Annotated in this window: 54 protein-coding genes and 3 pseudogenes; 46 read left to right on the forward strand and 11 right to left on the reverse strand. The window is 33.8% G+C overall.

Features of this window, described 5'->3' with window-relative positions; translation table 11 throughout:
- Window positions 1–451 (reverse strand): TetR/AcrR family transcriptional regulator (locus ACFWDE_RS16685; protein WP_377893405.1); only part of this gene is annotated, 451 nt, incomplete at its 3' end.
- A gap of 146 nt (window positions 452–597) precedes the next feature.
- Here ACFWDE_RS16685 and ACFWDE_RS16690 point away from each other — a divergent pair.
- From ACFWDE_RS16690 to ACFWDE_RS16720, 7 genes are all read left to right on the forward strand, one after another.
- Window positions 598–1,356, forward strand: coding sequence for an SDR family oxidoreductase (locus tag ACFWDE_RS16690; RefSeq protein WP_377893407.1), 759 nt, complete (start codon window positions 598–600; stop codon window positions 1,354–1,356).
- A gap of 432 nt (window positions 1,357–1,788) precedes the next feature.
- On the forward strand, window positions 1,789–2,874 hold the full coding sequence (locus tag ACFWDE_RS16695) for an ABC transporter permease (protein WP_377893409.1): 1,086 nt from the start codon (window positions 1,789–1,791) through the stop codon (window positions 2,872–2,874).
- 8 nt (window positions 2,875–2,882) lie between these two features.
- A complete protein-coding gene (locus tag ACFWDE_RS16700) occupies window positions 2,883–4,145 on the forward strand; it encodes an ABC transporter permease (protein ID WP_377893479.1) in 1,263 nt (420 codons plus the stop codon).
- Window positions 4,145–4,816, forward strand: a complete 672-nt coding sequence (locus ACFWDE_RS16705) for an ABC transporter ATP-binding protein (protein ID WP_377893411.1) — start codon at window positions 4,145–4,147, stop codon at window positions 4,814–4,816. The genes ACFWDE_RS16700 and ACFWDE_RS16705 overlap by 1 nt, the downstream gene beginning before the upstream one ends.
- Before the next feature lie 223 nt (window positions 4,817–5,039).
- Entirely contained in the window at window positions 5,040–6,065 is a 1,026-nt protein-coding gene (locus ACFWDE_RS16710; RefSeq protein WP_377893412.1) for an SDR family oxidoreductase, read from the forward strand.
- A 30-nt stretch (window positions 6,066–6,095) separates the two neighbouring features.
- Window positions 6,096–6,632, forward strand: a complete 537-nt coding sequence (locus ACFWDE_RS16715) for a hypothetical protein (protein ID WP_377893413.1) — start codon at window positions 6,096–6,098, stop codon at window positions 6,630–6,632.
- A 31-nt stretch (window positions 6,633–6,663) separates the two neighbouring features.
- Window positions 6,664–7,095, forward strand: a complete 432-nt coding sequence (locus tag ACFWDE_RS16720; RefSeq protein WP_377893415.1) for an SMI1/KNR4 family protein — start codon at window positions 6,664–6,666, stop codon at window positions 7,093–7,095.
- A gap of 61 nt (window positions 7,096–7,156) precedes the next feature.
- On the opposite strand, the gene ACFWDE_RS16725 is transcribed toward ACFWDE_RS16720, so the two are convergent.
- Window positions 7,157–7,948, reverse strand: coding sequence for a DUF4240 domain-containing protein (locus ACFWDE_RS16725; RefSeq protein ID WP_377893416.1), 792 nt, complete (start codon window positions 7,946–7,948; stop codon window positions 7,157–7,159).
- 199 nt (window positions 7,949–8,147) lie between these two features.
- Between ACFWDE_RS16725 and ACFWDE_RS16730 the strand changes: the two genes are divergently transcribed.
- Complete coding sequence (locus ACFWDE_RS16730) at window positions 8,148–8,615, forward strand: NUDIX hydrolase (protein WP_377893417.1); 468 nt, start codon at window positions 8,148–8,150, stop codon at window positions 8,613–8,615.
- A gap of 21 nt (window positions 8,616–8,636) precedes the next feature.
- Window positions 8,637–9,281 carry an alpha/beta hydrolase gene (locus tag ACFWDE_RS16735; protein WP_377893419.1) on the forward strand — a complete coding sequence of 215 codons (645 nt, stop codon included), beginning with the start codon at window positions 8,637–8,639 and terminating at the stop codon, window positions 9,279–9,281.
- Window positions 9,282–9,332: 51 nt separating this feature from the next.
- On the opposite strand, the gene ACFWDE_RS16740 is transcribed toward ACFWDE_RS16735, so the two are convergent.
- Window positions 9,333–11,276: a GTP-binding protein gene (locus ACFWDE_RS16740; RefSeq protein WP_377893420.1), complete on the reverse strand. Its 1,944-nt coding sequence runs from the start codon at window positions 11,274–11,276 to the stop codon at window positions 9,333–9,335.
- Window positions 11,277–11,540: 264 nt separating this feature from the next.
- Here ACFWDE_RS16740 and ACFWDE_RS16745 point away from each other — a divergent pair, with 264 nt between their 5' ends.
- The 8 genes and pseudogenes from ACFWDE_RS16745 to ACFWDE_RS16780 all read left to right on the forward strand — a co-directional run.
- Window positions 11,541–11,969 (forward strand): MarR family winged helix-turn-helix transcriptional regulator, encoded by a 429-nt coding sequence (locus ACFWDE_RS16745; RefSeq protein ID WP_377893422.1) that lies wholly within the window; start codon window positions 11,541–11,543, stop codon window positions 11,967–11,969.
- A gap of 18 nt (window positions 11,970–11,987) precedes the next feature.
- On the forward strand, window positions 11,988–12,626 hold the full coding sequence (locus ACFWDE_RS16750) for a nitroreductase family protein (RefSeq protein WP_377893423.1): 639 nt from the start codon (window positions 11,988–11,990) through the stop codon (window positions 12,624–12,626).
- A 44-nt stretch (window positions 12,627–12,670) separates the two neighbouring features.
- A complete protein-coding gene (locus tag ACFWDE_RS16755; RefSeq protein WP_377893424.1) occupies window positions 12,671–12,964 on the forward strand; it encodes a putative quinol monooxygenase in 294 nt (97 codons plus the stop codon).
- A gap of 146 nt (window positions 12,965–13,110) precedes the next feature.
- Complete coding sequence (locus ACFWDE_RS16760) at window positions 13,111–14,043, forward strand: AAA family ATPase (protein ID WP_377893426.1); 933 nt, start codon at window positions 13,111–13,113, stop codon at window positions 14,041–14,043.
- Window positions 14,040–15,149, forward strand: a pseudogene (locus ACFWDE_RS16765) (DUF58 domain-containing protein). The gene ACFWDE_RS16760 and the pseudogene ACFWDE_RS16765 overlap by 4 nt, the downstream one beginning before the upstream one ends.
- Before the next feature lie 15 nt (window positions 15,150–15,164).
- Window positions 15,165–15,899 carry a signal peptidase II gene (locus ACFWDE_RS16770; RefSeq protein WP_377893428.1) on the forward strand — a complete coding sequence of 245 codons (735 nt, stop codon included), beginning with the start codon at window positions 15,165–15,167 and terminating at the stop codon, window positions 15,897–15,899.
- Between the two features lie 349 nt (window positions 15,900–16,248).
- Complete coding sequence (locus ACFWDE_RS16775) at window positions 16,249–16,755, forward strand: DUF3902 family protein (protein WP_264538614.1); 507 nt, start codon at window positions 16,249–16,251, stop codon at window positions 16,753–16,755.
- Between the two features lie 40 nt (window positions 16,756–16,795).
- Window positions 16,796–17,002 (forward strand): annotated as a pseudogene (locus ACFWDE_RS16780) (hypothetical protein); the annotation flags it as partial.
- 68 nt (window positions 17,003–17,070) lie between these two features.
- On the opposite strand, the gene ACFWDE_RS16785 reads toward ACFWDE_RS16780, so the two are convergent.
- Window positions 17,071–18,489, reverse strand: a complete 1,419-nt coding sequence (locus ACFWDE_RS16785) for a sigma-54 interaction domain-containing protein (RefSeq protein ID WP_377893430.1) — start codon at window positions 18,487–18,489, stop codon at window positions 17,071–17,073.
- A 564-nt stretch (window positions 18,490–19,053) separates the two neighbouring features.
- On the opposite strand from ACFWDE_RS16785, the gene ACFWDE_RS16790 reads away from it, so the two are divergent.
- From ACFWDE_RS16790 to colA, 8 genes and pseudogenes are all read left to right on the forward strand, one after another.
- Window positions 19,054–20,679: an amidohydrolase gene (locus ACFWDE_RS16790; protein WP_377893432.1), complete on the forward strand. Its 1,626-nt coding sequence runs from the start codon at window positions 19,054–19,056 to the stop codon at window positions 20,677–20,679.
- 238 nt (window positions 20,680–20,917) lie between these two features.
- Window positions 20,918–21,118, forward strand: coding sequence for a DUF3311 domain-containing protein (locus ACFWDE_RS16795; protein ID WP_016105227.1), 201 nt, complete (start codon window positions 20,918–20,920; stop codon window positions 21,116–21,118).
- On the forward strand, window positions 21,115–22,593 hold the full coding sequence (locus tag ACFWDE_RS16800; RefSeq protein ID WP_377893433.1) for a sodium:solute symporter family protein: 1,479 nt from the start codon (window positions 21,115–21,117) through the stop codon (window positions 22,591–22,593). The genes ACFWDE_RS16795 and ACFWDE_RS16800 overlap by 4 nt, the downstream gene beginning before the upstream one ends.
- A gap of 241 nt (window positions 22,594–22,834) precedes the next feature.
- Window positions 22,835–23,185, forward strand: a pseudogene (locus tag ACFWDE_RS16805) (ABC transporter permease); the annotation flags it as partial.
- A gap of 377 nt (window positions 23,186–23,562) precedes the next feature.
- Window positions 23,563–24,729 carry a serine hydrolase domain-containing protein gene (locus ACFWDE_RS16810; protein WP_377893434.1) on the forward strand — a complete coding sequence of 389 codons (1,167 nt, stop codon included), beginning with the start codon at window positions 23,563–23,565 and terminating at the stop codon, window positions 24,727–24,729.
- Between the two features lie 355 nt (window positions 24,730–25,084).
- On the forward strand, window positions 25,085–26,839 hold the full coding sequence (locus ACFWDE_RS16815) for an adenine deaminase C-terminal domain-containing protein (protein ID WP_377893436.1): 1,755 nt from the start codon (window positions 25,085–25,087) through the stop codon (window positions 26,837–26,839).
- 113 nt (window positions 26,840–26,952) lie between these two features.
- The gene (locus ACFWDE_RS16820) at window positions 26,953–27,459 is read left to right on the forward strand and encodes a hypothetical protein (protein WP_377893438.1); all 507 of its coding nucleotides are present in this window, start codon (window positions 26,953–26,955) and stop codon (window positions 27,457–27,459) included.
- 511 nt (window positions 27,460–27,970) lie between these two features.
- Window positions 27,971–30,607: a collagenase ColA gene (colA, locus tag ACFWDE_RS16825; RefSeq protein WP_377893439.1), complete on the forward strand. Its 2,637-nt coding sequence runs from the start codon at window positions 27,971–27,973 to the stop codon at window positions 30,605–30,607.
- Window positions 30,608–30,824: 217 nt separating this feature from the next.
- Here colA and ACFWDE_RS16830 read toward each other — a convergent pair whose 3' ends face one another.
- Window positions 30,825–32,204, reverse strand: coding sequence for a catalase (locus ACFWDE_RS16830; protein ID WP_377893441.1), 1,380 nt, complete (start codon window positions 32,202–32,204; stop codon window positions 30,825–30,827).
- 303 nt (window positions 32,205–32,507) lie between these two features.
- Here ACFWDE_RS16830 and ACFWDE_RS16835 point away from each other — a divergent pair, with 303 nt between their 5' ends.
- Together ACFWDE_RS16835 and ACFWDE_RS16840 are read left to right on the forward strand one after the other, a co-directional pair.
- Window positions 32,508–33,725, forward strand: a complete 1,218-nt coding sequence (locus ACFWDE_RS16835) for an aspartate aminotransferase family protein (protein ID WP_377893443.1) — start codon at window positions 32,508–32,510, stop codon at window positions 33,723–33,725.
- Window positions 33,726–34,080: 355 nt separating this feature from the next.
- On the forward strand, window positions 34,081–35,532 hold the full coding sequence (locus tag ACFWDE_RS16840) for an MFS transporter (RefSeq protein WP_377893445.1): 1,452 nt from the start codon (window positions 34,081–34,083) through the stop codon (window positions 35,530–35,532).
- A 68-nt stretch (window positions 35,533–35,600) separates the two neighbouring features.
- On the opposite strand, the gene ACFWDE_RS16845 is transcribed toward ACFWDE_RS16840, so the two are convergent.
- Genes ACFWDE_RS16845 through ACFWDE_RS16855 form a run of 3 tightly spaced genes read right to left on the reverse strand, consistent with a single transcriptional unit; the run spans window position 35,601 to window position 38,774 of the window.
- Window positions 35,601–36,710, reverse strand: coding sequence for a DUF4018 domain-containing protein (locus ACFWDE_RS16845; RefSeq protein WP_377893446.1), 1,110 nt, complete (start codon window positions 36,708–36,710; stop codon window positions 35,601–35,603).
- Window positions 36,685–37,848 (reverse strand): DUF58 domain-containing protein, encoded by a 1,164-nt coding sequence (locus ACFWDE_RS16850; protein WP_377893448.1) that lies wholly within the window; start codon window positions 37,846–37,848, stop codon window positions 36,685–36,687. The genes ACFWDE_RS16845 and ACFWDE_RS16850 overlap by 26 nt, the downstream gene beginning before the upstream one ends.
- Window positions 37,845–38,774, reverse strand: a complete 930-nt coding sequence (locus tag ACFWDE_RS16855; protein WP_377893450.1) for an AAA family ATPase — start codon at window positions 38,772–38,774, stop codon at window positions 37,845–37,847. Before ACFWDE_RS16855 ends, ACFWDE_RS16850 begins: the two co-directional genes overlap by 4 nt.
- 206 nt (window positions 38,775–38,980) lie before the next feature.
- Here ACFWDE_RS16855 and ACFWDE_RS16860 point away from each other — a divergent pair, with 206 nt between their 5' ends.
- Genes ACFWDE_RS16860 through ACFWDE_RS16870 form a run of 3 tightly spaced genes read left to right on the forward strand, consistent with a single transcriptional unit; the run spans window position 38,981 to window position 40,594 of the window.
- On the forward strand, window positions 38,981–39,298 hold the full coding sequence (locus tag ACFWDE_RS16860; RefSeq protein ID WP_029442661.1) for a PadR family transcriptional regulator: 318 nt from the start codon (window positions 38,981–38,983) through the stop codon (window positions 39,296–39,298).
- 7 nt (window positions 39,299–39,305) lie between these two features.
- On the forward strand, window positions 39,306–39,842 hold the full coding sequence (locus ACFWDE_RS16865; protein WP_377893452.1) for a DUF2812 domain-containing protein: 537 nt from the start codon (window positions 39,306–39,308) through the stop codon (window positions 39,840–39,842).
- A gap of 23 nt (window positions 39,843–39,865) precedes the next feature.
- Window positions 39,866–40,594: a CPBP family intramembrane glutamic endopeptidase gene (locus ACFWDE_RS16870; RefSeq protein ID WP_377893455.1), complete on the forward strand. Its 729-nt coding sequence runs from the start codon at window positions 39,866–39,868 to the stop codon at window positions 40,592–40,594.
- A 54-nt stretch (window positions 40,595–40,648) separates the two neighbouring features.
- On the opposite strand, the gene ACFWDE_RS16875 is transcribed toward ACFWDE_RS16870, so the two are convergent.
- A complete protein-coding gene (locus ACFWDE_RS16875) occupies window positions 40,649–40,894 on the reverse strand; it encodes a hypothetical protein (protein ID WP_000433609.1) in 246 nt (81 codons plus the stop codon).
- Between the two features lie 281 nt (window positions 40,895–41,175).
- Between ACFWDE_RS16875 and ACFWDE_RS16880 the strand changes: the two genes are divergently transcribed.
- The 9 genes from ACFWDE_RS16880 (at window position 41,176) to ACFWDE_RS16920 (ending at window position 47,159) form a co-directional block, all read left to right on the forward strand.
- Window positions 41,176–41,559: a VOC family protein gene (locus ACFWDE_RS16880; protein ID WP_219921050.1), complete on the forward strand. Its 384-nt coding sequence runs from the start codon at window positions 41,176–41,178 to the stop codon at window positions 41,557–41,559.
- 15 nt (window positions 41,560–41,574) lie between these two features.
- Window positions 41,575–42,117: a GNAT family N-acetyltransferase gene (locus ACFWDE_RS16885; protein ID WP_377893457.1), complete on the forward strand. Its 543-nt coding sequence runs from the start codon at window positions 41,575–41,577 to the stop codon at window positions 42,115–42,117.
- The gene (locus ACFWDE_RS16890) at window positions 42,117–42,704 is read left to right on the forward strand and encodes a kinase (protein ID WP_377893458.1); all 588 of its coding nucleotides are present in this window, start codon (window positions 42,117–42,119) and stop codon (window positions 42,702–42,704) included. The genes ACFWDE_RS16885 and ACFWDE_RS16890 overlap by 1 nt, the downstream gene beginning before the upstream one ends.
- A gap of 35 nt (window positions 42,705–42,739) precedes the next feature.
- Window positions 42,740–43,324, forward strand: coding sequence for an HAD-IA family hydrolase (locus tag ACFWDE_RS16895; RefSeq protein ID WP_377893459.1), 585 nt, complete (start codon window positions 42,740–42,742; stop codon window positions 43,322–43,324).
- 211 nt (window positions 43,325–43,535) lie between these two features.
- Window positions 43,536–44,270, forward strand: a complete 735-nt coding sequence (locus tag ACFWDE_RS16900) for a LytR/AlgR family response regulator transcription factor (protein ID WP_377893460.1) — start codon at window positions 43,536–43,538, stop codon at window positions 44,268–44,270.
- Window positions 44,270–45,592 (forward strand): GHKL domain-containing protein, encoded by a 1,323-nt coding sequence (locus tag ACFWDE_RS16905; RefSeq protein WP_377893462.1) that lies wholly within the window; start codon window positions 44,270–44,272, stop codon window positions 45,590–45,592. Before ACFWDE_RS16900 ends, ACFWDE_RS16905 begins: the two co-directional genes overlap by 1 nt.
- 79 nt (window positions 45,593–45,671) lie before the next feature.
- Entirely contained in the window at window positions 45,672–46,355 is a 684-nt protein-coding gene (locus ACFWDE_RS16910) for a YhfC family glutamic-type intramembrane protease (protein ID WP_377893463.1), read from the forward strand.
- The gene (locus ACFWDE_RS16915; RefSeq protein WP_377893465.1) at window positions 46,352–46,738 is read left to right on the forward strand and encodes a DUF3887 domain-containing protein; all 387 of its coding nucleotides are present in this window, start codon (window positions 46,352–46,354) and stop codon (window positions 46,736–46,738) included. The genes ACFWDE_RS16910 and ACFWDE_RS16915 overlap by 4 nt, the downstream gene beginning before the upstream one ends.
- A gap of 109 nt (window positions 46,739–46,847) precedes the next feature.
- Window positions 46,848–47,159 carry a hypothetical protein gene (locus ACFWDE_RS16920; protein WP_377893466.1) on the forward strand — a complete coding sequence of 104 codons (312 nt, stop codon included), beginning with the start codon at window positions 46,848–46,850 and terminating at the stop codon, window positions 47,157–47,159.
- 40 nt (window positions 47,160–47,199) lie between these two features.
- Here the strand turns inward: ACFWDE_RS16920 and ACFWDE_RS16925 are convergent, their stop codons facing one another.
- Together ACFWDE_RS16925 and ACFWDE_RS16930 are read right to left on the reverse strand one after the other, a co-directional pair.
- Complete coding sequence (locus ACFWDE_RS16925) at window positions 47,200–47,415, reverse strand: helix-turn-helix domain-containing protein (protein ID WP_000974613.1); 216 nt, start codon at window positions 47,413–47,415, stop codon at window positions 47,200–47,202.
- A gap of 10 nt (window positions 47,416–47,425) precedes the next feature.
- Entirely contained in the window at window positions 47,426–47,908 is a 483-nt protein-coding gene (locus ACFWDE_RS16930; RefSeq protein ID WP_377893467.1) for a DUF2975 domain-containing protein, read from the reverse strand.
- A 341-nt stretch (window positions 47,909–48,249) separates the two neighbouring features.
- Here ACFWDE_RS16930 and ACFWDE_RS16935 point away from each other — a divergent pair, with 341 nt between their 5' ends.
- From ACFWDE_RS16935 to ACFWDE_RS16965, 7 genes are all read left to right on the forward strand, one after another.
- Window positions 48,250–49,038: a DeoR/GlpR family DNA-binding transcription regulator gene (locus ACFWDE_RS16935; protein WP_377893468.1), complete on the forward strand. Its 789-nt coding sequence runs from the start codon at window positions 48,250–48,252 to the stop codon at window positions 49,036–49,038.
- A 164-nt stretch (window positions 49,039–49,202) separates the two neighbouring features.
- Window positions 49,203–50,069 (forward strand): carbohydrate ABC transporter permease, encoded by an 867-nt coding sequence (locus ACFWDE_RS16940; RefSeq protein ID WP_377893470.1) that lies wholly within the window; start codon window positions 49,203–49,205, stop codon window positions 50,067–50,069.
- 10 nt (window positions 50,070–50,079) lie between these two features.
- Window positions 50,080–50,898: a carbohydrate ABC transporter permease gene (locus ACFWDE_RS16945; RefSeq protein ID WP_377893472.1), complete on the forward strand. Its 819-nt coding sequence runs from the start codon at window positions 50,080–50,082 to the stop codon at window positions 50,896–50,898.
- A 25-nt stretch (window positions 50,899–50,923) separates the two neighbouring features.
- Window positions 50,924–52,285 (forward strand): extracellular solute-binding protein, encoded by a 1,362-nt coding sequence (locus tag ACFWDE_RS16950; RefSeq protein WP_377893474.1) that lies wholly within the window; start codon window positions 50,924–50,926, stop codon window positions 52,283–52,285.
- A gap of 79 nt (window positions 52,286–52,364) precedes the next feature.
- The gene (locus tag ACFWDE_RS16955) at window positions 52,365–53,792 is read left to right on the forward strand and encodes a CehA/McbA family metallohydrolase (protein ID WP_377893476.1); all 1,428 of its coding nucleotides are present in this window, start codon (window positions 52,365–52,367) and stop codon (window positions 53,790–53,792) included.
- Complete coding sequence (locus ACFWDE_RS16960; RefSeq protein ID WP_377893477.1) at window positions 53,785–54,492, forward strand: HAD family hydrolase; 708 nt, start codon at window positions 53,785–53,787, stop codon at window positions 54,490–54,492. Before ACFWDE_RS16955 ends, ACFWDE_RS16960 begins: the two co-directional genes overlap by 8 nt.
- 61 nt (window positions 54,493–54,553) lie before the next feature.
- The gene (locus tag ACFWDE_RS16965) at window positions 54,554–55,654 is read left to right on the forward strand and encodes an ABC transporter ATP-binding protein (RefSeq protein WP_377893478.1); all 1,101 of its coding nucleotides are present in this window, start codon (window positions 54,554–54,556) and stop codon (window positions 55,652–55,654) included.
- Window positions 55,655–55,814 lie beyond the last annotated feature (160 nt).

Below are 55,814 nucleotides of genomic sequence, written 5' to 3' on the forward strand. Positions count from 1 at the left end.
GGTAGGAACAATAAAGTGAATGGTTCACTCCTTCTTTAAGCAAAGCCACATTATCTTGAAGTAACAAATGCTTTATTTCCTCAAAAAATAAATAATAGTACATTAAAGGAACCTTTTTGGAAAAAACAATTCTATAGAATGATTTATATTTTTCGATATGATGAAAAATTCGAATTGTAGAAGGATCTAATTTACTAGTTTTCAATACTGATACGTAGCGATAAGGTTCTTGATAAGAACGTGTCAAATCTGCTGTAATTTCTTTAAAATACTCCTCAAATAAATCTTCTACTTGTTTATAATGCAAGTAAAATGTACCACGATTTATTTTTGCCTTTCTGCAAATTTCCGAGATGGAGATGACTTCTAAAGTTTTTTCATTTAATAATTCTAACAATGCGTTATGTAACGCCTCTTTTGTTTTCACAATACGCATATCTGTACGCATCATTTTTTTCACCTCTTATTGAACACATTTCATACGATTTGTTAATTATTGAACATTTATCGTTTTTTTGCTCATTGTAAGCGTTCTTTTATATTATTATAATTTTTATTGAACAACTGTGCAATAAAAGACAAAGGGGGCCGTTTCAGATGAGATTAAAAGGTAAAGTAGCAATTGTCACTGGTGCTGCGTCAGGCATGGGGAAAGCAATTGCAGAAGGTTATGCAAAAGAAGGAGCAAAAGTCGTTGTATCAGACTTAAACTTAGAAGGGGCTCAACATGTAGTACAAGGAATTAAAGCTACAGGTGCAGAGGCCATTGCTGTTCAAACAAACGTTACCTCCGATGAAGATGTCCAACGTCTTTTCGATGAAACAAAACAAGCTTATGGGAAATTAGATATTCTTGTTAATAATGCAGGTATCATGGATGGAATGGAGCCTGTTGGTGAAGTTTCAGACGAACGCTGGGAGAAGGTTTTCTCTGTGAATACAGTATCTGTAATGAAAACAATGCGTATTGCAGTGAATCTATTCTTGGAACAAGGACACGGTACGATCGTCAATAATATTTCTGCAGGTGGATTATATGGTGCACGTGCTGGTTCCGCTTACACAGCATCTAAACATGCGGTCGTTGGCCTAACAAAAAACACTGCCTTTATGTATGCGAACAACAACATCCGTTGTAACGGTATCGCTCCTGGAGCAGTCATAACAAACATTGCTTCTACAATGACAAATGTGAGCGAATTTGGTGCGAGCCGCCAAGCATTAGGTATGGCAATTAATCCACGTGCTGGACAACCAGAAGAAGTTGCACAACTGGCTATCTTCTTAGGTTCAGACGAAGCTAGTTTCGTAAACGGACAAGTGATTTCTGTAGACGGCGGCTGGACTTCATATTAATTTTAATTCAAGTATATAAAAGTAAATAAATTTTGAAAAAGCAATGCTCCTGTCAACTTGGCAGGAGCATTTTCCGTATAAATAAGCATTTTCATAGATTGGATGACTTTACGCTATAGAGTAATGAATAGACATAAGGAATAGAGGTTTGTTATTAATTGAATGTAAATTATGTTTTGGGAATGTAAAATTTTCCATACCTAATTTTATGGCGTGTTTTTCTAAGTATAATGAAAATACTAAATGTTTCCGTACATATGTAAACTCTAATTCAAACATCATTAGTTAATTTCCTTAATGTATCTCGATGAATTAGGTTCACTCAGTAATTGCATAGTAAAAAGAAAAGTCCATTCATGTCTAATAAAAACCATTAAAACGGTGGCAAATGGAGAAATATCTAATTCACTATTTTTTAAATGCGGAGGGAATATGAAGCTACTTTTAAAAGAAATAGCAGTGAACAGAAAAATATTCATTATGTTATTTATTGGATTTGTTTTAACAATTCTGCCCATGCTTATAGCGATGTCGATCCGAGATTATTACGATGAAAAATTTTATGAGTACAAAAATGGTTACTTTCATTATTACTATTCCATTCAGCTTACTAGTTTTGGGGAATTGGATTTCAAAGAAATTCAGGAGTTAACAGAAACTAGTTTTAAGAACGCAAGTGTTATTACAAATAATATGAATATCAGACTCCCAGACATAGGTCAAGTAACGGTGATTGGTCTTATAAATAAGAATTGGTCTCCTCCTTTAATAAAAGGTTCTCGTATGAAAGAGGGGGAAGAAAATAGTGTAATTGTGGGAAAGAGCATTTATAAAGAATCTGAAACAATAAAACTGTTTAGTAGAGAATATAGAGTTAAAGGCGTGAGCGGAGCGAATACTGGATATGCATATAATTACAATGTTTACGTCGGCTTAAATGACATGCCCGATGAGGTTAAACGGCGTATACAAAACGAAAACATATTTCAAATGATAGTCAGGTCTAACGAAGACCCTGAAAAAGAGATAGGTACATTCATTCAGTATGTTAAGCAAAATAACAAAAATTTAAATATTAAAGTTGTAAATGAAAAAAAGAATTATGAGAAAGAAAAAAACTCGAGTCAAGCCCTGACAGAGCAACTTGCTCTTCCGTATAGACTAATTTTTATAGCTTTAATTAACTGCATAATTGTGAGTTATTTTTGGATTTATACGAAGAAAAAGAGTATCTCTTTAAGGAAAGCTTTGGGAGCAAGCAATTTGAATCTTTTTGTATTGATATTTAGCCAATTATTCATATGTGCAATCTCTGCAGCGATCTGCGCGATATGTATTCAATGGATGTTAAGTACGCTGAGTAAAAGTATTATACATTCTATAGGTTTTCACATTAGTATAGACTTCTTTCATGTTGTGATGAGTGTATGTATTTCTCTTCTTATTTCTTTCATCACCTCGGTCATACCATTCATTCAAATTATTAACATTGAACCTGCTAAAGCCTTAAAGGAGTGAATCGTATGATGAGAATAAAAAGTACTCTTATGGCCCTAAAGAATAGGTTACTTATTTCTATACTTCTCTTAATACAATTTACGTTTGGATTAACAACAATAACTCTTTCTGTTAATTCTTTTTATAATTTTTATTATCTTGGAAGCAGTTACAATTCGATGCTAGATTTAGAGAGTACATACTTAATTACTTTTCATATGACTACTGATAGGTTGAAAGAAGATCGATTTAATAAACAACAAATTGAAGAGGTATATGATAAGATTCAACAAAATAAAGATGTAATTTCGTATGGTACATATGAGGAGAGGGTAATTGAATTAACTTCAAGCAATAAAGAACTCCAAAATAATATGGTTGATGATTTGACAAATAAAACATTTCACGATCAAAGCCCCACTATTCATTCAATCACAGTAGATGAGAATTACTATAAATTATTGAATTTACCTGTAAAGACTGGACAGGGGTTCTCTCATCCAGATTTTCAACAAAAAAGTGAAGGGAAGACTAACGTTCTGGTTGGTTCTTACTTTAAGAAATATTTTCAAATAGGGGATACAATCAATGATCAATATACGATTATAGGTTTTTTGCCAGAAAATAAATTCATTGTAAATAATAACGGGTCGAATGTTTACCGGAAGTTAGAAAAAGCGATGTTACTACCCATGCCGATTGATAGATATGAAAATTATGAATCAATGTTTTTAAGATTACATCAAAGTACGATTCTAACTTTACGAAAAGATGCAGATATAAAAAAACTACAAGAAACGATTCAACTTAAAGGAAACGACGTTACGTTATACGTAAAAAATTTAGGTGAAGAAATAAATGAAGATGTTACTAGTAGTAGACATTCTAAAATTATTGGATTTATAGTAGGAAGTCTAATTATTTTATTTATAATAGCGGGAATTGTGGTAACAACAATCGTGTCCATAATCATGAGGAAGCGGGAATTTGGTATTAAGATGGTCCTTGGAGAGAGTAAGTATGGGATGTTATTTCAAATTGTTTTAGAAAACATATGTATTGCGATAGCTGGCATGGTTATGTCCATAGTGTATTTTCTCTGGAGATATGAGGCTCATCTACAATTTTCAAAGGACTTAAATGCGGCATCTGTACTAGACTTAAATTTAAACCTACCTATATTATTTTTAGTATTCCTATTCTTACTTCTTATCATCATTGTTTCAAATTTCATTGTCTTCTTGTTTATTAGGAAGCTTGAACCTAAAACATTAATAGGAGGGATGGAATAATGAGTTTAATTGAGCTAAAAGATATTAAAAAGGTGTATAGCAACAAGAATCACAAAACGTTCGCGTTAAACGGTATAAACTTAACGATAAACAAGGGCGAAATTATAGCGGTTATGGGTCGATCCGGTTCAGGAAAAAGTACACTATTAAATGTTATAGGGTTAATTGATATGCCAAATGAGGGGGAATACTCCTTAAATGGTAAAACATTAAGTGAAATAAGAATGAATAAAGTTCATAAAACAAGAAATGAAATAATTGGGTTTATTTTTCAATACTTTGCGTTGTTAAAAGAACATACTGTACTTGATAATGTAGCACTACCGCTAACATATAGAAAGTTAAAGCAACGTGAAAGAGAAAATAAGGCGAAGTTCTATTTGGAAAAAGTAGGTTTAAAAGAACAAATGCATAAAACACCCGATGAACTATCAGGTGGTCAGCAACAGCGGGTAGCTATCGCAAGAGCGTTAGTAGGCGAACCAGAATTAATTTTGGCTGATGAACCGACTGGAAATTTAGATAGGAAAACGGGAGAAGAAATTATGAATCTTCTATTACAACTGAATGAAGAAGGTAGAACGATCATCATTGTAACGCATGATATTGAAGTAGCGAATAAGTGTAATAGAATTATTGAGTTAGTTGATGGACAGATTGTGCGGAGTTAAAAAATTAATGCAAAGTATGAGAGTTAACAATTCAGCTAAGATTCATATAAAAAACAATTACTTTTTATTTAAGAAACCATGACGATTAACTTTTTAAAATGGTTTCTTTTTAGTATATGGATTTGAAAGTGTAGTGGGAAAATAAATCATTCACCCGTAACTTTTCACAATAAAAAATCGTTAAACTAAAGAAAAGATTTTTAATGATGAATGGAGGAAAAACATGAAGATTCTAATACTAGGTGGTACACGATTTTTAGGAAGAGCTTTCGTAGAAGAGGCTTTAAAGAGAGGACATGAAGTTACATTATTCAATCGCGGAACTAATAAAGAAATTTTTCCTGAAGTAGAGCAGTTAGTTGGAGATAGAAATGGCGATGTATCAAGTTTAGAAAATCGAAAATGGGATGTTGTAGTGGATACGTGTGGATTTTCTCCGCATCACATTAAGAAAATAGGGGAAGCGATAAAAGATAATATTGAACACTATACATTTATCTCAAGCATTTCCGTATATAAAGATTGGATTCCGCATCACATAAAAGAAGACTATATATTACAACCCGAACCGACGAGTGATCAGATAGAGGCTGTAGAGAATGGTGAAATATCTCCTTATGAGCATTATGGTGCGCTTAAAGTGCTATGTGAAAAAGAAGCAGAGAAGTATTGGCCAGGGCGTGTTTTACATGTAAGAGCAGGGCTTCTTTCGGGAGTGTTTGATTATACAGATCGGCTTCCATACTGGATTCAGCGCGTAGCAAAGGGCGGAAAAGTGTTAGTGCCAGGAAGGAAAGACCGCCCAGTACAGTTCGTTGATATAATAGATGTGGCAAGCTTTGGACTAAAAATGGCAGAAAATAATAAAGTAGGTACATTTAATGTAACGGGTCCGAAAGATGAATTGACGATGGAAGAGTTATTAAATACGTGTAAAGAAGTTACGAATAGCGATGCTGAATTCATTTGGGTAGATGAATCATTTATGAAGGAACATAAAGTGCAGCCTTGGACAGAGATGCCTTTATGGCTTCCCGAAACTTTTGCATTAGAAGGTGAAACAGATCCGTGGAAAGGTGGATTCTCTATTAATATAGAGAGCGCAGTTAAAGAGGGTCTTATTTTTAGAAGATTAGAAGATACTGTTACAGACGTGCATGACTGGATGAAGAGTATGGACGAATGGGAATTAAAAGCAGGTATTTCAGTTGAAAGGGAGAAAGAATTGTTAGAAAAGTGGAATGGATAGTTTTTATAGATAATAGGGATGGAGAGAAATATGATAGATCAATTAAAAAAGGTTAGAAAAAGGACGATAATTTTAACGGTTATAATCCTCTTGCTAACAGTCATTCTCGTAAGAAATAGTACGTGGTATATCTCTCGTTCCTTTTCTTCTGAATTTTTCCGATTGCCGATGCCTTTGGATAGTAAGGCAATTAAAGATTATGAAGGGGATGAGAAAAATTGGATTGAAATAGGGAATGGTGGATATTGGGAAGTGGTAGCGAATCGAATTATAGAAACGAAGCAATCGAAGGCAGAAGTAATCTCATTTTATCAAAAAATAGGGAAGTTTAAGTATCCCAATTCTAACGTGACCGGTGTAGAAATTCAGCTCTATTTTAAAGATGATAGTAAGGTAGTAGAAAACGAAAAGGGGAATTATTGCCTAGATAAGATGGGAGATATTCGTTATGTAAGTGAATATGCTATTGAAGATATAAAGAAAGAAAAACAACCAAATGATCCAGAGATGATAACATATGTGATACAAGTACATACCCAATTTGATTATTGGTATAAACTTGATTGAACATGAAGAACTATAGGAAGGATAAAAAGTTATGTGGAAAAACACTATTCACAGTATCTCATCAAACTTAAGCTTAAAAAATCCGGCTACGAAGGATGAGCTTACTGATATACAAAAATGTTTACATGTGGAATTACCAAATGATTTATATCAATTATTACAAGAAACAAACGGTATAGCAGGGGAATACGGAGATTTTATTTGGGATGCTTCAAAAATTAAAACTGAAAATATGAATATGAGAAATATAGTTGGTTTTAAGGATTTATATATGCCTTTTGACTGTTTATTATTCTTTGCTGATGGTGGAAATGGTGATTTGTTTGGCTATTCCATTTTGAATGGGATGGTACAAAGAGATGATATATACGTATGGAACCATGAAAATGATAGTAGAACGTGGATTGCTCCTTCGTTAGAAACTTTTATGGAGTGGTGGGAGAGTGGGAAGATAACAATTTAACCATAGTATCAATAAAAAACGCCTTGTTACTAAAGAAACAAGGCGTTTTTCGTATGTAAATCTACGACTCAATCGGATCTCCTCCATACAGTTCCCACAGCTTAGGAAACATCTTTTTCAAACCTTCTTCGTTATCTTGGTCCCAGTCGAATTCAATGTCGTCATTATGAGTCCTTTCATCAGTTAGTACATGGTAAAGCGTAAAGTAAGTATCATCTTCATCTCCTGTTTTTTCTGCATATACAGTGAAACCGAAATATAAAGAAAGTTCTTCAATGTTCGGAACGTCATACTCACTCAGATTTTCTAACGCAGGAATTAACCGTTCTGGATCTTCAATACACGCTTCGTATGTTTCTTTTCCTTGATATAATAACCACCCGCGGAAGTAATCAAAACTATCATCCGAACAACCGCCCATAATAATATAAGCTGCTGCCCATAAGTGAGATGTATAGGAATCTTTCAAAATACGATGCATATGCGTATCAAAAGCTACAATTTCATGTACTGTACGTTTAGCGAGGTGAGAAGTGAGCCATTCTATTTGTTCTTCTTGGTCTTCGCCTTTCGTTTTTGCACGATTAAGTAGTTCCCAAAATTCTTCTTCTGTTATCGTTTTTTCTTTTATGTAATCTTCCCCAGGGCACGGGTCTGTATATCCTTTTTTATGTTTGGAAGCAACTAGTTTGTTAGCTTCTTTTATACATTCTTCTTCTGTTTCAAACTCTTTCGCTTTTACACTACCAGCTGTGCCGATTTTTCCATAAAACACAACATAATCTTTATCTTTCACAACGATTTTCCAAAACTTATTTGATTTTTCGTTTTGCTGGATTAATAACGTTTCCATTCGTACCCCCATAGTGTTTTTCTAGTGTGTATTGTAACATATGTATATATACTTATAATGACAGAAATTTGCGTGTGTTTTTTTGAAAGTTCAAAAAACATTGAATGGAATAGAAATATTTAGTAATCTTATTTGTACAGGATATACATAATCGTTTTGTAATAATTCGGTATTTAAATAACATATAGGGGGATTAAGTATGGATCTAACGTTTAAAGTTGGGGAAACATGTTTTAATTACCGCGTCGGAGCAATTTGTAAACACGATAATAAAATACTCATTCTTCAAAATGAAGGCGAAGATTATTGGTACGTACCAGGCGGGCGCGTGAAAATGCTAGAAAATAGTGAAGATGCGTTAAGACGGGAGCTTGCAGAAGAACTAGGCGTTCCTATTGAAGTGAAAAGATTAATATGGTCAGTAGAAAGCTTCTTTACACTTTCTGAGCGAAAGTTTCATGAAATCAGTTTTTATTATGAAGTAGAGCTGCATGAATTACCTGCAAATGGGGTGGATCAATACATTCTTGAAGAAGAAGGAAGAACGTATGTATTTAAGTGGGTACCGGTGGAAGCGTTAGATGCATATAACTTACAGCCGGCATTTATAAAAGATAAAGTAAAGGACATGGCTATTCACGTAGAGCATATTCTTTTACAAAATTAAAGGCATTCGGAGGGGAAAACGGTGAAAGGGACTAAAAAAGAGATTCATATAGATGACAAAGTAATTCGTTACACACATATAGAAAAGGGCTCTAAAACGATTTGCTTTATGTTTTCAGGTTCCGGTTACAATTATGATAAGCCGTTATTTTATTATGCAACGATGTTAATGCTTGAAAATAAAATAGATGTAGTACATATTCATTATTCTTACGACGAACATGTATTGAATAAACCAATGGAAGAAATAACGAAAATAATGATGGATGATATTAATCCTATAATGAATGAAGTATTAAAAAGTAGGCAATATAGCAATTCGATATTTTTAGGGAAATCACTTGGAACAATCCCGATTGCCAATGGTGTAATGAAGAGAGAAGAATACTTACAGTCAAAAATGATATTACTTACACCTTTACTGACGTTTGATTCGATTTTTGATTCCATCTTACATAGTCATCACGATGGGCTTTTAGTAATTGGAGACAAAGATCATCAATACAATGCAAATCAAATGGATCAATTAGAACAATCTAATTTAAAGATTGAAATTGTCAAAAATGCAAATCATTCTTTAAATGTTGGGGAATTTGAAACGGAGAATTCAATTGTAGCTATAGCAAAAGTAATAGAACAACTTAAAGAAGTTGTAAGGACAAACTAATTTAAGTTTCAATACAGGCAAAAAGAGGTGCAATTTGCACCTCTTTTTTATTTAATAAGCCTTCAACACATGAAGCAAATAATCCTTCCGATTCAACGGATTAAAGTCAACGCGTTTTCGAGTAGGGAAGGGAGCCTTCAGCTTTGTGAAACCAGTTGGCTTTGCTGTAAAGATACCTTCTCCTTCTGTAAATGAATGTAGCATTCGTTTAAAAATCTCTGTTTTCGCAACAGGTAATGATCCTGTTAAATGATAAGAGTCATTATGCAGCATAGGTTCTGCGAATGCTGCTGGAAGGGCAGATAGTTTATACATTGCGGTACTAATTGCGTGCTCTGGTACAGTTAATTCAAATTCGTTTAATGGCTCAAATACACATGTTTCAGCTTGCTTTAAAGCGTCCATTAATACGAGCGGTGTTAAATTTCTAAAGTCACTCGCAGTTGTAACAGGGCTGGCATAGCCGGTATGTGTTAGCGTGACGATAATATCTGTAACTTCCCAACCGTATAAACCTTGTTTTAACGTTTGAAATACAGTATCTTCAATCGCTTTATGAAATGCTAAAGGCAGTGAGCCAAGCTCAACACCTAAGTTATACGTTATGCCAGAGTTAAGTTCACCACGTTCAACTTTGAAACCAATTGTTGCGTAAAAAGGATTCTCTTTTTCACCCATTACTTCAACGCTATCTCCTATACCAACTGGCTTTTCAACACATACAACTCGTGTATTTGAAAAAGTAACCTGTAAATTATATTTCTCATGAAGTGTCGTTTCAATCACTTCTTTTTGCACTTCACCGAAAAGGCGAATATATAGTTCATTATGCACATCGTCTTTCCACACTTTAATGAGAGGATCTTCTTCACATAGTTCCATAAGAGCAGCGTATAAATCATGAATTCGCTCTTTAGGTACGGCATCAATTGCAGCCTCCATTTGCGGTTCGGCAAAGTGAATATCCTTTATATAATCTGTCCGTTCACCGATAATATCACCAATTTTAACATTCGTAAGTCCCCACACTTTGCAAAACTCTCCACTTTGAACAGTAGAAGCTTGAATTGCATTTCCATTATGAAATATGCACATTTTTTTAATCTTTTCTTTATGTGACAGAGACTCACTGCGCTGAATATCAACATATTTTCTAACGTGTAAACAACCAGAAAAAACTCTTACATAAGCAATCTTTTCCCCAGAAGATTCGCGTTCAATTTTAAAAACAACACCGGATAATGTTTCATCTTGTGCCGATTTAGTAGTTGGAATTAAGGCTGAAATGTTTTCAAGTAGTTCAGTTACACCTATACCTGTCATTGCTGAACCAAAAAAGATAGGGAACACATTTGCTTGCTGTATTTGCTTTTCGAGTTCTTTTCTTAATAGTGCGTCCGGTACTATTTCGTTATTTACATATGATGCAAGCAATGATTCCTTATATGGTGCTAATCGTTCAATACAATCGTCATATGACTTATATTCAATAATACGAGCTTCCTTTGTTCCTTCGTTCTCTACAGAGTAGAAGGGGAATGCATCCTTTGAAAGAATTGCTTTTATTTGTTTCACAACTTTTTCAGTATTTGCGCCACTACGGTCTATTTTATTTACAAATAAAACAGTCGGTATGTGTAGTTTCTGTAATGTCCGCATTAAAATCTTTGTCTGTGCCTGCACGCCTTCAACGGCAGAAATAACTAAAATTGCACCGTCTAGTACGCGAAATGATCGCTCCACTTCAGCGATAAAATCAGCGTGTCCGGGTGTATCAATTACATTTACTTTTACATCATCAATAAAGAAAGAAACGACAGATGCTTTAATCGTAATTCCGCGCTGTCTTTCTAATTCCATTGAGTCAGTTTGCGTATTGCCGCTATCAACTCGGCCAACTTCTTGAATCACATTCGTTTCATAAAGAATACGCTCAGTCAAACTCGTCTTGCCAGCGTCTACGTGCGCGACAATCCCTATATTTATTGTTGTCATATATAAATATCCTCATTTCATTTTCCATTTTCATTTCCTCATTTCTATTTGTGTATTGCCGCATTACAATCACTCTCCAGTCATTTAAATTATTACTATTATAATGTAATTTACATTTTTTGTAACGCTACAAAGCGCCTTAATTTGGAAAAAATAAAATGAAAACAAAATGCTTGCATTCTAAATCGATATAGATTATATTAATTGACATATCAACTATTGATACATCAAATGTTTTTGGTTTGGATGTAAAGGAGGGGTAATTTGACAAGTTCATGCTCAAAAGAAGCGATTATTTTATATAAATTGCACTTTCTCAATAAAGAAGTAAGTTCGAAGTTTGAAGGGTGTACGGGTATGAGTCAGTCTAGATTAGAGCTGTTACTTCAGTTATATGAAGTAGATGAAATTAGTCAAAAAGCACTTCAGCAAGAAGTGAATATTGATAATGCCGCGATTACGAGGCATTTAAAGCAATTGGAAGCTAACGGTATGATTGTAAGACGTAAAAATCCAGATGATAACAGAATTACGTTAGTTTCTCTTACAGAAGAGGGGCGAAATAAAATTCAAGTGTATCAAGAGGAAAAAGAGCGTTTCGCTACTTCAGCATTTAAAGGATTAAGTGAAGAAGAACGCGACAATCTTTTAACGATGTTAGACCGCATTCAAGAAAATATAAAAGAATTATAAAAAAGGGAGAATACAACTATGACAAACTTACTAAAAACTAATGATTTTAACGAAATTTTAACAGGACGCCGTTCAATTCGTAAATATGATCCAGCTGTAAAAATTAGCAAAGAAGAAATGACAGAAATTCTTACAGAAGCAACACTTGCACCATCTTCAGTAAACATGCAGCCATGGAGATTCCTTGTTATTGAAAGTGACGAAGCAAAAGCAACACTTGCGCCACTTGCGAAATTCAATCAATCTCAAGTAGAAACATCTTCAGCGATGATTGCTGTATTTGGGGACTTAAACAACTTTGATAACGCAGAAGAAATTTACGGTACAGCAGTAGAGCGCGGACTTATGCCAGCTGAAGTAAAAGAAGATCAAATGAAAAAACTTTCAGGTTACTTCTCAATGGTTACACCAGAAGTAATGAAAGATACTGTTTTAATTGATGGTGGTCTTGTAGCAATGCAATTTATGTTAGCAGCACGTGCTCACGGCTATGATACTTGCCCAATTGGTGGATTTGAAAAAGACCAAATCGCAGAAGCTTTCGGATTAGACAAAGAGCGTCACGTACCAGTTATGTTAATTTCAATCGGAAAAGCTGCTGACAGTGGTTATCCATCAGTACGTCTTCCAATTGAAAAAGTTGCTGAGTGGAAGTAATTTTATAAAAATAGAAATAAGTGAAATATGAGAGGGGAAACACCATGATTATTATTCACGCAATATTTCAAGTAGATTCAGCAAAACAACAATCATTTTTAGAAGAAATTCAGCCACTACTTCATGGTTCAAGAGAAGAAAATGGAAATGTGTCTTATGACCTTTATAAAGATACGGAAAAAGAAAGTGTTTATACGATGGCAGAAGTATGGAAAGATGAATCCGCAGTTGCGAGCCACAATACGAGTGAACATTTCACATCTTTCGTTAGTAAAGCATCACAGTTTTTAACTGCGCCGCTTGATATAAAAGTTTATAGTGGTGAACAAGTAAAATAATTAGGTAGAAAAAGATGACTTTAGCATATGGCTGAGGTCATCTTTTTTATTTTGATAGGAATATATTTACTTCTAACGTGATGTGTTATAATTTGGAAAATAAATATTCTTAATTTTAAAAATATTTAAAGGTGGTAGTGAAATATATGAACATATTAAAGAAAATCACTAACAATATTTCAAAGGTCATTATAGGAAAAGATGAATCGATTGAACTCGCAGCAATAGCTCTTATAGCAAGAGGGCACATTTTATTAGAGGATGTACCTGGGACGGGGAAAACAACATTAGCGAAAAGTTTGGCTAAAAGTGTGGACGCTAAGTTCCAAAGAATTCAATTTACAGCTGATACTTTGCCTGGAGATGTTATTGGACTCGAATATTTTGATGTGAAGGAATCGGATTTTAAAACGAGGTTAGGGCCTATTTTTGCAAATATAGTATTAGTTGATGAAATTAATCGAGCTGTACCGAGAACACAATCTTCGTTACTTGAAGTTATGGAAGAACGTACTGTCACAATTGCGAAACAGACACATTCACTACCAGAACCTTTTTTAGTAATTGCAACGCAAAATCCTCTTGAATCGGCTGGTACATTTCCGTTGCCAGATGCTCAGTTAGACAGGTTTTTACTCACTATACGCCAAGGTTATCCTACGAGAGAAGCTGAAAAGGAAATGATGAATCGCTTTCAAATGAATGATCCGTTAGAAACGTTACACTCTATTATTTCAAGTGAAGAAATTATTATGATGCAAAAGCGTGCGAGAGAAGTGTTAGTAGGGAATGATGTGCAAGATTATCTCCTTGAAATTATTGAAGCAACCCGTAAGTATGAGTTAATTGAAATTGGTGTAAGCCCGCGAGGCACATTGGCATTTATGCGGGCAATCCAAGCACGAGCAATATTAAATGAAAGAGATTACTGTACACCAGATGATATTAAGACACTTGCTGCAGCCGTTTGTGCTCATCGGTTAACGTTAACGATTGAAGGGGAGATGAAAACGACAAAAGAACAAATTATTAAAGAAATTCTTCATACGATTGATGTGCCAGTGGAGAATGTACGATGAATCAACAGCTCGTGTATACACCTTTAGCGGAGCCTTTCGTAATAGGAGTTATATCAGTTGTAGCCGTTATTTTATGTATATTTTCAAGTAATCTACTCATTTTATCTCTCGTATTTTTATATTTAATTTTAATAGGGGCTGCGCATGGATACATACGGAAAGTGTCTCGCATTCAATGGGAATATAATCAAGGGAGTTCGAATGTTTTTATAGGTGAAACGAATATGTGCAAAATGAAAATTTCAAACAACTCGATATTTCCTATTTTTAATATTGTATTTCGATTTAAATGTGAAAATAAGCTAACTTGGAATCATGATGAACTAAACAAAAATCATAGTACTGGTTCAAATTATTATATGAATTTCAATATAAAAGGTGGAGAGACAGTTTCATTTGATATGCAAGCTATAGCGTTAAAAAGGGGTATCGCGAAATGGGAAGAAGTTGAAATTGTTATTACGGATCCCTTTGGATTCATAACGAACCACATAACATATAGTCATGTTGATACACCGTCCTATTTAGTTTTACCAGCCGTTCCGAAAATGCAAGTTCCTGAATTATAAGAATGGTCACGGGGATTTCGAAAAGCGATGTCTTCACCGCTATATGATGAAACGAAAGTAATGGGAGTGAAGTCTTATGAAAATGAAGATTTTCGTTCCATCCACTGGAGTGCAACAGCGAAAACAGGGACAATAACAGCAAAAAAATACGAGCGAACACAATCAGATAAATATGCGATTTATCTCAATTTGCAAAATAAAAGTGGCGTTTCTTTGCGAAAGGATACAGAAGAACTAATTGAATTAACAGCAGGCATATGCAAGCAACTGCTTTTGCAAGATTGTTCATTTGAATTATGGATTAATAGTGTGAAAGATAACGGTTTGCTACATATAAAAAACGGGGATAATCGCAAACATTTGCAAAATGTATTAAAAGTACTTGCCTCAATATCGGACCAAGATACGCCTGTATCATCTTCTTATTTTTACACAGCTGGCTTTCGTCGTAAGGAATTGGATGTGGTTCCTTTAATTTTGGGTACTTCACCAAGGAAATATAGTAGAACGAATAAATGGATTGTAATTAAAGAATAAGAAAGGGCTTATGTCATGTTGAATAAAAAGCGGCATACGAAAGTGAAGTTTTGGAGTGTAAAAGCTTTAATCATACTTTTCTTTGCAATTAGTGCGATAACGTTATCACAAGGTGTTGTGCATGTACAAGGCATAGTAAAAGAGCGTTTTTTTAGTGAAAAGAAATCTGAAAAAATTTATAAGGAAACGATAAACTACGAAAATCCTGAAGGTTATGGAACACCTATTGAAGATAAAAAAGTGGGAGATAAAGGGATAAGAACAAAAACGGATAGAAAAATGCCAGCTTTCGAAAGGAAAAGTTCATGGGGAGATGTATTTTCTTTGCTCTCAAATTCATGGATTACTATCACGTTTTATGTGACTATCGCAGTCGCAATTATATATTTTCTCTACAAATTTATTAGGAAAAAGTTAACGAAATCAGAAATAGAACAGGAGAAACAATCGGTAACAAAAGAGAATATGGTAAGAACCGTAAAAAATGAAAAAGTCATTCATCATTCAGAGCATCCACTGCCTACAGATCCAATAAGGAAAAGGTTAATTGAATGGGAAAGAAGTTTACCATTTCAGGAACAGCGAAGGTCCTATGAAACGATGCAACAATGGTTAAAGAGAATTTGTAGAACGAGAGATATTATTCCGTTATATGAGTCAGTTCGGTATGGGGGAAAGGCGTATACGGAGTTAGATGTAGAGAAGATTATGCGGTGGATAGAACGGGATGGAAAAGGGCGGTATGAATAGCAGAATGTACTATTTCAAAATAAAAAAGATGGCGTAATTAACCTGAATATAACAATTATATAAGTAAATAAAATTAACTGTAAATTAATTTTATTTACTTATATATAATTGCATGTTAATGTATACTTAATTTTTTATATCTATACCAATGGAAAAAGAATATACAAGCTATATGTAACTCTTTGTATAGTATTGCTTCTTAAATTGTTTATGAGTGTATCTTTGTTTTATTAATATAAAATGAAAAAAGGATGCATTAAAGCTAAACGATTAATGGGTAGCATGTTAATAAAAAATTACATGAGTTTAGTAGAAACGTATAATTTATTTTTAAGGGTGTGAAAATATAATGAAACCGGTATTGAAAAGCATACTTATATCCTTTGCTTTTTCTGCAGTAGGGATGTGTTGGCTGCTGTTCATGTTATTTAGAGGGGGCGGAGACTGGCTATTGTCTTGGATAGGTGTATTAATGGCATATTTATCTTTATACACTTTAATAGATTTATATTGTAAAAATACATACGAAAAAACATTAAATAAATTGCTTATAAAATCAACAGTTACTACCTTTAGTTTTGGAGTATTAGGAATCACATTTGGTATAATACACGAGCTATTAACACCATGGAGTCTCAGTTTAATGGTATGGTATTGGTTGCTAATTCTACTTTTATTTTTAACGACCATAATATTATTAGTTATTTTAGTACTGGTAAATCGTAAGAATCATAATTTTACCGTGGGATATAGAATACTTATACTTCTAAATATATTTCTTACGTTAGGACCAGTATTGTGGCCACTATTTCTTACTATTCTTGGAAATGGTATGAATGCTAGTGCAGGATGGTAAAAGTGAATATAGTGTTTGAAATATTTAAAAGAACGTGTTTATAAATGAAAACACGTTCTTTTTTTATGATAAATATAAAGTTACTGTATCTAACGACTTACAATTATTTGCACTGGAGATTCAAAGTCTTTTATCCCCAAATACTTTACAGAATCTAGCTAGAGATGTTGGATTTGTACAGAGGACAAGTAAGTATCAAGCACAAGATTTAATAGCTTTATTCGTATGGCTAAGCCAAACTGTAGCATAACCTAGTTTTGTAGTTGCTTAGAAGCATCAAGCTAAGATAAAAATTAATCCCCTACAACAAAAACACTATTCTTTTTCATTGCGGATATTGTATTTCTTTAACCGACGGATCAGTGAAGTTTGAGTAATTCCAAGAACTTTTGCCGTTTTACGTGTAGTCTTATTTTCCTTAATTGCCTGTTCAATAATTGTTTTTTCCATACTTTCGATAATCTCGCTTAAATTGTTTCCTTTTTTCAGAGATTGTAAAGCTTCTTTTTCCATGCTTACTGAGTGAAAGCGTTCTGGTAAATCATGAGTCGAGATGTTGTCCTTTTTAGCCATAATAACGAGCTGCTCAACAGTGTTTTCTAATTCGCGAATATTTCCGGGCCACTGATAACGTTGTAAAACACCTATCGTTTGCTGCGAGAAGGTACGTGTCTGGTTGAATATTTGGTTATACTTTTGCAAATAGAAATGGAGTAGCGGAAAAATATCTTCATGTCGCTCGCGTAGCGGCGGAATGTTTACTGGTAAAACATGAAGTCGATAATATAGATCGGCCCGGAATTTTCCCTCTTTTACCATTTCCTCGATTTTGCGGTTTGTTGCTGCAATAATGCGAATATCAGCCTTTACTAACTGTGAACCGCCAATAGGCATATAGGTCTTGTCCTGCAGTAATTGGAGGAGTTTGGGCTGCAGATGTAGCGGAAGTTCACTAATTTCATCCAAAAAAAGCGTTCCTTTTTCGGCTGTTTTGACGAGCCCTGTTTTCCCTTTTGAATTAGCACCTGTAAAGGCTCCCTTATGGTAGCCGAACAATTCAGATTCGAGAAGTGTATCGGGAATTGCTGCACAATTTAAGTGGATAAAGGGTTGACTGTTTCGTTCGCTCAACTTATGAATACGCTTCGCAACTACGTTTTTTCCAACTCCTGTTTCTCCGTTAATAAGCACAGTTGAATCAACACTTGCCACCCTTTCCATGATTTCAGCAAGCAAATTATGTACTTTGCTATGTCCGATAAAGGACTGTTCCTCCTTTATTAGAATATATCGGGTATTCATTTTTTTTATTTCTAGCAAATACCGCTTCAATACGGGGGCTAATTCTTCCCATTCTAGTTTAGAAACATTATCCATCCAATTGCTTATATCATGACCATGTGCTACAAAATAAATGGGGTTTTCCTGCTCATCCAAAATAATGTCCCCTGTTACTGTCATCTTATTACCACCAGTAATTTCTTGCACAGTGGTTACAGTACTTCCATTTTGTAAAGCCATTTCGATTACGGATGGGGTGAACGCCCCCTCTTTTTTCAGAACGAAAATATTTCTACCAATCAATTCTTCCTTGCTTTTGTTAAAAAGCTTACAACATGCTTGGTTTACCCACATAATTGTTCCATTTTTGTCAACAATATTCATCCCACTTTCAAGACTATCAAGAATTTTCAAGAGATATTTGGTTTCAATTTGGACAGGAATGTCGGACATAGCTTGAATCCTCCTATAAATGTACCCATTTTGAACCGCAAGCGGTTCAAAATGGATGGAAATTAGTGAAAAGAATGAACCATTTATGAATCTGTTGAAACGAATTGAGTTCATTATATCCCACATTAGCTAGATTTAAAGGTATTTTTTATAATTTTCTGTCTATTTTCTATATTTTCGTTCCAAATCGATGGCATGATTTTTGCATTATAAAAGTGTACAGTGCGGAACTATTAATGTATAGAGGGAGGTATTGAATGGAATCTTTTCTATTTATCAAGTATTTTTTCTTTTAATGGGATGGTAGAGGGTCACCATTTTTACTAACAGAGAAAAACAGCTTATCCTAGAAATGCCATTAAATGAAAGCGTTTTAATAATGCATTACTACAATTAATAGGATGATAGACATACCAAGAATATATCCATTTTGACTTTCTGGCATATAAGTCACGGTAACGAAGAATAAAAGGTGATCTGCACCCGTTTTCTCTCTCCAACCTAAAAAGAAAGGTTTTCTGTCGATTTTTCAATTTGTACTTATATAAAAAGGATGGTGTATGTATGAATGCAAATCTAGTATTTATTAATGGTGAAGTTATTACATCAGATAGACAAAACTCAATAGTGGAATCTGTAGCAATAAAGGATAATCGAATAATTGGGATCGGTTCAAATTTAGAAATGAATAAATTTATTGGAGAGAAGACGGAAGTCATTGACTTAGCAGGAAAATCTCTTCTTCCTGGATTTATTGATGCACACACACACTTGGTTTTATATGGGGTTTTTCAGTTGAATATCAGTTGTAAAGAAAGTCACATCGACTCTGTTGCAGATGTGCTGAATGAGCTTAAGAAAAAAGCGTTGGAAATTCCAGAAGGTGAGTGGATAAGAGCTTGGGGGTTTAATGAAACGACCATAAAGGAGAAAAGGTATCCAACGATTGCAGAGCTAGATGCCATTTCAACGGAGCATCCAATCATCATTTCTCGTACGTGCGGACATATCTGTATCGTAAATACAGCAGCACTAGAGAAGGCTGGAATTGACGAAAATACACCGAATCCTCAAGGTGGAGTAATTGAAAAGGATGAGAGGGGAGAAATTACAGGGAAATTATTTGAGGCTGCAAATATGAAGATGAATGATATAGCAAGCTATACAGATGCTGAACTTATGAAAGCTGTTAAAATCGCGTCGGATCATTTCATTTCAGGGGGTATCACGAGTATTCATGAGGCAGCTACTTTTGATTCTAATTGTTATCGTTTGTTACAAACAGCTATAAAAACTAAAGACATCGGCGTTCGGGTATATGCAATAATTGGTACCATAAATGAATCCGATAAATTTGTAAATAAAATGATGAATGCAGGGATAGTAACCGGTACAGGGGATGAGGAATTTAGGGTTGGGCCGGCTAAAATATTTTTAGATGGAAGTAGCTCTGGTCCAACGATTGCAACTCGAGAACCCTACTCCAGTGATCCTAACAATTTCGGGATTCTTTATTATAGTGAGGAAGAAATATATAAAGTTTTAGGTGAAGCACATAAAAAAGGATATCAAATTACAGTACATGCTCAAGGTGATAAAGCCATTGAAATGTATTTAAATTGCGTAGAAAGAGCGTTAAAAGAAGCACCAAGGAAAAATCATCGTCATCGAATCGAGCATGCAGGAGTTTCAACCCCAGATTTACAAGAAAGAATGAAACAACTGGAAGTCATCCCTATTCCAAATCCACCATTTCCATATGAATATGGCGAGATATATGCTCACAATTATGGTGAACGTGTGAATTATATGTACGCTGCTCGTGACTATATAGATAAAGGTATTATTGCAGCAGGTAGTTCAGATGCACCGGTTACGGATTATAATCCTTTATTAGGAATTCATACTGCAGTTAATAGAAAAAGCCAATTTGGAGTCGAAATTGGCACGAATCAATCCATTAGTGTACTAGAAGCGATTAAACTTTACACATGGAATGGCGCTTATGCAAGTTTTGAAGAGGATATAAAAGGTAGCTTAGAAGTAGGGAAATTAGCTGATTTAGTTATTTTAAGTGAAAGTATTTTAAAGGCTGAACCAGACCGTATTAAGGATTTGAAAGTGGAGACAACGATTATTGATGGAGAAATTGTCTATCAAAAAGAGAATGATTTAATGATGAAAAATTAGATTTAGGCAAAAGAGGGGGCAATTATAGTACTTCGCATTATTTTATACATCAATTAAAAAACGAAATAGCCCCTCTTATTAGATGGGAGAGAGTATCTGGCTATGCATAAAAGTGGTCAGATCCTTTTTTGTAAAAAGGGACAGAAAATTAAAAATTTTAAAAGTTAACAAATCCTTTTATGATAGCGGTTCTTAATCCATAAAAATTCAAACCATGAAATAGGAGGTCGAGCATATTTTGAAATATATTAAACTCTTACTCTTAATCCCTTTTATAGGGTGTGTTGGATTCTTGCCATTTGCAAATAGAATTGAGCCTTACGTATTAGGAATGCCTTTTCTTTTATTTTGGATTGTATTTTGGATGGTACTTTCCTCAATTATTTTAACCATTGTTTATAAGCTTGATCCCGATAATAAAGGGAGTGAGACAGAATGAATATATCATTATTTATTATTTTTATTTTCTTAATCCTATCTCTTTGTTTAGGGATAGCAGCAAGAAAAGGAAAAAAGATGAATTTGCAGCAATTTTCAGTTGGTGACAGAGGTTTTGGAACCTTGTTCGTATTCCTATTAATAGCTGGAGAGGTTTATACGACTTTTACTTTTCTAGGGGGAAGTGGTTGGGCGTATTCCAAAGGTGCTGCTGCATATTATGTGCCCACGTATATATTTTTAGCATATATAATATCTTATTGGATTGCCCCTAAAATTTGGAGATACGGTAAAGAACATGGTATTATTTCACAACCTGACTATTTTGCATCTAAATACGATAGTCGTGCAATGGGGGTTATAGTAGCTATTGTGGGAAGTTTAGCCCTTATACCATATATTTGTATACAAATGAAAGGGTTAGGGATCATTGTTTCAGAGGCTTCTTTTGGAGCTATTTCACCAATAGCTGCAAGTATTATAGGTGCAATAGTTATTACAACATATGTAATATTCTCTGGTATTCATGGCTCAGCTTGGACAGCTGTGATTAAAGATATTATGATTTTGGGAGTAGTTATTTTTTTAGGTCTATATATTCCTATCCACTATTTTGGTGGAATTGAGCAAATGTTTAAGTCTGTTGAGGCCGTTAAACCTGAATTGTTAACGTTAGCCGATCAAGGACTAAGTGTACCATGGTTTATCTCTACTATACTTTTAAATGCTATATCTTTTTATTTATTACCGACTTCTTTCACTGTGGTTTTCTCAGCAAATGGTGAAAAAGCACTTCGTAAAAATGCAATTACCCTACCTTTATACACTATATTATTACTGTTTGTGTTCTTTATTGGCTTTTCAGCTATCGTAAAAATCCCTGGTTTACAAGGAGCTGATGGAGATCTTTCTCTTTTAAGATTATCTATTCAAACATTTGATCCTTGGGTCATTGGAATAGTTGGAGCAGCTGGTTTACTAACGGCTTTAGTACCAGCATCCGTTATGTTAATGTCTGCATCTGTTGGTTTAACAAAAGGGATTTACAATGTTGTGTTTCCAAAAGCTACCGAAAAACAACAATTAGTAGCCTCAAAACTATTCATCATTTTCCTTTCTTTGACTGCTTTAATCTTCACAGTGTTTGGCGGGACAGCACTTGCAATGTTAAATATCATGTCATACAGTCTTATCGCACAATTGGCACCTGCATTATTCCTTAGTTTTTCCAAAAAAAATTATATTAATAAATATGGTGCAATGACTGGAATTATTACAGGAGTGCTCCTTGTATTGTATGCTACGATTTTTAATATAAAAGTCGCAACCTTTTTTCCAACAGTCCCACACACTATTAACGACATTAGTACAGGAGCAATAGTATTATTTATTAATATCGTAATAACTATTATTGTAAGCTTAGCTTCAAAAAACATACCGGTTCAAAAGGGGTCTACCACATCAACATTAAGCTAAAATAATTTTATATCTATATAACGAGAAAAATGTTATTTTTTTGAGAATTCACATAAATAATGACGTTTTTTATGAATTTTTCGATTCAAAATGAAATTTGAAAAAGATCAAAACTACCTGTTCTCTACGGTCTATTGGAGGCAGGTAGTTTTATTTTTCTCGAATTTACATAGTTGTAATAGATAGTTGAACTATTGTGAAAAGAGGGGGATGAATCGAATAGAATTATTCCTTATTTTGATCACTCATATTCACTTCTCTAATTTCAGGAGTAAGCGAATATGATACGGCCACAGTGAAATTACATTCTAGAGATGATCGGGAAAGTGTTGGGAAAGAAGCAGTAGCACGTATAAATGAAATTAAATCGCCTAAATTTGAACATAAATTCAAAGCTCCAGAGGATGGAAACGAGTTTATGGGGGATTTAGAAGAGTCTACGAATATGATGAAAATGGTCTTTGGCGGAATTGCTGGAATTTCGTTATTAGTTGGTGGCATCGGTGTTATGAATATAATGCTTGCATTTGGTATACTACCGGCAAATAAAGCAGAAAAATTAGATCCGATTGAATGTTTGCGATATGAATAAGAAGGGAAGAGAATATAGCTTTTGTTATGTTCTCTTTTTATTTTCATACAAAACTCTTTCTCAGCTTATCGTATCCAAATTTGAACGTAAGCATTTTGTAAGGAATGGATAAGAAAAAAGAGAGATTTATCATATAGGATTAAAGTATAACTTGATGTGAAGGGGGAAGAAATTAACTTAAATAATCAATTAGATAATGGAGTATTGCAAGAAATAGTAGTGATTTTTTGGCACAACATGTATGTCAAAAAGTGAAAGTTACAGGTTGTTAGGAACGAAATTATCAGTACTTAAAATAGAGGCATTATATTGTTAGTGAAGAAAAGGGTTGTACGAATGAATCATCAATACGATATTAATAGAGGAGTGAAAGCCTTATGAAAAAATGTAATTCAATTAAGTTAGCAAGTTTGGCAGTTTTATTAGCGGGTACTACTCTATTCACACCAGGTTTTACTGTGAAAGCAGAGTCTGTTCAAAATTTATCTAGTCCGTCACAATCACATGATCAAAAGAACCGAAATGGTTGGAAACAAGTAATGCAGGAAACAGTACAGCTTGGAACGCCAGGGATATTAGCTAAGACGTCTAACAACGGAAAAACTAGTAGTTATACTGCTGGCGTGGCGGATTTAAGTACAAAGCAACCGATGAAATCGGATTATCGCTTTCGGATTGGTAGTGTGACGAAGACTTTTACTGCTACGACTGTTCTTCAATTAGTAGGAGAAAATCGCTTACAACTTGACGATCCAATTGAAAAGTGGCTACCGGGTCTCATTCAAGGAAATGGGTATGATGGCAATCAAATTACGATACGTCAACTTTTGAATCATACGAGTGGTATAGCTGAATACTTAAAGTCAAAAGACGCTGACATAATGAATTCAAAAAAAACGTATACAGCAGAAGAAATAGTGAAAATGGGGCTTTCTCTACCGCCTGATTTTTCGCCAGGTAAGGGGTGGTCGTATTCAAACACAGGATACGTAATATTAGGAATGCTTATTGAAAAAATAACTGGAAATATTTATGCAGAAGAAATTGAAAAGCGAATTATTGAACCTTTGGATCTGTCAAATACGTTTTTACCAGGGAATTCAACCGTTATCCCAGGAAAGAATCATGCTCGAGGGTATATGAAAATTGAAGGAACAAGCGAGTTGAAAGACATAACGTATTATAATCCGAGTTTAGCTAAGTCAGCTGGAGATATGATTTCTAATGCGGACGATTTAAATAAGTTCTTTTCATCTTTACTCGGTGGTAAGTTACTGAGGGAAAATCAACTAAAAGAAATGCTTACCACAGTTCCTGTAGAAGGAAAAGGTGTTGGTGATGGATATGGTCTTGGAATCTATGAGACTAAACTTCCAAACGGTGTTTCAATTTGGGGTCACGGAGGGGCAATTCCTGGATTTACAACTTTTGCTGGGGGAGTAATTGGAGGCAAACATACATTGTCTGTCAGTATTAACTCTTTAGGTGCGATTGATATTGGTACGCAGTTTAATAAAATGATGCAAATTGAATTTAATAAATAGAAAAAAGAAAATGAATTGGATTCTGCTATTGTTGTATATAAAAGAGGTGCTTTTTAAATTTTGTAACTATGGACAGTATTAGCATCTATGATATGGCATCAAGTGTATTTCAAAGTGAAAATCAATCTTATTGCTTAGTATAAAAATAAAAAGGATGTCAGTTGCATGACATCCTTTTTATTTTGGAGCAAAGAGGTATACCTTTAATTCTGAAAATTGTTATTTTTGCAACCATTCCATATAATAAAGGTTATAGGGATTTATACAGGGGAGTTATGAATGGAGAATACTTTAGTTGATTAACTATTGCTCGTTTTAACCAATATAACAATTAATAGATTTGGAGTTGAGTACATTGGGACAAAATCATTATAAATGGAGTAATAAGCAATTACGAGAACATGTTGAAGTACTAGATGGCACGAGAAGTCCGCACATTTTATTAAAGAATGCAACGTATTTAAATTCATACTTACGTGAATGGACGATAGCGAATATTTGGGTATATGATGATCGAATTGTATACGTAGGAGAAAAACTGCCAGAGCGATTAACTGATTGTGAAGTTATTGATTGCGAAGGGAAATATGTAGTTCCTAGTTACATAGAACCGCATGCACATCCATATCAATTATATAATCCAGAAACTTTAGCAAATCATGCGATGCAATTTGGGACAACAACTTTTATTAATGATAATTTAACTTTATTTTTTACATTACAACGTGAAGAAGCTTTTCGTTTATTAGATGAATTTAAAAAGATTCCGGCAAGTATGTATTGGTGGTGTCGTTTTGATGGGCAGACTGAGCTGCAAAACGGGGAATCTTTATTTAATAGTGAAGAAATAATAGAATGGTTAAAGCATGAAGCGGTTCTTCAAGGCGGCGAGTTAACAGCATGGCCAAAACTATTACATGGCGATGATGAAATGTTAAATTGGGTGCAGGAAACAAAACGATTACAGAAAAAAGTAGAAGGACATTTTCCGGGGGCATCTGAAACGACTTTAGCAAAGTTAAAACTATTAGGTACGGATTGTGATCATGAAGCGATGACTGGACAAGAGGCGTTAACTCGGCTCATGCAAGGTTATACTGTTTCTCTAAGAAACTCTTCTATTCGGCCGGATTTAGAAGTTTTACTGAAAGAACTATTGGAATTAGGTGTGAAACAATTTGATAGATTCATTTTCACAACAGACGGTTCACATCCGTCATTTTATGAAAATGGAATGACGAATAGACTGATAGAAATAGCGATTGAGCAAGGGATTCCGGTAATAGATGCTTACCATATGGCAAGCTATAACATTGCTCGTTATTATAATATGGAGTATTTACATGGCGCGATTGCCACAGGGAGAATCGCCAATATTAATATTTTGGAAAGTAAAGAAAACCCGGTGCCGATTAGTGTAATTGCAAAAGGACAATGGATGAAACGTGATGGAGAAAATAAAAATAAATCATTACGTATAGAATGGGATGAATTTCAAGTAACCCCTCTACAACTAGACTGGTCTTTAAAGAAAGAAGATATGATTTTTTCTGAAACAACAGGTATAAAATTATTAAATGATGTTATTTCAAAACCATATGTAACTGAAATCGACTTAAACGTTGAGGAACTTTCCATGGAACATGATGAATGTTTCCTAATGATGATTGCCCGCGATGGTACTTGGCGAGTGAATACAGTTGTGAAAGGCTTTGCGAATGAATTAGGAGGTCTTGCTAGCTCTTATTCCGGTACAGGTGACATCATTCTTATTGGAAAAAGGAAAGAAGATATGCTTACAGCCTTTCATAGAGTAAAAGAGCTCGGTGGCGGTATGGTAATAGCAGAAAGAAATGAAGTGTTACACGAAATTGCATTACCGTTACTCGGGATTATGTCCGATTTAAAAATGAGCGCATTAATACATAAAGAGAAAATGATGGTGAAATTACTGCAAGAACGAGGTTATTCTTATAACGATCCAGCATTTACGATTTTATTCTTTTCTGCGACGCACTTGCCATTTATACGAGTAACACCTATAGGATTATATGATGTGAAAAGTAGTAAGGTACTTGCGTCACCGGTGAACTTGATAAAGCAATATTAAAAGGAAAGGACCTATAAAAAGTCTATTTTATAGGTCCTTTCTCATGCTTAGTATAAGAATATCGTAAGCCTCAAATAATATAGTATCTAAATTATTTGAGGTGATATGTAAGAATGAAAAAAATATTGTATATTTTAAGCGTCTTTGTTTTATGTGGATCTATTCAACATGTTGTACATTCCCAATCAGATGCATCAAGGTTATCTTCAGATTGTCTAGAGGAAAGTAAAATTCGTGATGAAAAGTATGTGAAAAACATAATGAAGGACATCAAATCTACTTTCGATATAAATATTAATGAAGGTGAGTTTATGGAAGTAAGTAAAAGTGATTTAGAGGCTGCGCATTTGATGTATGGTGGACGGGAAAATGATTCTTATTATAATTCGTTAACGAAAGTTTTTTCTAATGGAGGATATAGGGGAGATCTGAGATTATACGTAAAACCGTTCGAGGCTTTCTTACTATATAAAGAAATAGACGATACAAATGTTATGAAGCATTTGAAACTACAAAAAGGAGAATGGGTAGTAATCGAAACAAAAAAGAAACAAGGAAAGATTGTTGAATACAAACCGTTACAATGTGAAAAAGACTATATGAAAAAGAGAAATGAGTAGCATAACATATAATGGTGTAACGAAATACTAATTAATGTTGTTTTTATCCGCTGAAAGCTCGCTATAGAAGAAGGTAAGTATACATATTAACCTTATGTATACTTACCTTCTTTTTTTGAGGTTATTAACATTTAGGATGGTGTATATTGCAAATTACTTGCTAGTAAATGTGCTTATAATTTTCAACGGATCTTTTTATCATAAAAAGAGAGCGGAGTTTGTGTCAAAAGATTTATACATTGCTGAACCATCTATGTATATTTTATTCTACAGTATTAATAAAAGAATGTTGGCTATTCATAAGAAATATCATTGGCACAGTTTTTGCTTGTATTAAATGTAAGGAAGGGGAATTGTATTTAAGGAGTCTGTATTCGTAATAGTATAAAACAAGCTACTATTGCATCATTGATCATACTTGTATTTATAGCGGAACTGTAAGTACATACAAATAAGTATGTTCTGGTTTTAAAATTCAGAATTTTCTTTTAAATTATTAGGGGGCAATGGTATGGTTAAATATTCAAAAATTTCTAAGCTGATTCTTGGTGTGGGACTAGTGACAATATCATGCAATGGTTTGCAAATTCAAGCAGAGACAAAAGAGAAAAATGTGAAGAACGTATTACAAATGGAGCCGGTAGGAATACAGAAATCCGTTGATGAGTTGGCGCACTCTTCAACAGTACAAGAAAATGCATCTTTTACAAAACGGTTAAAGTTAGTGGATTTATCGCAGCGCCCACTAGCACCAACCGATAATATTAAACCGTTAGCTGAAGAAAAAAAGTATTCGATGGCCGAACTAAATCAATTAAGCAACAAACAATTAACTGATCTTCTTGTGACGATTAAATGGTATCAAATCCCGGAGTTATTTCAGTTTAATAGTGATAGTCTCAAGTTCTATCAAGATGATAGTCGAATGCAAGCAATCACTGATAAACTAGCAGAACAAGGTCAAACTTATACGAAAGATGATTCAAAAGGGATTGAAACATTAGTAGAAGCTCTACGTGCAGCATTTTATTTAGGTTTTTACCATGATGAATTAAGCAAACTAAATGAGCGTAGCTACCATGATAAATGTTTACCGGCTTTAAAAACAATTGCAAAAAATCCGAATTTCAAACTTGGTACATCAGAACAAAATAAAGTTATTTCATCGTATGGAAAATTAATTGGAAATGCATCGGCTGATGTTGAAACGGTTTTATATGCAGGTGAAATTTTTAAACAATATAACGATAATCTTGCAACTTTCATTGAAGATCGAACGAAAGGAGACGCTATTTATGAGTTGATGAAGGGAATTGACTTTGATATTCAGACGGATATGTACACGACTGAAAAAGAGCCAAAAGATACGATGTGGTATCGAAATATTGATAACTTTATAAATGAAGTAAATCGTTTTGCACTAATTGGTACAGTAACAAATAAAAACGGCTGGTTAATTAATAATGGAATTTATTATGCTGGTCGATTAGGCAAGCTTTATAGTACACCAACAAAAGGCCAGCAAGTTGTTACCGAAGCGATGAGGATTTATCCGCATTTTGGGGAGCAATATTTTGTTGCGGCAGAACAAATTACTACAAATTACGGAGGAGTAGATGCGAACGGAAAAACAATAAATTTAGATCAAATTCGAGAAGATGGTAAAAAGAAATATTTACCGAAAACGTATACGTTTGATGATGGAGCAATTGTCTTTAAAGCTGGGGATAAAGTTAGTGAAGAGAAAATTAAGCGTCTATACTGGGCGGCAAAAGAAGTTCGTTCTCAATTTTATCGTACAGTTGGTAGTGATAAACCACTTGAAAATGGACATGCTGATGACGTGTTAACGATGGTTATTTATAATAGTCCAGATGAGTATCAATTTAATCGTCAACTGTACGGATATGAAACGAATAATGGTGGGATTTATATTGAAGGAACAGGGACTTTCTTTACATATGAACGTACACCACAGCAAAGTATTTATAGTTTGGAAGAATTGTTCCGCCATGAATTTACGCACTACTTACAGGGAAGATACGAGGTTCAGGGATTATGGGGACAAGGGGAAATGTATCAAGATGAACGTTTAACATGGTTTGAAGAAGGGAATGCAGAGTTCTTTGCAGGTTCAACGCGATTAGATAGTGTAGTACCGCGAAAAAGTATAATTGGTGGATTATCTTATGATCCTGCAAAACGTTATACAGCAGCACAAACATTAAATGCGAGATATGGAACGTGGGATTTTTATAACTATTCGTTTGCATTGCAATCATATATGTATAATAACCGTCCTGAAATGTTCGATAAAGTGCATGATTTAATTCGTGCAAATGATGTTTCAAGTTACGATGCATACCGTTCTACATTAAGCAAAGATAATAAATTAAATGAAGAATATCAATCTTATATGCAAATGCTTATTGATAATCGTGATAAGTATACAATTCCACAAGTATCAGATGAGTATTTAACTCAGCATGATCCAAAATCGCTTTCGGACGTTACGTCAGAGATCACAAATGAAGCAAAGTTAAAAGATGTGAAGGTAACAAAAAATAAATCACAATTCTTTAATACATTTACACTACAGGGAACATATACAGGAAGTGCGGCAAAAGGAGAAATTGAGGACTGGAAAGTGATGAATCAAGCAACGAATGATATGTTGAAACGTCTTTCAGGAAAAGAGTGGACTGGATATAAAACATTGACTGCTTATTTTGTAAATTACCGTGTTAATAATGCTGGACAATTTGAATATGATGTTGTACTTAGTGGAGTGAATACAGAAGAAGGTACGGCTGTAGAAAAAGAACCGAATAATTCATTTGAAACAGCGAATCCACTATCTTTAAATACGTTACTAAGAGGAAACTTAAGCGATCAAGATCAGGTTGACCGATTTGTTATTGATGTAAAGGACCCAAAAGATTTACAAATTACTATTACGAACGAACAAAACATTGGATTGAACTGGGTACTATATTCTGAATCAGACTTAAATAATTATGTAACTTACGCAACAAAACGTGATGGAAACAAATTGCTTGGAAATTATAATGCGAAGCCAGGGAAATATTATTTAAGTGTATATAAATATGGCGGGGGAACAGGGAATTATACAGTGGAAGTAAAATAGTTTACTATAGTTGGTTTGAGAGGCTGCTAGTTGTATTTTTTAGCGAAGTAAAGCATTTAATGTTAAATATTAAACTACTTCAATATACCCCTGTTCTATAATTAGAGCAGGGGTATATTGGCTTTATATTTTAAAATTAAATAACCTCATTGGATTTTGACAAGAAAATAATTAATATAGATTTGAATTCTCATTCGTAAAGCATGTTTTAATCTTCTTAATGCTCTTTCATTTTTGTCTCAATGCTTGTTTTCAAATCAGTTGATACTTGATTGAAATACCCCATAACTATCTTTCTAATATCCTCAGATATAACTTTCAAATCATTAGCTAAATTTTCAGCAAGATGTTCTTTTTCTATCGGTTGTAACTTCGTATAAAATTCACCAGCCTGCTTAAAGTCATCCTGTTTAGTTATAGAAATCCTTTCGAGTTTTCCTTCAACGTACCTTCCGTCACCGCTTGTTATTTGATTAGCGGGTGTCCAATTTTGCTGTTGGTTGACCGCTATTTTACGAAATTCGGGTCCAATTCTTCTTCTTTGAGAATCACTATAAATGTTAGCACGACCTTGTAGCATTTTATCATCAGACAATTCTGCACCATCCAGTAAATTAGAAGGAGAGAAGGACACTTTTTCTACTTGTTCCATATAATTTTCAGGATTTTTATTTAACACCATTTTACCGACTGGTATTAGAGGATAAGCCTTTTCATCCCATACTTTTGTATCATCTAAAGGATCATAAGAAAGATGTGCTTCATCTTTTGGATCCATGAGCTGGACATATAAACCATATTCGACTGGTTTACCAGCCTCAATTGCATCGTATAAATCTTTCCCACTATAATCAGGGTTTTCCGCAGCTAGTTTATTTGCTTCCGCACTAGTAATGAATTGTACACCTTCAAATGGATACCAATGATACTTTATATATTTTCGATTACCTTCAGCGTTTCTCCAAACATATGTATTTACACTATGTCCTGGGATGTGGCGAAGACTTTTTGCGGTACCAGCATCAGAGTATAAATGGACAACAAAATGAATGGATTCGGGTGCTGTAGCGACAAAACTCCAAAATCTATTAGGGTCTATTAAGTTATTTTTAGGTGAAGGTAAGAGTGCTTTAATAGTCTCAGGGAAACGCATCGGATCACGAACGGAAAAGACAGGAATGTGATTACATAAAAGATCAAATACGCCTTCTTTTGTATAAAATTTTGTAGCAAAACCGCGTACATTTCTAGCAGTATCAGGTGTTCCTTTCGTACTAACAGCAAATGAAAATCGAACCATAACAGGAACTTTCTCATTTGAATTTTGTAAAAAGCTCAGTTTTGTATGTTCAGACATCGGATATATCGTTTGAAAATAACCGAATGCACCGTAACCTTTTACATGAACAGGTCTTTCTAAAATTTTTTCATGAATAAATTCTTGTAACGCCTCATGCAGTACACTATCTTGCTTTAAAACAGGTCCACGTGAACCAACTGTTTGAGAGTGAAGTTTAGCTGGTTCATTACGTTCTCGATTTTTATTTAAGTCTTCTCCTAATAAAGATTGCCTCTGTTTATCATATTTTTCATTCATCGATTTAGCCTCCAAATTTTTTTCGTCGATTGTTACTAAATATGATTCTTTAGCCTTGATTATGTATTACATACAAAGTTCAAATTGGTAACATACCGCTAGATGAAAAAAACGCACATGCAGTGGACCTGTTGAAATAGAAGAAATTATGGAAAAATGAATATCGGGAAGAGAAATAACACGTTGTATTTAAGAGGTGGAAGAAAACCACTATTAAAATTTCAATCTTAAAAATTAATTTGTAAATGAATTTATAGATAATGAACATGAAAAACGGGAAAAAATAACTAGGAGGAATTTAACATGTCGGATTGGTTTCAATTAGATAAAGAATATATTATGCCTACGTATTGTCGTACGAAGGTTGCGATAGAAAGAGGAGAAGGTTGTAAACTTTATGATGTGGATGGTAAAGAGTATTTAGATTTATTTTCTGGTGTAGGAGTAAACGTATTAGGATACAATCACCCTAAAATTGTGCAAACGACCATGGAGCAAGTTACAAAATCGTTGCATCTTCCTTTTCATTTTTTAAACCCAGTTGCGATTGAGTATGCAAAGAAATTAGTTGATTACTCTTTAAAAAATGGAAAAGTCTTTTTTACAAACTCTGGTACGGAAGCGACAGAAACAACTTTAAAATTAATTGATAAATATAGATCTATTACGAATGAAGAACGTGACGGAGTCGTTGTACTGAAACGTAGTTTCCACGGACGAACATTAGGAGCTCTTCACTTTACAAGACAAGAAAGTATATATCAAAATTTCCCTAAAACATCCATTCCTGTATATGAAGTAGAACGAGAAAATTTAGAGGATCTAGAAAAAATAATTATTAATGAAAATCCAATTGCAATTATGCTAGAGCCTGTTTTAGGAAGCGGGGGGATTTATCCTTTATCAAGTGAATATTTACATGGTGTTCAATATCTATGTGATAAATATAATGTAATTCTAATTGTTGATGAAGTACAAAGTGGTATGGGCAGAACTGGAAAACTATTTGCTTATCAAAACTTCAATATTACACCGGATATTATTCAAATTGGTAAAGGAGCAGGAGGTGGGATACCGCTTGGAGGAATCATTGTAGGTGAAAAGTTATGTAATGTATTTTCACCAGGAGATCACGGAACAACATTTGCTCATTCATCAATCGGAACGGCTTTAGGTTTAACGGTATTAAAAACATTAATGGATGATGGTTTAATGCAAGAAGCTTATGAAACGTCATTATATTTAAATGGCAAACTACAAGAAATTCAGAAAGAGAATTCTTATTATATTCAGGAAGTACGTCATGCTGGTATGATGTTTGGTATTAGTGTGAATGATACGAATGAACATGTGAAGAAAATACAGGTAGAGCTAATGAACAAAGGGATGTTAGTCGATGTCACTCAAGGGAATATCATTCGTCTGCTTCCACCATATATTATTACAAAAGAAGAGATTGATACATTTGTTAATGAGTTGATTTCTTGTATTCATAGCTTGGTAGCTATAGCTAGTGTTTAAAAATAAATATTTGATTTCTACTACGATGAAATTATCTGTGATGATTTGAAGCTGAAAAGTGACTTGTTTTAAATACAAACAAAAGGAGAATAGGAGAGAAAAACGCTCTCTCATGCTCTGAAAAAAATAAAAAATAAAAAGCTGAAAAAGGCACTAATATAGTGTTTTTTTCAGCTTTTTAAATACTTATTTCCTTAACCTGGAAAGCATCTCATTGGACAAATACTTAATTATGTGAAACAATAATAACAGATAAGGAGACGTTGCTTTTCCTTAAGTGCTTCGTATTGAATTTATTCTAGTAAGAGAAGGTGTGCTGAAAGAAGTTAAATTAAATAAGGGGCTGTTTTACTATATGCAACAAAATAATGATTTAAATTTTGAACCTCAAGACGTTAATATTGTCAATCCTAAACAAGCCAGGAAAGCAGTCGTTGCTACTGGTATAGGGAATGCAATGGAGTGGTTTGACTTCGGATTATATGCTTATTTAGCGGTTATTTTAAGTCAATTATTCTTCTCGGGTGTGAATGATAGTGGTTTGCAACTTGTACTTACATTTGGTACATTTGCGGCGGCCTTTCTAGTTCGACCAATTGGAGGTATTTTCTTTGGTAGAATAGGAGATAAATACGGCCGAAAGATTGTTTTAAGTACAACTATTATTTTAATGGCACTTTCTACATTATTCATCGCATTACTACCAACCTATGAACAAATTGGTGTATGGGCACCAATACTACTTTTAGTTGCTCGAATGATTCAAGGCTTCTCTACAGGCGGCGAATATTCAGGAGCAATGGTTTATATCGCAGAATCTTCTCCAGATAAAAAGCGTGGTATACTCGGTAGTGGTCTTGAAATTGGAACACTCTCAGGTTACATTGCTGCCTCGGTAATTGTTACCATTTTGACGTTATTATTAACAGATGAGCAAATGCTCAGCTGGGGATGGCGTATTCCTTTCTTAATTGCTGCACCAATTGGTTTGGTCGGTTTATATTTACGACGTCATTTAGATGAATCTCCAATCTTTCAAGAGATGGAAAAAGCACAAGAGGAATCTGAAGACAACGAACAATTTTCATTTATGGATATATTAAAATATCACAAAAAAGACTTCTTATTAAGCACAGTAATTGTTGCCTTCTTTAACATTACAAACTATATGATCCTTTCGTATATTCCTTCTTATCTAACACAAGTACTAAAAGTCAAAGAAACAACTGGCTTATTAATTATTTCAATTACGATGGCACTTATGATTCCACTGGCACTTTATTTCGGTAAATTAAGTGATAAAGTTGGTAATAAACGAGTAGTACAAATTGGTTTACTTGGTTTAGCATTATGCTCAATTCCAGCATTTTTATTAATTGGTAACGGACATATTGTAGCCATGTTTGCGGGTATTTTCATTTTAGGTTTCTTCCTAAGTGTATATGAAGGAACATTGCCTTCGTTATTACCAGCACTCTTTTTCACCGATGTACGTTATCGTGCACTTTCTATCTCCTTTAATATTTCTGTATCTATATTCGGTGGTACAACGCCGCTTGTATGTTCATACTTAGTTCATGCGACTGGTAATCCACTGGCACCAGCATTTTATTTAACAGGTGTAAGTGTAATTGGATTAGTTGTATTTAGTGTACTGTTTGTTACAACATCAGGACGTGCATTAAAAGGATCTTATCCTACCGTAGAATCGAAAAAAGAAGCACATCAAATTGCTAAAGAGGATCCTGAAGAAACACTTTGGTGGCATGAAGAATCTTTAGAAATTGAAGCAGGAAAAAAAGCATAATTTGTGAAAAGCAACGTGGACTTTTATACAAAAAGACTCCTAGTTTAATAGGAGTCTTTTTGTATACATTATTTTCTCTTCTTCTTTAAACTCTTCTGATATGCATAAAGCTTATGAATTTCTTCCTTAAATTTATGCAAAAGTACAGTGTTTTCACCATTTGAATACCGTACTGTATTATACGCGTCTATAATAATATGACTCTGAATATTTACCTCTTCTTCATGATTTACTCTTTCTAGCCAAGCCTCAACAGTTTCTCCTCGTTCTCGGTTTAAAGGAGGGGATAGCTTACTCTCAAGTTTGAAAATTTCTTTTCGAATTTCGTTATTTGGTGGTTTATTTTGTTTGAAGCGTTTTTGGCTAATTCCTTCTTTATCAGTAATGATTGTAGATTCAAAGACAGGCATATTTGGTAAACTTAAGTGTTTTCGTTTTTTTACTATTTTCCAAACGACGTAAATAGCGACGGCTGTACAGGCTATTATTGTAATGCTATTAATGAGAGTTGGATCAAAAGGACGCTGCCCCAATTCCTCTTTAATTTGAGGATCTTTTAAATTTCCTTTATTCGACCAAAAGTCGTCTGTATCTTTTAATGCAGCTGCCGAGAACAATGGATTTAAAGCATAACCAAATCCTAAGGCAACTACTTGTATGATATAAGAAAAAAGAAGCCGAATATAAGGAAATACCGGAATAAGTAAAGCGCTAATTATTCCAATCGTAATAATAGAAGTGAAACGTAATAGCTGTTGATTACGATTGGAACCTGTTAACCAAAATGTAATCATAATGTGTAAAGTTAATAGTAACAATTTCCACAATGGCGGAAAGGGGGCATAAAATATAGCTGAAACGACAAACCATACAATACCGCCTAACGATTTTTGTACTGGATATCCCGGTCCAACAGAGTGTACGATAAAGAAAAACAGTGGTAATAATATTGTGCCTAAAATAGAGAAAGATAGAAATAAAGAACAACCGATTATTTGAATAACTAACAGTAGTACAAAACCTGTTGTTTTTTTATTCATAAATTTATGAATAAGAAATACTCCTACATAACCGGTCACTAAAAATATAGCAATACCAACTAGTTCGTCCCTTTCTGTTAATAACGAAAGGAGGAGGAGCAGAATAAAGTCATTAACGTGATAGAGCCAAGTTTTCAACTGATTCCACCATCCCTTCATTATTAATGAGGAACGTAGGCTGAGATAGAAGAGGGAGCTCCTTTTTCTGCAAACCAATGTATATCATTGTAGATGAGCGTTCCCTTTTTCTCGTTACATAGTGAAGAAATCCTTGTTTCGGAAGTAGCGTACTATCATCTGAAATACGTGCTAATTCTTCTAACGCTTTGGCGTAATGTGTTTGTCCTTCGTTTAATGGTAAAAGCAAAGGGCCACCTTCTGCTAAAACACTAATAAATAGCTCAAACGGAATTTGATGCTTCGTTGCGAATTGACAAATGTACGTTGTAAATGAAATAAGGTCTTCTACATTTTCTTTCCAACCAAACCCACGATCAGCAGCTAAAGAAAGACAAATTGTCCAACTATAATTTTTTACAGGTTCATATTGCTTCGCTTGTAACGCCTGCATTTTAGCAGATGCTTTCCAATGAATAGAGCGGAAAGATTCACGTTCATATCGTTTAACACCGATAATGGATGTTTCATCATTGTAAAAAGAGAAATTCGTTCGATACGAACCTGTTAATAGTTGCTGAAGTTCTTGTAAACCGGCTACTTCTTTAGGGGTAGGATATACAATGATTTCAGTCTTTAATTTATCGAAAACAGGTAAATGTACAGTTAATAAATGAAAAGGATCTTTTAAAACACATTCAAACTGTTCAATTTGAAAGACACCACGCTTCGTTGCGGTTAATGTTAAATCCCATTTTTGTGCTGAATGAGCAGGTTGTGAAAATGGGAAAGAAAATAATGTTTTTGATATTTGTTCAATTCCTTGATCTTTATGCGGTATAAGAGATGAATTTAAATGAAAATAACAAACGCCGTTAACGAGTGGTATATTTGCACCATTTTTTAAATGAATAAAAAACTGTCCAGATTCATCAGGGAAAAGCCGAGTTGTTTGTTTTTCATTTATAACTTGAAATCTTTTCTCTATGTAAGCGACATATTTATAAATGAAAATCGCAAATAAATAGTAGAAGAAAAAGAGAAACATAATAATTCGTTGCGGCAGAAAAAACGTAAATAGTATAGCGCCTGGCACAGTTAATTGAATAATATGGAGTTGAAAAAATAAAGGTACAGTTACAACGCGCTGTCCATTCATGCTTGTTCAATCTCCACAGGTACGTCAACTTCTTTTAAAATCCTTTGCGTGATTTCATTTTTTGTCGTGCGTAAGGCACCTTCCATCGATAAGACGATACGGTGATTCCAAACGGAAGGAACTAAAAATTGTATATCTTCAGGTGTGCAATATTCTCTGCCGCGTAAAAAGGCTAATGCTTGAACGGCACGTACTAAAGCTAATGTAGCACGCGGGCTTACACCGTTAGCAATGTAATCATGATTTCTTGTAGCGTGAGCAAGCTTAATAATGTAATGTTCTAACGGTTCGGATACGAAAATGGCTTTTACTCGTTTCTGTGCTTCTAAAATTTCTTCTAAAGAGATGACAGATGTGACGCTTTCTAAAGGTGTATCGCTACGAAAACGACGCATCATTTTTAGCTCATCTTGAGGAGACGGATAACCAATTGAAATCGTCATTAAAAAGCGATCAAGTTGTGCATCTGGAAGAGGGAAAGTTCCTTGTGATTCAATCGGATTTTGCGTCGCAATAACAAAGAATGGTTTCGGAAGAGGAGTAGACTGCTTTTCAAGAGTTACTTGTCGTTCTTCCATCGCTTCTAACAAACTAGATTGTGTTCGCGGCATCGCGCGGTTAATTTCATCTGCAAGTAGAATATTTGTCATAACTGGTCCAAGTCTTAATTCGAATTCACTCGTTTTCGGATTGAAATATTCAATACCTGTTACATCACTCGGAAGTACATCAGGGGTAAATTGAACGCGAGAAAAATTACCACCAATGCTTTTTGAAATAGTTTTCGCTAACAAAGTTTTCCCAGTACCGGGAACATCTTCAAGCAGTACATGGCCTTCAGCAAGTAATGAAACGAGTAGTAGATCAATAACATTCTCCTTACCAACAAACACAGATCCTATATTTTCTTTTAATTTATTAATCATATGTAACATTCCTTTCATAATAAAAGAGCTAGTATTTCTATATTTTAACAAATTATTCAGAAAATTGACATGATTTTTTAATTCGAAGAAATGGATATTTAATTTTAAAATTACACTTGCATATTTTGGAATATGATTATACAATGTCGATATATGATATATCGTAAGTCGATATATCATAAGACGATGTATCGGAGGTAGTTATAATGAATGTGAAAGCACAAAAATATATTCCATTAACCGAGGCAACGTATTACATACTATTGTCACTCGTAAAGCCAATGCATGGCTATGGAATTATGCAAATGGTAGAAGAGATGACAAATGGGGAAGTAAAGCTCGGTCCTGGTACTTTATACGGGAATACGACGAAGTTATTGAAAGAAAAGTTAATTGTTGAAGTAGCATCTACAGACAGAAAAAAGTGCTATGAGTTAACACCATTTGGGAGAGAAGTGTTGGAGCTAGAGTACAACAGATTACAGCGTTCGGTTAAAAATGGGAATAGTATTTTAGGGGAGTGAATGGAAGATGGAGACAAAGAAGGTACTCAAATTTTTCGCGGCATGGAGTTTAGAAAAAGAAGAAGACTTTTTGAGAAAAATGCATCAAAAGGGTTGGGCTTTACAAAAGTATAACGTAATGTATACGTTTAAGAAAACTGAGCCGAAAGATGTAGTATATAAAGCGGATTTTAGATTGGATTATAAAGATTCGAAAGAAAAACAACAAGAATATATTGATATATATGAAATGTGTGGATGGAAACATGTAACGAGTTTTACAAAATGGAATTATTTTTGCAAAGAAGTAGGTGATGATAACGAGTTGCCAGATATATATTCGGAAAAAGAGACGAAAATTGAAAAGTTTAAAGACTTATTTAAATTTCTTGTATTTGTTTTTTCATTTGCAATGCTATGCATGACTCCTAGTTTCCTAAGTTCTTCGGAAGTTAGGATTCCAATTTTGATAAAAGGTGTAATTGGATTTTTAGGTTGTATGTATGTGTATATATTTGTAAGGTTATTTTGGAAGATAAAAAAATTAAAAAATGAAATCCTTTAAAAATATAGAAAGGGGGGATTAAAATGATTATTTTGACTATGTTATTTATATATTTGACCTTAGGTGAAGGGGCTCTGGGTAAGTGGCTGTACAATAGGTTGAAAGAAGATATACAAACAAATAAAAATGCAAGAGTTTCCTTTTATATAAGAACAATGAGTTTACTGTGGGTGTTAACCATCATTATGTTAATAACATCATACTCAATCAATATCCCATTTGAGGAGTATGGACTTAAACTACCATCTGCTAATCATATGGTAAGTAAGTATTTTAAAAATATGAATATATCATTGTGGATAGGTGTATGCATTGGGTTTATAGTGCCGTTGATTATTTTAAAGAAAAGTAAACTTTTTCAAAAGTATACAGAGAAACAAATGAGTGATGTTTCAGAAATGCTCCCTAATAATTACCGAGAAACAATACTATGGATTTTTATTTGCATTACAGCAGGTGTAACAGAAGAGTTATTATTTCGTTCTTTCATGATGAATTACTTATCACAGCTTTTCCCAGCGCTATCGATAATAGGAGTACTAGTTATCTCGTCAATCATTTTTGGTTTAGCGCATTTTTATCAAGGGTGGAAAGGTATAGTAGGGACAACGATTTTAGGTTTTATGTTAGGAAGAGTATATGTTGCAACTGGATCAATTTATCCATCTATAATTATACATATGTTAATAGATTTACTTGTACTGATCCGCTTATTTATATTGAAAGGAAAAGTAATATTACAGAGAGTCTAAAGTAAATGTAGAATGAGAATAAAAAAGTTGCTTGAAACACAAGCAACTTTTTTATTAGAAAGACTGATTTTGAGCCGGTTTTATAAATTGCTCTGGGTTTTCAACAAGCCCGCATACAGCACATTGGACGCGGTAAGTAGGGCCTTGATAGGCCATATGAAAAGCGTTCATCGTTTCATTTGTGTATTCTTCTTCTACTTGACCAGTTTGTGGATTTAATTTCACTGGTTTTACTTGTTGCTCAAGAATATTAAAGCGAGTTCGGTTCGTTTTACAGCTTGGACATAGCATTGGTTCCATATGTATACACCTCCATTTGTAGCATTTCTTGAACGGTATGAATTTATGCAAGTAAAAAAACTTTCTCAACATAAATAGGTATTAATTATGTTTAAAATTCAGAAAAAATAAAATATAATAAATGTAAGAACTGGTTATGTCCAAACCAAATCTCCTGTTTTATGCCAATAAGCTGGGGGCCGAGAAATCGGCCTCATTTTTTTGTGCGCATCTCTATAAGGTACAAGGTTTTTAAAAACATTTGTCGAATTTTTAGAGGTGAAGGTTAAGGAGGAATTATTATGAACTTAAAAATGAAATACATTATTTTATATGTAGAAAAGTTTGAGGAATGTTTAAGGTTCTATAAAGATATTTTACAGTTACCTATAAAAGCAGAGCACGGTACATATATTGAATTTAATACTGGAACTACAATTTTAGCGATGAATACGCGAGAGGATGTAAGGGAGTTAACTGGATTACCACTTACAGAAGGGGTATTACAGTCTTCTCATTTTGAATTAGGATTCGTTGTTGAGAATGTGCAAGAAACGATTGAGCAATTCAGAGAACAAGGTATTAAGGTTTTAGTTGAACCGATGACGAAACCGTGGGGACAAACAATTGCTTACATTGCCGATCCAGACGGTAATTATATTGAAATTTGTAGTTCATTAGAATAGAAGGAGAAAAAGAGGATGGGGTTTCCAAAATTAGAAACAGAACGTTTACTATTAAGAGAACTTACACTATTAGATGCAGAAACGATGTTCCATTATTTTTCAAAAGAATCCGTTATTCGTTATTTCGGAATGGACTCTTTCGAAAATGTTGAGCAAGCGAAAACGACTATTCAAACGTTTAGAAAGCGTAATGAAGAGGGAAGCGTATTTCGCTGGGGAATAGAGAAGAAAGGAACGGATCAATTAATTGGTACGTGTGGATTTCATTTAATTAACAATCATCATAAACGGGCTGAAATTGGTTATGAGCTAGATGATACATATTGGGGGCAAGGATATGCATCTGAAGCACTACAGGCTATGCTAGCTTACGGATTTGAAACGTTGCACTTTATAAGAATTGCAGCTGTCGTATATATAGAAAATGAAGCTTCCCGTAATTTATTAAAAAAAGCCGGATTTCAAGAAGAAGGATTACTTCGAAAATATATGATTCAAAATGATGTTGCTCATGATACGGTCGTTTATTCATTATTAAAAGAAGATTGGCAAAAGTAATGAGCACAAATAAAATAATGAAAGTTATTAAGGAACATAAAGATGAGCGATTTATACTAGGTATAGACGGACTAAGTCGTTCGGGTAAAACAACTTTGGTTAAAGAGTTGGAAGAAGATATGAAGAAAAGTGGAATCCCGTTTCATATATTCCATATTGATGATTACATTACGCAGCGTAATAAACGATATGCTACTGGATTTGAGGAGTGGTATGAGTATTATAACCTTCAATGGGATATTGATTGGTTGCAGCGAAACTTTTTTTTGAAGTTACAAAGCGATATACAAATAGAATTGCCTTTCTATCATGATGAAACAGACACATGTGAAATGAAAGAAATACAGCTTCCTTTAGTAGGTGTAATAATTGTTGAAGGAGTTTTTCTGCAGCGAAAAGAATGGAGAAATTTCTTTCATTATATGGTGTATTTGGATTGTTCAAGAGAAATAAGGTTTCTTCGCGAGAGTGAGGAAACACAGAAGAACCTTTCGAAGTTTCAAAGTAGGTATTGGAAAGCTGAGGAGTATTATTTGGAAAAGGAATCACCGAGGGATATTGCGGATTTCGTAATACGCAATATGTAACAATGTAAGTAAGTACAAAATAGAAGGTGTATAAAATGAATATTTTATGGGATTTTGATGGGACGTTATTTAATACGTATCCTGCATATACAATGATGCTTTCTGAAATATTAGGTGATGCAGTAGATAAACAAGAAATATACAAAAACTTAAAAATATCATATTCCCACGCAATTCAATATTACAACATTTCAAATGAACAGGAAGAACAGATTAAAGTTTTGAAGAAACAGTTTACTCCAAAAGATATGAAACCATTTGAAGGTGTCGAAGAGATATTGAAATTTGCGCATAAAAACGTGATTATGACACATAAACATAGGGCAGGAGTTATGGAAATCTTAAAGTATTATGGATGGGACAAATACTTCGTCGATATGGTTACAATTGACGATGGTTTCCCTCGAAAACCGAACTCTTTAGCTTATGATCATTTACATAAAAAGCACAATATTGATCTAGCAATTGGAGATAGAGAGTTAGATTTATTGCCTGCAAAGGAATTAGGTATTTCAACATGTATGTTTCATGGTAAAAGTGATGTAGCGGATTATTCTTTATCGCATTACTCTGAGTTTTTTAAGGTAGTTATTGATAGAGATAGGGAGCTCTCTTTATAAATGGCTTGATTAAAACTTCTACTTTTTACTCGGAAAGTAGAGGTTATTTTCTATGTTTTAAAAAACTATAGTGGATTAATACTTTCAAGTGTATAGAAGGAGATTGTTATAACGATGTGAATTATATATTTATAGATAAATCTGTAGATAAACGGGTGTGTTTTTGAACTTTTTTAAGTAAGCGAAAGATTTCTATAAAGCGAGTGATAATATGAGTATTTTCATTTTAGAGGATGATGTAATACAAGCGCAGCAAATGAAGCGGCTAGTCGAAGAGATTTGTGAAAAATATATGTTGCCTTATGATTTTATTGAAGTAACTAGTAAAAGTGAAACTATTATTAAAAACATTCCAAGGGCGACTTATGTACCGATATATTTTTTAGATATTGAGATTAAAAGAGAAGAACGTAAAGGGCTGCAAGTAGCGCAAGAAATTCGTAAATGTGATACGCAAGGGATTATTGTGTTTGTAACGACGCATTCTGAATTTGCACCAATTTCGTATCAATACATGGTATCAGCTTTAACATTTATTGATAAAGGTTTACCTTATGAAGAACGATATCAAGTATTTGAGCAATGTTTGCTTCAATATGAGGCACGCAATAAGGCTACTATTCCTACGGATGATTTTATTGTTGAAAATAATAATGCGACTGTGCGAGTCCCATTTCATACAGTTGAGTATATTATGACCGATGAGCCACATCGTTTAGCATTAGTTACGTTAGATCGTATCGTTTATTTTTACGGGGCATTAAAGGAGATTGAAATAATAGATGAACGTTTATTTCGTTGTCATCAATCATATATCGTGAATACGAAGCAAATGTCTTCTTACGATGCGAAGCAAAAAATGATGATATTAAAAAGTGGGAAACGAATTCCAGTATCGCGTCGTTTAGTTAGTAAAGTACGTAAAATGTTAAAGGGTGAGATGTAATGTATATTTATGATTTATTTGCACTACTACTTACTAGTATGAGTCATACATTCTTATACATTCAATTAATCCGGTACAATAGATTGTCATATAGAATGTTAGCAGTTTTAAGTGCCATATTTATTATTTTGCTTGCAATTGTCGTAACAGTAACGAGATATCCAGAGTTAAATAGTACAATTGTGTTATTTCTAATAAGTTTAGGTTTAATGCAAAATGAATTGAAATTTAAGCATAATTTATATTTTGCACTAGTTAGTATGGTTGTTATTACATTGGTGAAAATGTTGTGTTTTGAATTAGGTATGAAGTTATTTATGTTAACACCATTTAATTTATATTTATGGACAGGGAGTATCATCCATCTTTGCGTGTCATTAGTTACTTTTGCTGGTATTATAGTAGCCCGTAAACAAATTCAAAAGATTGCACAGTATATTGTAGGAAGTCCGCTGTATTATATTAGTTATGTTTTGCTAATTATAGGGTTTATGATTGAATTAATTTTGACGAGTCCATCCAATGATTTTTTAGCAAATTTAAATCAACAATATGGTGAATTGAGTTTTATTTCAGCAATTATATTGTTTTTAGTATTACTACTTATTGTATTACTGAGTTCACATTTAGCGAAAGAGAAGTTAGTGGAAGAGCATGAAAAACGTTTAGATAAAGAGTTACTCGAATATGTGGAGAAATTAGAATCGATGCATGATGAACTGGCTAGTTTTCGCCATGATTATATAAATGTGCTACTTGCGTTAGAAGCGGGTATACGTACAAAAAATGTGAATGAAATCGAGCAAGTTTATTATGACGTAATTACTCCTACTTTAAAATTAATAAATGATCATGAACTCGATATTGCGAAATTATCTCGTATACATATTCCTGAAGTGAAAAGCGTATTACGAGCGAAAGTTGGTACTGCCCAGCAACAACAAATAAAAATAATGCTTGATATACCAGGGCAAATTGAAACGGTTTCGATGTCTACTGTTTCATTTATTCGCATCATTTCAGTTTTATTAGATAATGCAATTGAAGAGGCTGTACAGAGTGAGGAAAAGATAATGCAAATTGCCTTTTTTGAAATGAATGCAGAGCAATATTTTATTGTACGTAATAGCTCTCATTATAAAGAGATTGATTTACAAAAAATTTATGAGAAAAACTACTCGAGTAAAGTAGGGGATAGAGGGTATGGGTTATTCTCATTAAAACGCATTATAAATAAAACGAATAACGCAATGTTAGAAACTACTTATAAGAGCCCTTATTTCACACAAACCTTCATACTAAAAAAAGATAACCATTTATGATGGAAATCAAACCGAATAAGAAATAACTACATACTTTCTTCACTCATTTTTATACACTTCAAGTAAGAGGTGAAGCGAGATGAATGGTCTTGTTTTTACAGCGTTTATAAGTATAGGGTTACCGCTTGTTGCTCTTTTATATGCTTTTTGGAAGAAACGCTATATCCCGTATATGTTAGGTGTATTGGCTTTTGTTGTATCACAAGTTTTGATCCGTATACCAATACTGAAATATTTAGGGGAGAATAGTACAGCTTTTGCAATGTTCAGTGCAATGCAGCCAGTATTATTTGCTGTAGCACTTAGTTTGTCAGCAGGTATTTTTGAAGAGATAGCTCGCTTTATCGCAATGCGCTATTTTATGAAACAACGAGATTGGCAGTCTGGATTTTTATTTGGGGCAGGGCATGGTGGTATTGAAGCGGTGTTGATCGTCGGTATTCCAGTAGTATCTTTCTTATTAACACAAACCGTAATTCAAGGTAGTGAAAATTATTATATCGGCGGGATTGAACGTATCTTTGCAATGGTATTACATGTTGGACTTTCCTTTATAGTATTGCAAGCTGTCGTTCAAAAGAAATTCCGTTTTGTTATCATTGCAATTCTCATCCATGGGGCTGTAAATACATTAGCTGGCATTATACCACTATATGTACCTGCAAATAGTGCAATATTCGTTGTAGAAGTTACATTAGCGATTTGTGCTTTACTTGTTTTTAGTTATAGTTTGCTCTTAAAAAGAAAGGGTGTATTAAAATGAAAAGAATGTTACTCATAATCATTGGTGCTATCGCGGCATTTGCACTTGCAGCATGTACGGGTAATAAAGTAGATGGAAGTACTTCAAAAAAATTTATTCCGAAAGCGGAAGAAATTGTAACGTTACTAAATGAAACTAAGTATAAAGAAGTGCATGATAAATTTGATAGCAAGATGAAAACTACATTATCAGAGGAGAAAATGAAGGATCTTACTCCTGTAATTGAAAAAGCTGGTACATTCGAAAAGATTGAAAAAAAGTCGATTGAAGAAAAAGATGGTTTATATACTGTTGTTCTTGTAGCAAAATATAGTAAAGAACAACGTACCTTTATCGTAACTTATAATGATAAAGAAGAAATAGCAGGTTTATATATTAAATAAAAAACAGATAAAGTGGAAGTGTCCGCTTTATCTGTTTTTTATTTTTTAACCAAATTATGGTTATTCATACTAATATGAACTCATAGCTATATAGAAGGGGTGGGTAATTATGAAAACCGAAATAGTTCCCAAAAAGAAGTACAGTATAATAAGCTATATATCTTTACTCATCGGAATTATGTGTTTTTTATTCGTTTTTATAACGCCGACGAGGATAGCGAATGCGGGTAATATAGTTGGAGATTATATTACAATTGCTCTGACAGGCGTAGGTATCATAATTGCAATAATCACAATGACGAAAAAAACAGAGAAGAAGGGGATAGCTATTATTTCATTAATACTGTCCTCATCGTTCTTTATTTTTTGGATTATCGCGATTATCTTATTGTTTACTGGCCAAATAAATTTTGCGCCGTAATGAGCAATAAAAAGAGTCCTTCATATAAGAAGGACTCTTTTTATTCGGTATCTTCAGGTTGATATTCTAAAATATCCCCAGGTTGGCATTCTAATGCTTTACAAATAGCATCTAAAGTTGAAATTCTAATTGCTTTTGCTTTTCCATTTTTTAATATAGAAAGGTTAGCCATTGTAATTCCAACCTTCTCTGAAAGTTCAGTTACGCTCATTTTTCTTTTCGCTAGCATTACATCAATATTAATTATTATTGCCATGTTATTCACCTCAGACCGTTAAATCATTTTCTGATTTTATATCTATCGCATCTTTTAAAAGTCTTTGGAGAACGGCAGCAAAGACTGCGATAACCATTGAAGCAAAGATTAGGAGCATGCCAAATATAATAATACCTGGTGCATCATCTCTTTCCGCCACAAGATAGAAGAGTGGCATACCTACCACATATAAAATACTGATTGTTACTGCGCAGTTTTTTATCTTTTTTAAAGCTCTAACAGATAATTTTGAGAAAGCGTTACCCTTGTCAAGGAAGCTTACAAGTTTAAAAGCTTGATACAGAGCAAAATAAAAAGGTACCACCGTTGCATACAGATTGATTAAAACAAGATATTTTATATATGCAATATCGGGATACAATTCCGCTGCATAATTCCCTATGTTAGGAACTAAAAATATACATAAAGCAAGAACAGGGATTCCAATAAGGATAATAGCTGTCTTTAAAAAGAGTGTTGATCCTTGTTTCATATAAAGCACCTCATTTATTAATTATCTATTTAATCTAACATGAAATTTATCGTTTAACAATAAATTTTTATTTATTATAATTTTGTTTTTATTGTTAAACCAATTTGGATTTTAGATGAAAATAAAAAGTGCTGCTCTTTATAAAAAAGGGCGCCAAACAAATAGATTTCCTGAAATAAAAAAGTATGGTGAATATGGTGATATATATCATTGTTCCTTTGACGAAATATAGTGAAGATAATCGTTCCTTCTTTCTGTAAATGATGTTATGTTAAAAGTAACGTATAATAAGAGTTTTTAGAAAATCAATATTTTTCGTAATTTGAAGAGGTGTTAATGAAATGAAATCGTACACGCAATTTGAACGAAGAAAACACATACTAGATGAGTTAGAAAAGTACAATCGAGTTATGGTGAATGATTTAGCGAAGGTATTAAATGTTACAACAGAAACGATACGAAGAGATTTAGATATGTTGCACAAGGAAGGGCAGCTTACGAAAATACATGGTGGTGCAATTAAGAAAAAAGATCAAACACTAGAATTTCATTTTGATAGGCGCCGAGCTGAGAATATTGAAGAAAAACGAAAAATTGCAATGGAAGCAAGTAAACTTGTAGAAGATAATGATATTATCGCAATTGAAATTGGGACAACCACAATGCAAATTTTGGATTACATACACGATAAAAAGAATTTGACCATTTTAACAAACTCGATACCAGCTGTAAATAAAATTATTGAGCTTAAAGAACAATATGATTCCTTTGATTGCAGGTTAATAGTCATTGGAGGAATATTGAATACAAATTCATTAGCATTGTCTGGAGAAATGACGTTAAACTATCTTGACCATTTCACTGTTAATAAGTTATTTGCTTCGTGTGATGGAATTTCTTTAGAAAAAGAACTAACATGTTCGTATATTGAAGATGCACAAATATATAAGCAGTTAAAGCATAATGCCAAACAAGTTGTAATGATGGTAGATGAGTCAAAGTTTAATTTAACAAAGTTTTATAAAAGCGGGAATTTTAGTGATATAGATGCATTATATACAAACGCTAAGCTCGATGAGGCGTGGCAAAATGTGTTAACAAGTAATGGGGTAGAAGTAATAACAGTATAGAAAAACAAAAAGAAGACTATTTCTTAGTAAGTTGAGAAATAGTCTTCTTTTATTGTTTATATGTTGTTTTATTTTGTTAATTTGTTGTTTTTACAATCAGTTAACAAATTAACAACATTGTGTTAATAATATACTCGTACAATATGAATTAGGAGGTGGCAAGAATGCAAATAAAACTATCAAAAGCTGTGTTCTTTTTAATACCAGTTGGAATACCTCTAATATTATTTTGGATTATTCCGAATTTCATTAGTTTAGGTATTAGTTTTACTGATTGGGATTTTATGACGAATGATTTTAACTTTGTTGGTTTAGAAAACTATTTCAATTTATTTACACAAGATTCTTTTATGCAAGCATTGCTAAATACGTTTTATTTTGGAATTGGAACAGTCATTCCAACGATTGCATTAGGTTTAGGATTCGCATTATTCTTCCGAAAAAAATTCAAAGGTTCTGCATTGTACCAATTAATGATCTTTTCACCTTGGGTAACGCCAACGATAGCTGTATCCATTGTGTGGTCACTTTTATATGAACCTCAATTTGGAGTTATTAATAAAGTTCTAAACTTTTTCGGGATACCAGGTTTGGACTGGCTTCAAAGTAGTCAAACAGCGATGTTAGCAGTCATTATTGTGACAGTTTGGAAATTAGTTGGTTGGACGATGATTTTCTATATCGGCGCATTAGAAAAAGTTCCAGATAGTTTATATGAAGCAGCTAGTATTGATGGAGCAAATTCATGGCAGAAATTTCGATATGTAACACTGCCAATGGTTTCATCAACAACTTTCTTCTTAGTTGTTGTCAATACAATTTCTTCAGTGCAGGCTTACGATCAAATAAAAATTTTAACACAAGGTGGACCTAGTGGTTCGACGCGTACGTTACTTTATTTATTCTTCCAACAAGGGTTTGAACAATTTGATATGGGATCTGCAACAGCAATCGCATTTATCATACTAATCATTACAATACTACTATCTATTATAAACAAAATAATAGGTGACAAGTGGGTGAACTATTAAGGTGAATAATATGAAAAAAGGTCCATTAATCGTAAAGCATCTCTTTCTAGCGTTATCAAGTATACTATTTATTTTTCCATTCATATGGATGGTGCTTGGTTCGTTTAAAACATCTAGTGAAGTATTACAAGGAGGTTTTTGGCCTAAAGAATTTCACTGGGAAAATTATCAGCAAGTATTAGATATACTTCCATTTAGCACATATTTATTTAATAGTTTCTATACTTCTTTCATCATTACTATATATGTACTTGTTTCGTCAGCGCTTTTTGCTTATATGTTGGCATTTTATAAGTTTAAAGGCAAGAATATTACGTTTAGTGTTGTGATGGCAACCTATATGATCCCTGGAGCTGTATCGTATGTTCCTGTATATGTAATATTAGGGAAGTTTGGGCTACTAAATTCACATTTTGGATACATGATTTCTATGGCTGTTAGCGTATTCGGTATTTTCTATTTGAAACAAACGTTCCACAAAGTTGGTTTTGAAATAGTAGAAGCAGCCAAAATTGATGGAGCGAGTGATTGGCGAATTCTTTGGAAGATTATTTTTCCAATGACACGATCATCATTTGTAACTCTAGGATTGGTCACATTTATTGGTAACTATAATAATTACATTTGGCCAGCTCTTATTTTGAAAGATAATACACAAAAACTAATTACGAATGGAATTGCTGATTATTTCATTAATAGTTCTTTAGGACGAGATTGGTCACACATTATGGTTGCAAGTACAATCGCAACGGTGCCGCTCTTAATCGTATTTTTAATTCTACAAAAATGGTTCTTATCTGGTGTTACTGATTCAGGAATAAAGGGGTAATTAAATAGTAAAGGAGATATGTGGGATGAAAAAACTATTCATGCTTCTAACAGTTTTAACGTTGTTTGTTAGTGCACTTGCGGGTTGCTCAGGCGGAAAAGGAAGTACTGTTAAAGCAAGTAAAGAAGGCGAGAAGGTTGTTGTTCCATTCATTAATGGAGTAGGTGGTTCTCTTGCAGATCGTGTAGATCAAATTGTAGAAGAATACAATAAAAGCCAGGATAAATATATAGTGAAAACGACAAAAGCGGGTAGCTACGATGAGTCTTATCAAAAGTTACAAAGTGGATTTGCAGCGAATAACCAAGAAGCAATCGCATTACTAGGTTCAGACGTTATTCAAGAATATGTTAAAAAACAGTTAATCGTACCTTTAGATGAATCTGTTAAAAATGATACTGATTTCAAAAAAGAAGATTATGGAAAAGGTTTTATGGAGCAAGCAACAATTGACGGAAAGTTATATGGAATTCCGTTTTACGGTACAACACAAATCTTTTATTACAATAAAAAAGCATTAGCGGAAAATGGCTTTACAAAAGATGATTTAAAGACGTGGGAAGGTGTAGAAAAGGTAGCAAAAACAGTCGCAAAACGTGGTGAAAACGGAAATGTTTCATATGCTGGCTGGATGCCAATGTGGGGAACTTCAAATTTAATTGATGCGGTTCGCAGTGCTGGCGGAAATGTATTAAGTGAAGATGGTAAAAAAGTATTAATTAACGATGAAACTTGGGTTACGGTATGGGAGAAATTCCGCACATGGCTTCATGAAGATAAAATTATGAAAATACATTCAGGTGGTACTGGATGGGAATATTGGGATAAAACAGTAATTGATTTAGTTGAAGGTAGAACACTAGGATTTACAGGCTCATCTGGTGATCAAGGATTTGTTTTTAAATCATTAGGAAAAGGAATGACTGAAGAAGAACGCCTTAACACATTTGAAGCATTACCACAACCATCTTGGGGCAATAATAAACCAGCGCCAAAACTAGAAACATATTTATTCACATTAACGAGAAATATTGATCCAGAAGTAGCAAAAGGTGCATATGACTTTATGAAGTTTGCGACAAGTACGGAGAAAACGGCTGAATGGTCCATGGCAACAGGCTATATTCCTGTTCGTAACAATGTAACAGATTACGGTCCATATGCTGAATTTGTTAAAAAACAACCACAAGCATTAATCCCAGTAGAACAAGCTAACAATAATGGAGTGGGACCATTTGTAGATCCAACGGGCGGAAAAATCAATGATGCTTTAAATGTAGCGAAAGATAAAGTAGAGATTGAAGGAGTTCCAGCAAAGAAAGCGTTAGATGAAGCAGCTAAAGTTGCGCAAGAAGAATTAGATAAAGCTCTGAAAAAGAAGAAGTAAACCGGTTTGTGGTATGAATATGAGGTGCTTTTGAGCGAAGGAAGTGCCTCTAAAATTTACTTAAAAAGGTGTGAGAGCGATGATCGAAATAACAAGTAAGATAACACTTTCTCCATTCGTAAAAAATAAACACTGTTTCCAAATGGATGAAACTGATATTACAAACTTTACATTAACAATTGATCAAGGGGATAGCCGGAAAATTCCACTTTTATTAATCTTGAGAGATCCTAACGGTTATGTACGTGTACAATATCAAACTCCAATTGTAAATGAAAAACTAGTCGTTTCGAAAGATTCAAAGTTTTGCTCAGCTGGTTGTATTGGAGGAGAAATACAGTCAGGTAATTGGGAATTAGAAGTCGTGTATATCCCTCATTGTGCAAAGAAAGTAGTAAAGTTTACCGGAGAAAAAGTTGACTATACAGTAAATATAGAAGTGAATGATTATTTGGAACGAACGTATAATAGAGAGCACTTTTGTAAGGGAAATGTTTTTATCGATGAAGACCGTTTTAATAAGGTAGTAAATGAAGAATATCGCTGGTACAAAGGGGATTTTCATGAACATACAGATTTAACTGATGGCGAGATAGATGATGAACTTGGAATGAAAGTATGTGAGAAACAAGAATTAGATTTTTTATATGCGACGGAGCACAATATTATTATGCCATCTTATGAAAAAGGAAACACATTAATTATACCATCTATGGAACTTACAACTCCTTTCGGTCATTACAACATATTTGGTATAAGAGAATTCGTTGATTTTACAGAGTATGTAGATGAATCATTTAGCGCCGAAAAAATGAATGAACTATTTGCTTTCTTGAAAGAAAAAGGGTACTTAATGAGTGTGAATCATCCATTTATGAAGCCTTGGGCGAACCAAGTTAATATTAACTTAGAAAATGTTCATACAATGGAAATTATGTGTGATCCAACTTACAAAAAAAGTAAATCATCTACTTTAGAAGCTTTGCGTTGTTTCGATCAAATGTGGGGAAATGGTCTTAAAATCTGGGGAATAGGAGGAAGTGATTCGCATTTACATCCGTCTAAAACATTCCCAGGATCAAAAGACCCATCCATTTACGGTGATCCAGGAACATATGTATTATGTAACGGTTTATCTATTAAAAACTTAAAATCTGCGATCAAGAAGGGAAGAATTTATTTCTCTCGATTTAGAAAACTAGCGATAGATATTCAAAACGAAGGTGAAACGATATATGTCGGCGATGAGGCTAAAGGAAATATTATTTACAGCATTTCTACTGACAAACCGTGTGAGTGGAGACTCATAATAAATGGGCAAATGATTGAACAAAAATCTGGCAGCGACGTAACTTTTGAATTTTCATTAAATGAAGGAGCGTATGCTAGGGTTGAGGGATGGGAAGAGGACGAATTAGTAGCATTTATTAATCCTATTCATAATAAAGTTCAGAATAAAAATATGAAAACATGGAATGAAGTTGTAGGGGGAATAAAAGGTGAATAAAGCGATTATTTTTGATAAAGATGGAACATTAATACAGTTAGATTCAGTTTGGTACAAAATTGTGCATCGTGTGTTAGATGATATATTTCAAACGTATCCAAATGAAAAAAGTAAACGAGATGACTACTTAACGATTATTGGTATGAATGATAACGATTTTGAGAGTACGAGTTTACTAGCTTGTCGTACAAATTACTTTATTGCGGCTGCATGGTATTCGTTGTTAGAAAATCAATATGTGGATAAAGAGGATTTTATTCAAAATGTATGTCTTCTATTCAAAAAGTACTCTACAGCAGATGATCTTGTATTTACAGAAGTGGAAGGTGCAAAGGAAACGTTACGATATTTAAAAGACAATGAATATATTATTGGGGTTGTTACGGCAGACGATGTTGATGCAGCTATTCATTCTCTGAGAATGACTGAGTTATATGATTATGTAGATTTTTTAGGTGCAGATGATGGTGTGAATAGAACAAAACCTGAAAGCGACTTTTATCATATGTTTAAAGAAAAATTTTCACTAACTGAAGAAGATGTGCTTATGGTAGGTGATACATTAACAGACGTTACATTTGCGAGAAATAGTAACATTAAAGTAGTGGGCGTTTTATCGGGTGCGAGCAGGAAGGAAGATTTAGAAGGGAAAGCGGATTATATTTTAGACAGTATGAAGGATATTTCGAAGGTTTTATAATTCATGTCATCATAATTTTTAACAATATCTATAAATATAGCTCAAATTCTAGGAGGATATTATGGCTCAACTATCATTCAAAAACATTTACAAAAAATATGATCATGATGTGACTATCGTAAAAGATTTTAACCTAGAAGTAAATGATGGAGAATTTATCGTTTTGGTTGGCCCTTCAGGGTGTGGAAAATCTACAACATTACGTATGATTGCAGGACTTGAGGAGATTTCAGAGGGCGACTTTTATATTGACGGAAAACGTGTAAATGATGTTACACCGAAAGATAGAGATATTGCAATGGTATTTCAAAACTATGCACTTTATCCGCATATGAGTGTGTATGAAAACATGGCATTTGGATTAAAACTACGAAAGTATAGTAAAGAAGAAATTGACCAGCGTGTGCAACACGCAGCAAAAATTCTTGGACTTGAGCAGTATTTAAGCCGAAAGCCAAAAGCACTTTCGGGTGGGCAGCGCCAGCGTGTTGCCTTAGGTCGAGCGATTGTTCGAAATGCAAAGGTATTTTTAATGGACGAGCCTTTATCAAACTTAGATGCGAAATTGCGCGTTCAAATGCGTGCTGAGATTACAAAATTACATCAACAGCTGCAAACGACATCTGTATATGTCACGCATGATCAAATTGAAGCTATGACGATGGCGACGCGCTTAGTTGTACTAAAAGATGGGATTATACAGCAAGTCGGTACACCGAAAGAAGTGTATGATAATCCAGAGAATGTATTTGTCGGCGGATTCATTGGTTCTCCTGGAATGAATTTTTTCAAAGGAGTATTAACAGATAATGCAGTTATGATTGATAAGTGGAAAATTGAAGTGCCAGAAGAGAAGATGAAAGGCTTGCGAAATAAGGGCTATACGAATAAAGAAATCATAATAGGAATACGTCCAGAAGACTTTTATTATGGAAAAGAAATCGAGGATTTACCATATAACGCAAAAGTAACAGTACCGATTGATGTAGCAGAATTAATGGGAGCAGAAACATATCTATATTCTAATATTAATGGACAATCTTTTGTTGCACGTGTGGACACATCTTTAGATGTGCAAAGTCAATCAAATATAGAGCTAGGTTTAAACATGGACAAAGTTCATTATTTCGATTCAGAAATTGAGAAACGAATTGTTTTATAGATAATAATTAATATGATTATACCTTTAGAATTTCTTCAACTACTACAAATAAATGAATAGTAAAAAGCCGATTATCCTTGAAGTGACCCCTGAAAGTTAGACAGGTCGTTTCATTAGGCAGCCTCTAGGGTATGAGCCCGGTATTGTACCGGGCTCATAC

This window comes from Bacillus sp. NPDC060175 (genome assembly GCF_042728695.1).
Lineage (GTDB): Bacteria > Bacillota > Bacilli > Bacillales > Bacillaceae_G > Bacillus_A.

Bases quoted from the DNA above. Each gene is read 5' to 3' on its own strand.
- ACFWDE_RS16690 (WP_377893407.1), top strand. From the start codon at position 598: ATGAGATTAAAAGGTAAAGTAGCAATTGTCACTGGTGCTGCGTCAGGC.
- ACFWDE_RS16695 (WP_377893409.1), top strand. From the start codon at position 1,789: ATGAAGCTACTTTTAAAAGAAATAGCAGTGAACAGAAAAATATTCATT.
- ACFWDE_RS16700 (WP_377893479.1), top strand. From the start codon at position 2,883: ATGAGAATAAAAAGTACTCTTATGGCCCTAAAGAATAGGTTACTTATT.
- ACFWDE_RS16705 (WP_377893411.1), top strand. From the start codon at position 4,145: ATGAGTTTAATTGAGCTAAAAGATATTAAAAAGGTGTATAGCAACAAG.
- ACFWDE_RS16710 (WP_377893412.1), top strand. From the start codon at position 5,040: ATGAAGATTCTAATACTAGGTGGTACACGATTTTTAGGAAGAGCTTTC.
- ACFWDE_RS16715 (WP_377893413.1), top strand. From the start codon at position 6,096: ATGATAGATCAATTAAAAAAGGTTAGAAAAAGGACGATAATTTTAACG.
- ACFWDE_RS16720 (WP_377893415.1), top strand. From the start codon at position 6,664: ATGTGGAAAAACACTATTCACAGTATCTCATCAAACTTAAGCTTAAAA.
- ACFWDE_RS16725 (WP_377893416.1), bottom strand. From the start codon at position 7,948: ATGGAAACGTTATTAATCCAGCAAAACGAAAAATCAAATAAGTTTTGG.
- ACFWDE_RS16730 (WP_377893417.1), top strand. From the start codon at position 8,148: ATGGATCTAACGTTTAAAGTTGGGGAAACATGTTTTAATTACCGCGTC.
- ACFWDE_RS16740 (WP_377893420.1), bottom strand. From the start codon at position 11,276: ATGACAACAATAAATATAGGGATTGTCGCGCACGTAGACGCTGGCAAG.
- ACFWDE_RS16750 (WP_377893423.1), top strand. From the start codon at position 11,988: ATGACAAACTTACTAAAAACTAATGATTTTAACGAAATTTTAACAGGA.
- ACFWDE_RS16755 (WP_377893424.1), top strand. From the start codon at position 12,671: ATGATTATTATTCACGCAATATTTCAAGTAGATTCAGCAAAACAACAA.
- ACFWDE_RS16760 (WP_377893426.1), top strand. From the start codon at position 13,111: ATGAACATATTAAAGAAAATCACTAACAATATTTCAAAGGTCATTATA.
- ACFWDE_RS16770 (WP_377893428.1), top strand. From the start codon at position 15,165: ATGTTGAATAAAAAGCGGCATACGAAAGTGAAGTTTTGGAGTGTAAAA.
- ACFWDE_RS16775 (WP_264538614.1), top strand. From the start codon at position 16,249: ATGAAACCGGTATTGAAAAGCATACTTATATCCTTTGCTTTTTCTGCA.
- ACFWDE_RS16785 (WP_377893430.1), bottom strand. From the start codon at position 18,489: ATGTCCGACATTCCTGTCCAAATTGAAACCAAATATCTCTTGAAAATT.
- ACFWDE_RS16790 (WP_377893432.1), top strand. From the start codon at position 19,054: ATGAATGCAAATCTAGTATTTATTAATGGTGAAGTTATTACATCAGAT.
- ACFWDE_RS16800 (WP_377893433.1), top strand. From the start codon at position 21,115: ATGAATATATCATTATTTATTATTTTTATTTTCTTAATCCTATCTCTT.
- ACFWDE_RS16810 (WP_377893434.1), top strand. From the start codon at position 23,563: ATGAAAAAATGTAATTCAATTAAGTTAGCAAGTTTGGCAGTTTTATTA.
- ACFWDE_RS16820 (WP_377893438.1), top strand. From the start codon at position 26,953: ATGAAAAAAATATTGTATATTTTAAGCGTCTTTGTTTTATGTGGATCT.
- colA (WP_377893439.1), top strand. From the start codon at position 27,971: ATGGTTAAATATTCAAAAATTTCTAAGCTGATTCTTGGTGTGGGACTA.
- ACFWDE_RS16830 (WP_377893441.1), bottom strand. From the start codon at position 32,204: ATGAATGAAAAATATGATAAACAGAGGCAATCTTTATTAGGAGAAGAC.
- ACFWDE_RS16835 (WP_377893443.1), top strand. From the start codon at position 32,508: ATGTCGGATTGGTTTCAATTAGATAAAGAATATATTATGCCTACGTAT.
- ACFWDE_RS16840 (WP_377893445.1), top strand. From the start codon at position 34,081: ATGCAACAAAATAATGATTTAAATTTTGAACCTCAAGACGTTAATATT.
- ACFWDE_RS16850 (WP_377893448.1), bottom strand. From the start codon at position 37,848: ATGAATGGACAGCGCGTTGTAACTGTACCTTTATTTTTTCAACTCCAT.
- ACFWDE_RS16855 (WP_377893450.1), bottom strand. From the start codon at position 38,774: ATGATTAATAAATTAAAAGAAAATATAGGATCTGTGTTTGTTGGTAAG.
- ACFWDE_RS16860 (WP_029442661.1), top strand. From the start codon at position 38,981: ATGAATGTGAAAGCACAAAAATATATTCCATTAACCGAGGCAACGTAT.
- ACFWDE_RS16865 (WP_377893452.1), top strand. From the start codon at position 39,306: ATGGAGACAAAGAAGGTACTCAAATTTTTCGCGGCATGGAGTTTAGAA.
- ACFWDE_RS16870 (WP_377893455.1), top strand. From the start codon at position 39,866: ATGATTATTTTGACTATGTTATTTATATATTTGACCTTAGGTGAAGGG.
- ACFWDE_RS16875 (WP_000433609.1), bottom strand. From the start codon at position 40,894: ATGGAACCAATGCTATGTCCAAGCTGTAAAACGAACCGAACTCGCTTT.
- ACFWDE_RS16880 (WP_219921050.1), top strand. From the start codon at position 41,176: ATGAACTTAAAAATGAAATACATTATTTTATATGTAGAAAAGTTTGAG.
- ACFWDE_RS16885 (WP_377893457.1), top strand. From the start codon at position 41,575: ATGGGGTTTCCAAAATTAGAAACAGAACGTTTACTATTAAGAGAACTT.
- ACFWDE_RS16890 (WP_377893458.1), top strand. From the start codon at position 42,117: ATGAGCACAAATAAAATAATGAAAGTTATTAAGGAACATAAAGATGAG.
- ACFWDE_RS16895 (WP_377893459.1), top strand. From the start codon at position 42,740: ATGAATATTTTATGGGATTTTGATGGGACGTTATTTAATACGTATCCT.
- ACFWDE_RS16900 (WP_377893460.1), top strand. From the start codon at position 43,536: ATGAGTATTTTCATTTTAGAGGATGATGTAATACAAGCGCAGCAAATG.
- ACFWDE_RS16905 (WP_377893462.1), top strand. From the start codon at position 44,270: ATGTATATTTATGATTTATTTGCACTACTACTTACTAGTATGAGTCAT.
- ACFWDE_RS16910 (WP_377893463.1), top strand. From the start codon at position 45,672: ATGAATGGTCTTGTTTTTACAGCGTTTATAAGTATAGGGTTACCGCTT.
- ACFWDE_RS16915 (WP_377893465.1), top strand. From the start codon at position 46,352: ATGAAAAGAATGTTACTCATAATCATTGGTGCTATCGCGGCATTTGCA.
- ACFWDE_RS16920 (WP_377893466.1), top strand. From the start codon at position 46,848: ATGAAAACCGAAATAGTTCCCAAAAAGAAGTACAGTATAATAAGCTAT.
- ACFWDE_RS16925 (WP_000974613.1), bottom strand. From the start codon at position 47,415: ATGGCAATAATAATTAATATTGATGTAATGCTAGCGAAAAGAAAAATG.
- ACFWDE_RS16930 (WP_377893467.1), bottom strand. From the start codon at position 47,908: ATGAAACAAGGATCAACACTCTTTTTAAAGACAGCTATTATCCTTATT.
- ACFWDE_RS16935 (WP_377893468.1), top strand. From the start codon at position 48,250: ATGAAATCGTACACGCAATTTGAACGAAGAAAACACATACTAGATGAG.
- ACFWDE_RS16940 (WP_377893470.1), top strand. From the start codon at position 49,203: ATGCAAATAAAACTATCAAAAGCTGTGTTCTTTTTAATACCAGTTGGA.
- ACFWDE_RS16945 (WP_377893472.1), top strand. From the start codon at position 50,080: ATGAAAAAAGGTCCATTAATCGTAAAGCATCTCTTTCTAGCGTTATCA.
- ACFWDE_RS16950 (WP_377893474.1), top strand. From the start codon at position 50,924: ATGAAAAAACTATTCATGCTTCTAACAGTTTTAACGTTGTTTGTTAGT.
- ACFWDE_RS16955 (WP_377893476.1), top strand. From the start codon at position 52,365: ATGATCGAAATAACAAGTAAGATAACACTTTCTCCATTCGTAAAAAAT.
- ACFWDE_RS16965 (WP_377893478.1), top strand. From the start codon at position 54,554: ATGGCTCAACTATCATTCAAAAACATTTACAAAAAATATGATCATGAT.